Origin of the sequence: Micromonospora sp. DT15, from assembly GCF_049841475.1 — a bacterium.
GTDB lineage: Bacteria > Actinomycetota > Actinomycetes > Mycobacteriales > Micromonosporaceae > Micromonospora.
Map to the genome: position 1 here is coordinate 167,017 of NZ_JBNCKJ010000002.1, position 55,331 is coordinate 222,347.

The following is a 55,331-nucleotide window of genomic DNA, read 5'->3' on the forward strand; positions in this document are numbered from 1 at the left end:
CGGCGGAAGTCGCCGATACCCGCCGCGTCTCAGCCGGGGCCTCCTCGCTGACCCGCCGCCGGACGGAGTCGACACCGAGCAGCGGCGCGCTGAGCACGACGAGGTTGTAGAGCGCATGCGCGACCAGGGCGGCAACGATCCCGACCTCGATGGCCACGAGCCCCAACGTCACGCCGATGAGGGTCAGCTCGGCGAATCGGATCCACCGCGGACGGACCATGCTGCCGCTGTGCGTACCGGCCCACAGCACGGCGGCGACCAGGGCGGCGAGCAACGGCTGACCGGTCAGCCAGAGTACGACCGGCACCGCGAGAAGCCGGAAGACCGCCTCCTCGCCGATTGCACTCTGCGCGGTCAGCGAGAGCACGTGGGGCAGGTCCATTCCGACCGTACGCAACGAACGCCGGTCCGGGTTCGGAGAGACCCGGGCGAGTCCCGTTCGACGCAGAAGCGCGTACCCGGCCGCGGCGAGCCCCAGCCAGATCGCGGCCAGGCAGGCGCCCCAGATCAGTTGCCGACCGAGATCCGAGGTTGTGGGCATCCCGACCCGCTGCGCCACCAGGGAACCGGCCAGGGCGGCGACCACCACCACGGCACTCATGGTCACCGCCGTCACCGCCGACGTGAGCGCGTTGATCGCCCTGAAGGCGGCCCACGACTGCGTCCCCTCGTAACCGTGCACCGCGGTGTACCGGAACCGGCCACCTTCGCCGAAGAGGACCGCCAGCAGGACCGGCACCGCCAACACGGCGGCCAACGACGCCTGCGCGGTACCACCGGCGAACGCGAGGAGGGCCACCCCGCCGACCAGTGCCAGCACCGAGCCGAGCAGCGCCCCCGCCCCGGCGAGGACTTCCCGCTGCTCGGCCCGCTCAAGTGCCGGTATCTGCTCGTTGGTCAACTCCACCAGGGAGTCGATGCGCAGCACCAACGCGCCGAGTGACTCCACCTCGAACTCGATCCGGACGTCCGGACTGGTCGCCCGGAATCGACGGGTACGCTCGGTCGACTCGTCCTCACGGGTCCAGTACCCGGCGCCCACCGGCTCCGCCCCGGCCCAGACCCCGTCGGGGACACCCAGCCGTTGTCGAAGCCCCTTGTCGTCGCCAGTGCCTGGCGCCACCCCGACGTCGCCGCCCTGATCCGCGCCGCCGTCGGTCGCGCCGTCGCGCGGTCGAGTAGGTACGACGCGGTCAACGACCCGATCGCGTAGATCACCGGCGAGTTCGAAGAGCACGACCTCGCCCCGCGGTGAGAGTCCGACCAGGACGCTGCCGTCGGCGCCGATGAAGCGGACCCGCCAGGAGCCCTGTAGACCCCACCCGTTGAGGAACTCCCGTTGTCGGGCGACGAGCCCGAGGTGGTGCAGCCGGTCGACGATGCCATCGGAGTGCAGGACGGCGTAGGAGCGCCAGCCCGTGATGTCGAGACCACAGAGACGCCGCGCCGTTGCCGCTGCCTGTTCCTTTGCGGCAGCGGCGTCCATCACCGGAGGCATCGGCTCGGTGGGGTATGCCCGGGTCCGCAGGACGACGAACAGCGCACCGAACAGCAGACCGATAACGGCCAGAACGACAATCTCAGTCATGACCGCACCCCGAGCCACAGCGCGCCGCACCACAGCAGCCGCTGGTCGCCGCGTCCACGCGGATCGACGGCCCCGGCGTCAGGCCGAACGGCAGGTCAACGTCTTCGCTGGGATTCAGCCGCTGGATACAGCGGCAACCGCGGGCAGTGGACCGGACGGTGGCCAGCCGACCAGGTTCCCCGATCAGCTCGAGCGGCTCGGCGAGGATCCGACCAAGAGACTCCGCCTCGATCTGGCACGGGGTCACCCGGCCATCGGCACGGACGTGCCAACTCAGGTAGCCGGGAGTGAGGAACTCGACGGGCAGCCCGAGGGGCGCCAACTGCTCACCGAGATCCACGCACTGGTCCCAGCCCAGCGCCTCAAGGTTGAGGTGGCGTGTCTCCTGGAACTGCCGGATCACATCCGCGACCTGATCCGGTGTCAGTCCGAACCCGTCCTGGTCGCCCCTGCCCACTGGTACCACCCGACCTGCCCGGAACAGTCGGGCACCGGCGCTGTCCACGTCGGAGACGACGGCGGTGACGTCCCGGTAGTTCGCGGGGGTCACCGTCATCGCCACGATCACCGGAATCCCTGCTGCGGTGAGGCGTCGCATCGTGTGCAGCGACTCGTTGTAGGCCCCGGCCCGGCCCCGGATGAGATCGTGCCGCTCGGCGCGTCCGTCGATGCTGATCTGGGCCCGGATGTTGCCGCAGGCGGCTGCCATCGCCACCAGTTCGTCCGACCAGTGCAGGCCGTTGGTGAAGATGTCGACGTGGTCGATCAGCGCGCTGGCGGTCGCCAGGATGCGCCGAAAGTCCCGGGCGATGGTCGGCTCGCCACCAGTGAGGGTCACGGCAGCGATTCCAGACTGGGCCAGCCGCTCCAGCACCTTGACCCAGTCGTCGGCGGTCAACTCGCCGGGCAGGGCGGGCCCGGAACTCGCGTAACAGAACGAACAGCTGAGGTTGCAGCGGTTGGTGAGTTGGAGTGACGCCAACAGCGGCAGGTACGCGTCGGTCGAGCCAGACACCCGCAGGGGTTGGTCGAGCGCCCCGTTGAGCCAGGAGGAGGTCAACCACGATCCGTTCAGTGCCTCCACCATCTCCGCCTGAACCTCGTCCGGGTCACGGCGGGAGGTGCCGGCCCGGATCCGGGCGGTGCGGGCCACACTGCGCGTCCGTGCCAGTTGGAGGGCGATCTCCAGTGCCTCGCTGGACAGTCGTACGTAGTTCAGGCTGATGCGGTCCACCAACAGCCCACCGACGGGTTGCAGGTGAATGCCCCAGTCAGGTGACGGTGGGTCAGCGGGGCCGGCGAGCGAATCACCGGACGCGTGGGAAAGCGCGGTTGTCATAAGGATTCCCTCGGGATTGGCCGGCCGTCGGCCCGGCAGTTGGCGTCGGCACCGTCTTTGTCTGGGACCGGCGGGATTTTGTCGATTGGAGAGGCGCGGCCCCCTGCCGTCCGGAGCGAGCGTGACGCCCGCTCCGGACGGCAGGTCGGAATCGGTCACATGGCCTGCGAGTACGGCGGCGGCCCCCAGCACGCCGCGACGAACGGCGCCCAGCCGCTGGCCCAGCAAATGCCGCAACCCACGGACTTGACCATCGGTTCGGCCCGCTTCTCCGAGCCGAGTCGGTTGAGCGTGCTGCTCGACTTCTGCATGTCAATCACCCCCTCCCCGGATCAATCGGTCGACATCCCCGGAACAGCGCGACCCGTGATCAACCGCTCCGCAGCGGGCCATCCACCGCCCGATTTCCCGCGGAGAGACGAATCTGTGATCCGGGCCGCGCGTCGCCCGGATCCCCCCGTGTCGGTACTGTTCATCGGGGCCGTGACCGCAAATGTGCCGGGCGGCCATGCAGCAGATCTGCAACTAACCTTGAATCGACTGACCAGCAGGGTGTTCTACGGCTAGGACCATCTGCGGTGCCGGGCCGGGCAATTCAGGGCTGCGCGAGGCGGCAACGACGTATTGGCCGCTAGCGGCGCGCCGAGCAGCCCGGCCGAGGGCCGCCTGCGGGGCGTGCGCCGAGTGTCAGCCCTGATCTCGGACACGGCGCGGCACCGGCCCGGGTCGGCTGATCATGGCCGGCGGTGACCGCACCAGGGCAGGGGGCTCAGCATGGCGATCCAGCGGATGGACAACGTCCTCATCGTTGTCGAGGACCTCGACGCGGTCATCGCGTCCTTCGTCGAGCTCGGCATGGAGTTGGAGGGTCGGGGGCCGGTGGAAGGGCGGTGGGTGGAGCGTGTGATCGGGTGTGATCGCCCGGCTGCGCGGCCATGGCGCGGAACTCGTGGGGGTGTTGGAGCGGTACGAGGACGCCTATCGGCTCTGCTACGTCCGCGGCCCGGAGGGCATCCTCGTCGGCCTGGCCGAAGAACTCCGCTGAGGCTGCCGCCGGTCGGCTCGCCCGCAACTTCAGGGATGTAGGGGCCTCGCAGGCGGCGGAGACCACTACATCCCTGAAGTAGTGCGGATCTTGGCGGTGTAAACCCAGGGCTCAGGAGACCAGGGTGCCGCCGTCCACGGTCACCACCGTGCCGGTGGCGTAGGTCGCCCGCAGGAGGTAGACGAACGCCTCGGCGACCTCCTCGGGCTCGCCCACCCGGCGGAGCGGAAGCGCTTCGCTGAGCTGCGCGTACATCTGCTCCCGGGTTTCGGTGGGCAGGGAGTCCCAGAGCGGTGAGCGGATCACCCCGGCGGAGACGGCGTTGACACGGATCGGGGCGAGTTCGACGGCGAGCGCGCGGACCAACGCGTCGATCGCCCCGGTGATGCTGGCCGCGACGGACCAGCCGGCGCTGGGTCGGTGGTTGGCGGTGCCGGTGGTGAGAGTGATCGACCCGCCGGGGCGCAGGTACGGCAGTGCCGCGTTGACTGCCGACAGGGAGCCGAAGTAGCGCAGGTCGAAGGCGGCCCGGGCGGCGGTGAGATCGAGGGCGTCGACGGACATCAGCGCGAGGGGTTCGCCGGCGGTGTAGACGAGGTGGTCGAACGAGCCGAGATCGTGGAACAGCCGGGACACGGCGTCCGGGTCGGTGAGGTTGGCGACGTACCCCTGGGTGGTGGTCGGCAGGGTTGTCAGGGCGCGGTCGACGCTGCGCTGGTTGCTGGAGGCGACCACGACCTGGGCGCCGTCGCGGGCGGCACGGGCGGCGGTGGCGAGGCCGATCCCCGAGGTTCCGCCAAGTACGACGACGCGCTGGTCGATGAGGGTCATGATCGTGTCCTTCCGGATCGTGTGGTGGAGACGGTTACCACCGTGCGCCGCCGGGCACGCTCGCGTCCAAGACCTCTTTCACCTCCTGTAATGCCCGTTGGGTATGACTCCATTCATGCCCGACGGGTATCATGGAACCGCCCGTAGCGGCAACCGGACGGGGGCAGGGTGGACGTCGATCTGCGCAAGCTCCGCTACTTCGTGGCGGTGGCTGAGGAGCTGCATTTCGGCCGGGCCGCCGCCCGGCTGCACATCGCTCAGCCGGTCCTGTCGCGTCAGATCCGGGCCTTCGAGCACGAACTGCGCGCCACGCTCTTCGTTCGGGACCGCCGCTCCACGGTGCTGACCGAGGCCGGCCGACAGTTGCTGACCGACGCCCGTCCGCTGCTCGCCTCGGCCGACGCCCTGCGGCGGCGGGTGCAGCGGGCCGCGCACGGCCGGCCGACGTTCACCATCGCGTTCATGCCCGGCCTTCTCGTCACCGCCGAGGCCCGCGCCATCGGCCAGCGGCACCCCGACCTGGCCGTCAACGTCGTCCGTACGTCCTGGGACGACCAGACCGACATCGTCCGCGAGGGGCGCGCGGACGTCAGTTACGTTCGGCTTCCGGTCGACCAGAGTGGGCTGTGCCTGCGGCCACTGTTCACCGAACCCCGGGTCGTCGTCCTACCCACCGATCACCGGCTGGCCGGCAAGGAGTCGGTCGACCTCGCCGAGCTGATCGAGGAACGGCTGTTGCAGGACCCGGACGCGGTGCCGGAGTGGCGGGACCTGCCGAACCGTCCCACCGACCCCGATCCCCGACCTCGGCCCGAGCTGAACTCCGTCGAGGAGAAGCTGGAACATGTCGCCGCGTACGCCGGGATGGTGATCCTGCCGCTGTCGACGGCGACGTTCTACACGAGACCGGACGTCAGTCACGTGCCCGTCGCCGACCTCGGCCGCAACCAGGTGTGTCTGGCCTGGGCCGAGGACAACCGGTCACCGCTGGTGCAGGAGTTCGTCGAGATTGCGGCCCAGTAGGCCGGTCACCGGTCGACCCCGCGAGGGGTCAGATGGCGCGGATCGGGAAGGTCTCACGTAGGGCCGGGTCCAGCGGCCGGCCGGTGGTCGGTTCGATGAACAGGTCGGCGAGCAGCAGGTCGGGGAGGTGGCTGGGGTTGATGCCCGACTCCTTGCGGCCGAGTGCCTGCGCCGTGCCGCCGAGTCGCAGCGCGGCCCGTGCCGCGCCGGCCGGCAGACGACCGACCCGGCGGGGCCGGCCCACCGCCGCGGCGATGCGGGCGATCATGTCGTGCCAGGTGAGGTTCTCGTCGGCGACCGGGAGGTCCGCGCCGCTGGCCTGCTCCAGGGCGTCGGCAGCGACGTCGGCCACGCTGCGCGCGGAGGCCGCGGCGCTGCCGCCGGTCGGGGCGACCAGCGGGGTACGCGAGCGGGCCCACCGGTCCAGCGGACCGGCCCAGTTGGGCAGCCGGTCACCGGCCCGACCGAAGACGAAGGGCAGTTCCAGTACGGCGACAGGCAGGCCCTCGCCGGCGGCCGCCCGCCCCTCCCGGGCCTGTTCCAGGCGGCAGCGGATGTACGTGTGCCGTTCGGCGAGGCGCCACTGGGGGTGCAGCCGGTCGAAGTAGGTGTAGTAGGAGCCCATCACGACGCCCCGGGTGAGACCTTCGAGGCGGGCGGCGGTGAACAGGCGTACCACCGGGTCGACGTTGTCTCGACGGAACTCGGGATAGATCGGCTTGGGTAGCGGCCGTTGCTCGTCGGTGCGGGTGGCGTAGACGACGCCGTCGTGACCGGCGAGCAACGGCCGCAGTTCGTCGACCGGGGCGGACCCGACGTCGAGTAGGTGGTCAATGCCCGGCTGGGCGGTACGCGCCACCGTGGTAGCGGCATGACCTCGCTCGCGCAGCACGTCCACGACATGGGCACCGATCAGACCACTGCCACCCACCACAAGAATTCGCACGGTGAATCGTCCACTCTGGAACCGGTGTCTTGTCAACCCACGAGTGCCACCGAGCGGGTCACTGCTTGTTCTTCGCGACGTTGTAGATGTCCATGACGTCGTCGTCGAAGTAGGGCCCGTACATGTTCCCGGAGTACTTGTACGACATCACCGAGTTGACGTACCCGAACCGGAGGTCGTTGTCCCAGGCGCGCAGGAACGGCCCCCCGCTGGCGCCCTTGTTGAGCGGGCAGTTCTTCAGCTTGATCCGCTGCACCCCGGCGGCCTTCGTGGTGCCCGAGGAGAAGAACTGCGACTGCCCGTCGAACGGCGGCTCCCCCGGGTAGCCGAGCAGCATCGCCGAGAACGACTTGGACTTGTTGAAACTGAGCCCCTGCCCACCGGTGATGTGCACGAGCCGGTTGCCGCCGAGGGGGTGCATGGTGACGAACGCGAAGTCCCACCAGAGGTAGCCCCAGTCGACCCAGCCCTCCACCGAGGTGAACTCCTTGGCCGACCAGAGGCCGTGCAGTGGCTCGCCCTCGGTGAACTCCGGCGCGTACACCCAGTTGTTGAACCAGACCGACCCGCCGTCTCCGGGGTGTACGCAGTGACCGGCGGTGGAGACCAGGTTCGCCTGAGGGTTGTTGATGGTGGCACCGGAGCCGAAGAAGTCCTCGTTGTGGTGGGTGAAGAAGACCCGGCCGACACCGGGCGAGGCGTTCACCGCCTGGGTTCCCTGGCCGCTGCCCGCCGGGGCCGCGCTCACCGTTGAGGTCGAGGACCGCGGTGCCGCCGGTGCTGCCACGTCGCGGGCCGCGCCGACGCGGCCGGGTCGGTCGGCGGCCTCCCCGTCGGGTGCGTCGACTCCGTCCGGCATGGGAGCGGGTCGCGCCGCTCGGATGCGCTCCGGGGTCCAGTAGGCGGTCACCAGTCTCGTTGCGGTGTCGGCGTCGGTGGACGGCTGCCCGTGGATGGTGGCGCGCGCTTCGGCCACTGTCGCGGACCCCGCCACGGTTGTCGCGTCGGCCTGGGCCTGCGGCTGCGCGACGGTGACGGCGGCGAGCAGCATGACACCGGCCGAGATGAATCCGAGCGTGCTTCGCACGGGACCTCCTGGGGTGGGTTGGTCGGGCCGATGCGTTCCGGCGTCCTGGAACAGACGCTAGGCTCGGATGGAGGGTCCACAGTAGGCATGTCGTATACGGTCAGTGACGGTTGCCTGACTGCGGGATGCGCCACCGTGTGTCCGAGAACTTCTCACAAACGGGGGTTGAGGATGCCGGATCCGCGCGCCTTCTGGCTGGACGAGCAGTTCGACCGTGAGCACGGCACCGACGGGCGTGGCCGGTACGAGGCCGAGGTTTTTCGCCGGATCGACGAGTTCGCCGACACCTGGGGTGACTTCGCGCCCGTGGCGTTCGCGGTGACCGCCTGGCGGCTGGCCACCGAGCTGTCGCCGGGTTTCGTGCGCTGGCACCGGCGGATCATCTCGGCGACCTGCGCGCGTAGCCCGTGGGACGGCAGCCTGGTCTGCGCGGTGACAGTGGCCTCCCGCTGGCCGGCCGAGCTGACCTGGACCAAGCAGTGGCAGCGCGACCGTGGTTGGCAGGACTGGCCCCGGCTGTTCGGCCAGTTCACCACACCCACCGAGCAGGACCAGACGCGCCGCCCGCATCTGCGCGCGCTGCTCCAGGTGGAGGCGCCGGTCCCGCTCGACGACCTGCCACCGACGCCCGACGGCCCGAACGACGAGGTTGCCGCTGCGGCGCGCCGGGCCGTGGCGGTGCTGGCCCGGGAACTCAACGACCTCCTCGCACCGATGATCGGGCAGCTCGACGCCGGAGTTCCGGCGGACTCCTGAAACGCTCGCCCGCCGGTAGGGTCGTCGGCGTGAATTCCGACGACATCGCCGGCCGGCTCGGAGTGCCCGTCGAGGACGTCGACCGCGTGCACCGGCTCGCCGGTGACGGGCCGTCAGCTCCGTTGCCGGCCAAGGCCGACGCACCCGCGATCCTCGACCGGCTCACCGTGCCGCCGGACGACGCCGCCGAGATCCTGGCGGGCTGGCCCGACCCCGGCTCCACCCTGTGGACTCCGGAGCTGCGCTGGTTGCTCGACCGCTCGATCGCCCTGGTCCGCGCCGACCTCGCGGGCTACGACTGGCTTCCACCCGGTCCGGAGCTGCCCCGGGAGCGCGGGCCTGCCTGGCGGCACCTCTACGTGTACGCGTACCTGGCCCTTGTCGACGTGGTGCGCGGGTACCACAGCGACCACGGCATCCCCGACGCCGTGACCTGGGTGACCCTGGCTGACCTGGGCCGCAACCTCGCCATCGACCGACGGATGCGCGGCGAGGGCTGGCCGATCATGCAGAGCTGGCTGACGCTGCACTCGCGCGGCAGCGTCTACGAGCTGGGCCGGCTACAGCACCAGCGCGGTGACGGCGCGATCGGGCTGCACGTCCCCGATTCGGGGCCGTTGACTCCGGAGGCGGTGGCGTCGTCCCTCGACGAGGCCCGCGCGTTCTTTCCCCGGCACTTCCCCGACGAGCGCTACACCGCGTTCTCCTGCGCGTCGTGGCTGCTCGACCCACAGCTGCGGGAGTACCTCCCCGAGGACTCCAACATCGTGCGCTTCCAGCGCCGGTTCGAGTTGGAGCCCTACGACGAGTCCGCGGGGCCGGACGCCGACATCGAGGTCCTGCGGTTCGGGTTCCGGACCCTGACCACGCCGCTCGACGAGCTGCCACGCCGCACTGTGCTCCAATGCGCGATCATCGACCACCTGCGGGCCGGCGGCCACTGGCACTGGCGCCACGGCCGCTTTCCGATCTAGGCATCCGCGTCCCACCACGCGTCGTTGGCGGCGGCCTGGGCCGCCGGTTCGATGACTTCCCACACCTGCGCGATCAATCCGTCGGCGATCCGCAGGACGTCGACCACCACGATCTCCGGCCCTCCGTCGGGGAGTCGGCGTCGCGAGTGCACCACGACGTGGTCACCGTCGGCCAGCAGGTGCAGGATGTCGACCCGCATGCCGGTGGTCGGGCCGAGCGCGGCGCTGACCGCGGCGAGCCACTGCGCCCTGGTCGAGGTCGTCGAATCCGAGCGGTGATGGGTGAAGTCCTCGCTCAGGTACGAGGCGAGCGTATCGACGTCGCCGGTGTCGACAAGCCCCGCCAACGCACGTCCGACGATGCTCTTGTTCTCGGTGGTCATGGGCGCAAGTGTTTCCCCGGCCCGGATGGTTGTCGATGACATCGCACTTCATGGCGTCCCGAGCGAGGATGAGTAGGGTCATGATCGTGTATGCGGTCGGGGAACTCCTGCGGCAGTGGCGCAAGCGCCGAGGGCTCAGCCAACTCGACCTGGCGATCGCCGCCGACGTCTCGGCTCGGCACGTCAGCCTGGTCGAGACCGGCAAGTCCACGCCGAGCGCCGACATGATCCTCCGGCTGGCCGAGCAGCTCCACGTGCCGCTGCGTGACCGCAACCACCTGTTGCTCGCCGCCGGCTTCGCGCCCCGGTACGCGCAGCGCCCGCTCGACGACGCCGCCCTGTCGGGTGCCCTCGGCGCGGTCCGCAGGGTGCTCCGGGCGCACGAACCGTATCCGGCGCTGGTCTTCGACCGTCGGTGGAACATCCTGCTGACCAACCGCGCGGTCGACCCGTTCTTCGCGTACGTGGCCCCCGACCTGTTGCGGCCACCGGTGAACCTGGTCCGGCTCGGCCTGGACCCGCGCGGGCTCGCCTCGCTGGTCGTCAACCTGGCGGACGTGCGGGCGGTGTTCCGCAGCCGGATCTCACGCCAGCTCGCCGCAGCTCCGGACGCGGCGCTCGCCGCGCTCTACGAGGAACTGCTCAGCCCGCAGCCCGAGGAGCCGACGAGCGACTGCCTCGACGCCGACGTGGTGCTCCCGATGATCCTCCGGGTCGGTGACCGAGAGCTGCGGCTCTTCTCGACCATCACCACGTTCGGCACCCCGACGGACATCACGATCGAGGAGATCGCCGTCGAGTCCTACTACCCCGCGGACGCGGAGAGCGCCGCCTACTTCACACGGTAGGGCCCGGCCTGGTTGGTTACCAGGCCGGGCCCCGTGCACATTCCCGGTCAGCCGGTGGTCAGGATGAACCTCTCCCAGGCCCCGACCGACGTGCGGTTGGCGATCAGGGATCCGGCCCCGGCGTTCTCGGCGCACACGATCTGGTTGTTGACCGTGGCGCGCAGGCTCACCGTCCCATCCGAGTTGCTGATGAGCTGGAACGTCTCCCACGATCCGATCGCCGTGGCGTTGGCGACCAACGCTGCGGCGCCCGCGTTCGCGGCCGAGACGTAGAGCCCGTTGGCGCGCGACCGCAGGGCGATGGCACCGTTGCCGGCGTCCACCCGGTCGAACTGTTCGGTCGTCCCACCGACGCTGGCCTTGTTGGCGATCAACGCGGTGGTGCCGACCGCCGACACGTACTGGTTGTTGACCTGCGCCCGCAGCGTGCTCACCGGCGTGGTGCTACCGGTGCCGGTCGCGAAGGTGAACGCGTCGACGTCGAACAGGTAGCCGGACCCACCCTTGAACACCAGGTACAGCGTCGTCGACGCGGTGGGCGGGTTGCTGATCGTGGCGGACGCATCGACGAACGTCTCCCAGTTGCCGGTCACCGGCACCGTGACGGTACCCAGCAGGGAGCCGGTGGCCGACCCGGCCCGGACCTCGATGGTGCCGCCCGCGCCGGCCGACGACGCCCGCACGGTGATGCGGTTGGCGTTGGCCAGGTTGTACGGCTGGTACGAGATCCAGTCGTTGTTCTCGATGAACCCGGCGGTGCGACCACCCTCGGCGCTTGTGTGGTCGGTGGCCTGGACGCCGGACTGAGCGCCGAAGTGCTCACCCTGGCGGTGCTTCGGTTGCAGCGTCTTGATGCTGTGCGTGGTCAGCCCGCCGTTGTCGGTGTAGGCGGCGTCGAAGACACCGTAGATGTTCGCCGCCGAGTCGTGCTCGCCATCGGTCGGCACGGTGATCGAGCCACTGCACCCGTTCTTCGAGGTGATCTGGTGGGCGTGGCTGTCGTGGCCCAGCGCGTACGTCAGGCTCACCTTGGAACAGTCGATAGTGCCGTCCTGCGGGTCGCTCACGCTGATCTGGTACGACACCGTGTCACCGAAGTTGAACAGCTGCCCGTCGGCGGGCGAGGTGAGCGTCACCGTCGGGGCCGTGTTGCCCACGGTGATGACCAGGCTCGCCGTGCCGGTCAAGCCATTCGGGTCGGTGACCCTCAACGTGGGGGAGTACGTGCCGTTCGTGGTGTACGTCTTGGTCGGGTTCGCCGCCGTCGACGTGGTGCCGTCACCGAACGTCCACAGGTAGCTCAGCGCCCCACCCTCGGGGTCCGAGCTGCCCGCCGACGAGAAGGTGACCGTCAACGGGTTGGCCCCGGACGTCGGGTTCGCCGAGGCGACCGCGATCGGGTTGCGGTTGCCGCCGCCGATGTACTCGATCCGGAACAACGCCTGGTTGTTCGAGCCGGTGCCGTAGTCCAGCACGTACAACGCGCCGTCCGGGCCGAAGGCCATGTCCATGACCTGCGTGCCGGACCACGGGAAGTTGGAGATCTCCCCGCGGGAGCCGTCGGAGTTGACAGCGATGGCCTTGATCCAACGGCGACCGTACTCGCCGGCGAAGAACTGACCGTTGAGCGACTGCGGGAACTTGATGCTGGAGTTCAGCGACGCGTCGTACCGGTAGACCGGCCCGCCCATCGGCGACTCCGAGCCGCTGCCGAACTCCGACGGTGAACCGGAGTCGCCCGCGTACTTGATCCACGCTGCCCTCGCCGCGGGCAGCGTGCCGAGCCCGGTGTTGCGGAACGAGTTGTTGGTCGGCCCGCCGGAGCAGTTGTACTTGGACTGCGACGGCCCGGACGGGAAGGTGTATTCGTTGTACGTTTCCGAGCTCGTGTTGGCGCCGGTGCAGTACGGCCAACCGTAGTTGCCGGCCGACGCGATGCGGTTGAACTCGACCTGACCCTGCGGGCCCCGGCTGGAGTTCGTGCTGCCCGCGTCCGGGCCGTAGTCGCCGAGGTAGACGACGCCGGTGGCCTTGTCGACGCTCATCCGGAACGGGTTGCGCAGACCCATCGCGTAGATCTCCGGCCGGGTGTTGGCCGTGCCGGGGGCGAACAGGTTGCCCGACGGGATGGTGTACGTGCCGTCGGACTGCGGCTTAATCCGCAGCAGCTTGCCCCGCAGGTCGTTGGTGTTGCCCGCCGTGCGCTGGGCGTCGAACTGCGGGTTGCGGTTGGTCCGCTCGTCAAGCGGTGCGTAGCCGGACGACTCGAACGGGTTGGTGTCGTCGCCGGTGGTCAGGTACAGGTTGCCGGCGGCGTCGAAGTCCAGGTCGCCGCCGACGTGGCAGCACTGCCCACGGTCGTTGGCGACCTGGAGCACGATCTTCTCGCTGCCCAGGTTGAGCGTGTCGTCGCTGTTGAGGGTGAACCGCGACAGCCGCAGGTGCCCCTTCCACCGGTCCCAGTCCGACTGGGAGCCGGTCGTCGGCGCGTCCCCGGACGGGGTGCTCAGCGTGGGGGAGTAGTACAGGTAGATCCACCGGTTGGTGGCGAAGCCGGGGTCGACGGCGACGCCCTGCAACCCCTCCTCGTCGTGGGTGTAGACCGACAGGGTGCCGGAGGTCTTGGTGTTGCCGGCCACGTCGGTCACCCGCAGGACGCCGTTGCGGGCGGTGTGCAGCACCGAGCGGTTGGGCAGGACGGCCAGGGACATGGCCTCACCCAGCTCGGCCGAGCCGGTGGCGAGTTTGACCTGTTGATAGTCGGAGGCGGGGATCACCGCGGCCTGCGCGGTGGACGGTGCAGCCACAGCGAGGGCCGCGCTTGTGACGGTGAGAACCGCCGCGAAGAGCGCCCGGGGCCAGCGCCGGGGATACGAGAGCATGATCGTCCTTTCTCGACGACCGGGGGTGCGGGTGCGCGGGGGCGCACCACGACCAGGTGGGGGTGGTGAAGAGCGGGCGGGGGATCAGGTCAGCTGGTGGTGACCAGGTCGAACTTCTCCCACTGGCCGATGGAGGTCCGGTTGGCGATCAACGGGGAGGCGCCCGCGTTGTCGGCGGAGACGTACCGGCTGTTCACAGTGGCCCGCAGGCTCACCGTGCCGTCGGAGTTGCGGACCAGCTGGAACGTCTCCCAGGCGCCGGCGCTGCCCCGGTTGGCGATCAGCGCTGCTGCCCCGGCGTTCTCGGCCGCGACGTACTGCCCGTTGCTCTTGGCCCGCAGCGCCACGTTGCCGTTGGCGAGGTTGACCAGGTCGAACCGCTCGCTCGTGTTCACCGAGGTCTTGTTGGCGATCAGAGCGGTGGTCGAGTTGGGCGCGCTGACGTACTGGTTGTTGGCGCGGGCCCGCAGGGTGGAACCGCTGACGGTGGGCGGCGGGGTGGTCGTGCGCGGCGAGCAGTCGGCGGTCACGGAGCCCGCGGCGACCTGGAGGCCACCGAGAAGCATCCGGGTGAAGTTCGGGTCGGTGTACGACGCCTCGGTGTGCCCGAGGCCGGTGTACCAGGCCCGTCCGCCGCCGTACGCCTTGCACCAGGTGATCGGGTGGTCGCCGCTCATGTTGCCGCCGCTGTAGGACGACTCGTCGAGGTTGGCGAGGACCCGAGCGGTGGACCGGGGGTTGGTGCGGTAGTTGTACCACTCGTCGGAGCGGACCCAGGTGGCCCCGAGGTGCGCCGTCGACGGGTTGGTGTTGTCCTCGATCCGCACCGTCGCGTTCTGGATCGCCGGGTGCGAGTCGAAGTACGCGCCGACCAGTTGGCCGTACCACGGCCAGCTGTACTCGGTGTCGGCCGCGGCGTGCACGCCGACGTAGCCGCCACCAGCGGCGATGTACGACTCGAAGGCCGTCTGCTGGCTGGCGTTGAGGACGTCGCCGGTCGTCGACATGAACACCACCGCCTGGTACTGGGCCAGGTTGGAGGTGGTGAACTGGGCAGCGTCCTCGGTCGACGTCACGGTGAAGCCGTTGGCCGAGCCGAGCTGCTGGATCGCGGCGATGCCGTTGGGGATCGACGAGTGCCGGAAGCCGGCGGTCTTGCTGAACACCAGGACCTTGGTCAGTGGCGCCGCCGAGGCGGGTGTCGGCAGGGCGACCAGACTGGCCAGCATGACTGCCAGGCCGGTGACGAGTGCCAACAGGCGGGGACGGGAACGCATGGTGTTGCTCCTCTGCTGAGCGTCGACCTCAGGCCGGTGCGCATGGGCAGGCCAGGGGCCATGGTGGCGGTGGTGCGGAAGCCGGGCCGCCGATGCTCGGCTGAGGTGCTGCGGGGTGGTGGGGTGATGGAGGAGTGGTGGGGTGGAAACAGTCGATGACCTCGCCGAAACACTGTGGACGGTCAAAATTCATCGATTGGTATCGCTGACGCAGTAAACCTCCGATGTATGCGCCCCGTCAACCCCACCGGTTGCGGCCCGGGTGCGCCCGCGCACGGCCCACCTCACGGTGGAGGTGGGACGTATGGTCGGTGGCATGAGCACCGACGAAGATCGAGAACGCCTCGCAGGGCAACTCATGGCGCTGCCGGTCCGCGAGCTCGTCGACGTCCTCCGCCGTGCCCTACCGCACTTCACCGAGGAGGCGTACGGCATGCGAACGGCGCTGAACCTGGCCAGCGTCACCTACTTCGCCGACGACCTCGAGCCGGGCCTCAACGTCGAACTGGTCGCCTGGCCTGATCGCGAATACTACGACGGAGGGCTCGGGATCGACCAGGGCCTGTGGGAGAACGGCCGCTGCGGGACGTGCGACATCGAGGTCACCTCGAACGCCAAGCGCGCGTTCTGCCCGTACTGCGGATCCGCGTGCGCCCTGACCTGACCTGCAAAGACGACGGGACGTGGTACGGCTGGCCCCGGTCACCTATGCGGGCCTGCGGGTGCCAGTGGTCGCCATGAGGATGAGGTCGGCGATCGTCTCCGGGTGGGTGACCATGGCGAGATGCGACGACTCGACCTCGATGGTCGTGGCGTTCATCCGGTCGGCCAGAAACCTCTCCAGCTCCGGCGCGGTCGTGCGGTCCTGCGTGGAGATCGAGTAGTAGCAGGGCCTGTCCCGCCAGGCGGCCGTCGTCGTGCGGCCCGTGAAGAGGTCGTCGGCGATAGGCCCCTGCACCGCGTACAGAGCGCGGGCGCGGGCCTCGTCGACACCACCGGCGAAGTCGCTCAGGAAGGCGTTCTCGCTCAACTGTGCGTACCCGTCGTGGTGCACGAGGCCGGCGTTCGCCGGCGGCGTGGGGAACTTCGCGGCGAGCGCGGCGTAGTCCTCCCCGGCGTCCGGCGCGCGGGCCGCGACGTACACCAGAGCGGTAACCGTCGGATGATTGCCGGCCTCGCTGATGATCGTGCCGGCCCAGGAATGGCCCGCCAGCACGGTTGGCCCGTCCTGCCGGTCGAGGGCGCGGTTGGTGGCCGCGACGTCGTCGGCCAGCGAGGTCAGCGGGTTCTGCACAGCGGTGACCGTGAGCCCGGCCCGCTGAAGGATCGGGATGACGTCGGACCAGGAGGAGCCGTCGGCGTACGCGCCGTGGACCAGGACGACGTTGCGGGCCCTCTTGGCCGAAGACGTGTCGCTCATCCGAAAACCTCCGCACGACGCCGTGCCGTCGCTCGCTCGTCAACAGCTCTCGTCCGCCACTCTTCCGCACGCCGCTCGGACCGGTGGGCCGAATGCCCAGGCTTCAGCCGCTCTGGCGCGCCGGCTCCGGTGCGAGGGCGTTCCAGTTCAGGTGGTCGCGGTAGCGGTGTCGCAGGACGATCCAGCTGACCGAGAACGGAACGGCCCCCATGGCCACCACGCCCAGGACGTTCGCGCCGACCACGTCGAAGACCGCCCCGACGTCGCCGAACAGCTGAGCGACCGTCTGGAACGCGACGTGCAGGCCGATGCCGGCCCAGATGTCGCCGGTGGCGGCACGGAAGGCGCCCAACAGCAACGCGAAGACGAAGAACAGCGCCAGCCGGTCGACGGATCTGGCCGCCCCGATGAGGAACCCGAAGACTGTGAACAGCACCGCCTGCCCGATGACCGCCTGCCAGGCGGGCAGCCGGGTGGCGAGGTGGTGTTGCAGGTACCCACGGAAGACCAGCTCCTCCGGCAGCGCCTCCTTGAGGAAAACCAGCACGACCAGCAGCGCCGCCACCCGCAGCACATCCCCGACGGACGTCCGGACACCGATCTCCACCCAGCCGAGACCGAGGCAGAGCGCGAACCCCGCCGCGGCGGGGACGAGCCAGCAGGCCATCCCGAACAGCAGACGCCGCCAGCCGGCGCGCAGCGACGGCAACCCGAGGCCGGCCCAGGGCCGACGGTCCAGGACACGACGGGCGACGACCACCAGGGGTACGACGACAGCGGTGGTGAGGACCGCCCCGATCGCATGGGTCGGTCGGTCGTAGTCCCGGCCGAGCAGAGCGCCCAGGACCAGCCACACCAGCACGGCGGCGCCGGCCACGACGAGGATCCGCCACGGCAGGGCGGGGCGAGATCCGGCGCTCACCACGCGCAGCGTAGCCAGCGGCGTCAACTGTTGACGGTCAGCGGCCGAGGACGAGGTAGCCGAGGCCGAGGACACCCCGGTAACCGCCGACGTACTCGCGCAACCGGTCGTCGAGCTCCGCGCGGACCTCGGCCGCACGGGGATCCTCCGGGTACGCCAGCAGCCACTCCTGCCGCCCGGCGAGCCAGGTGGACTCGAAGTCGTCCCACTCCCGCTGATCGGCGGTGCTCAGGTGCAGCAACCGCCAGCCCCGCTGGTGGGCGGCCTCGACCAGCCCGGGCAGGGTCGGAACCTCCGGGCCGAAGACCTCGGCGATCTCCGCCGTGGGGGACCGCTCCCAGTACGCGTCGCCGAACAGCAGCCGCCCACCGGGTCGGACCACGGCGGCGAGGGCGTCGAGGGCGGCCTCGGTGCCGCCGAAGGCGTGTGCCGAGCCGATGCAGAGGACCCGGTCGGCCGGCTCCTGCCAGGTCGCCGCTTCCCCCCTCACGAAGGCGACGTGCCGGTTCAGCGACCGCCCCGCGGCCAGCCGCCGCCCTCGGTCGAGCGCTGCCTCATCGGTGTCGACGCCGACGCCGCGGGTCGGAACCGGGCCGGAGACACCACCGGCGGCGACCGCCCGCAGCAGCAGCTCACCCCAGCCGCAGCCGAGGTCGAGCACACGCGCGCCGGGCCGGACGTCGAGCCGTTCCAGCAGCAACGCGGCGTGCTCCGGCGAGAGTGGAGTGTTCCAACGCATCCGCGCGTAGCGGCTGGCGGCGAGGTGGTCGGTTGACTGCATCCGTTGAGGGTGTCAAAGCGTGCGCCGGGTCCGGCACCGGGGCGTACGGCAGGATCGGTGGGGTGGACGCGCAAAGACCGGGGCCGGCGCGGCGGCCGACCCCGCAGGAGGTGGCTGCGGCGGCCGGCCGGGGTCTGCCGGACATCATCGGCCCCGGGCTGCGCGTGCTGTTCTGCGGCTTCAACCCGGGCCTCTACTCGGCCGCCGTGGGGGAGCCGTTCGCCCGCCGGGGCAGCCGATTCTGGCCGGCCCTGCACGGGGCGGGCTTCACCGACCGCCAGCTGCACTCATGGGAACGCGACGAGCTGCTGCGGCAGGGCCTGGGCATCACCAGCCTGAGCAACCGGGCCACCGCCCGCGCCGCCGAGCTGACCTCGGAGGAACTGGTGGCCGGGGTGACCGGGCTGGCGGTGAAGGCCGAGCGCTACCGGCCGCGCTGGGTGGCGATTCTCGGGGTGAGCGCGTACCGGATCGCCTTCGCCCGACCGAAGGCCGGGCTTGGCCCGCGACCGGAGCGGCTGGGGCCGGCCCAGGTCTGGGTGCTGCCGAACCCCAGCGGCCTGAACGCGCACTTCCCGCTGCCGGCGTTGACCGCCGAGTTCGCCAGGCTGCGGCGGGCCCTCGACCCCTAGCCGGCCGTGGCGAGCAGCCCCTGGTAGTACTGCTGCATCGCCGGGTGGTAGTCGTCGAACTCGGGGCGGGGCGAACCGTCCCGGGAGGCGACCAGCATGTCGAGGTAGTACTCCCAACCGGCACCCACCTCGGCGATGCCCTCCACGCTGCTCAGGTGCTGCACGAACCGCAGCTCGGTGGTGCCGTCGGTCTCGGTCAGTGTCAGCTCCAGCAGCCAGCTGCCGTAGTCGTCGACCATCGACACGGCGAGGCGCTGCCGCGGTTCGCACGCGTCGATGCGCATTTCGCACCAGGGCTGCTGTTCCTCGTACGCCATCTGGACCCGGATGGTCCGGCCGGGGCCGGCGTCGCCCTCCCACGGGCCGAACCAGCGGGCCGTACGCTCGGGCTCGGTCAGGCTGGCCCAGACGTCCGCTGCCGGAGCGCGGAAGGTTCGGGTGAGGACGAGATCGTGGCCGGTGTCGGTGTGAAACAGGCGTCCGGCGGGTGTGCGGGTCATGCCGTGTGCTCCCTTCGGTGCTCCGCCGGGCCGCGGCCGCGGCGCTCTCGGCGGGTGCGATAGACCTCGGTCTCCAACGCGTCGAGGTGCCGGCCCCACCGGTCGCTGGCCGCGAGCGCGGCGAGCCAGTCGGCCAGCGGGCCGAGCGGGCGCGGATCGAGTCGGTAGATCCTCTGTCGGCCGACCATCTCGTCGTGCACCAGACCGCTCTCGCGCAGTAGCCGCAGGTGGCGGCTGATCGCGGGTCGGCTGATCACGAATCGCTGGGCGATGTCACCAGCGGACAACGGCTCGTCGCGCAGCAGGGTCAGGATGTGCCGTCGTACCGGGTCCGCGATCGCGGTGGCCACCTCGTCCACCCCGGAAGCGTAACCTATGGGTTACGGGTTGGCGTGGTGAAGCCCACTGACCGCCGCATGTCGCCGCGTCGATGGTGGGCACATGATCACTTGACCTGGCACTCTTTATGGCATGGCCGCCCTCCTTCGCTCCCGCCTGACCGACTGGACGTTCGTCGTACCTGTGCTCGCCGTCCTGATATTGATGGTCACCTGGGGGCGGAGCCTGCCTGGCCCCGTCATCGTGGTTGTCGCGGTGCTGCTGGGCGGCGCGGTGCTCGCGGCGGTGCACCACGCCGAGGTGGTCGCCCACCGGGTGGGAGAGCCGTACGGGTCCCTCGTGCTCGCCGTCGCGGTCACCGTGATCGAGGTGGCCCTGATCGTCACGCTCATGATCAGCGGGCCGGAGAAGACCCAGTCACTCGCCCGGGACACCGTCTTCGCCGCCGTCATGATCACGTGTAACGGAATACTGGGTCTGTCCCTGCTACTCGGGGCGCTGCGCCGCCGCGTCGCGGTGTTCAACCCGGAGGGCACCGGCGGAGCCCTGGCCACCGTGATCACCCTGGCCACCCTGAGCCTGGTCATCCCCAGCTTCACCACGGCCCGCCCAGGCCCGGAGTTCAGCCCGGCCCAACTCGTCTTCGCCGCCGTCGCGTCGCTGGCCCTGTACGGGCTGTTCGTGCTCGTGCAGACCGGCCGGCACCGCGACTACTTCCTGCCGGTCGACAGCCGGGGCAAGGTCATCGAGACGGAGGAGCACGCCAAGCCGCCCACGACCCGCGCGGCGTTGGTCAGCCTGGTCCTGCTGCTGGTGGCGCTGGTCGCGGTGGTCGGCGACGCCAAGACGGTCTCCCCGACCATCGAGGCCGGGGTCGCGGCGGCGAACCTGCCACACGCGTTCGTCGGCGTGATAATCGCGCTGCTCGTGCTGCTGCCGGAGACCCTGGCCGCCGCCCGCGCCGCCCGCCGAGACCGGGTCCAGACCAGCCTGAACCTCGCGCTCGGCTCCGCGATGGCCAGCATCGGCCTGACCATCCCGGCCATCGCGATCGCCTCGATCTGGTTGGACGGCCCGCTGCTGCTCGGCCTCGGCGGCACCCAGCTCACGCTGCTCGCGCTCACCGCCGTGACCGCCGTCCTCACTGTGGTGCCCGGCCGGGCCAACGTGTTGCAGGGCGGCGTACACCTGGTGCTGATGGCCGCCTTCGTCTTCCTGGCCGCCAGCCCGTGACCCGCACGGCCCGCCGGCTCAGCCCGTGACCCGCACGGCCCGCCGGCTCGTTTCGTGACCCGCACGGCCCGCCGGCTCGTTTCGTGACCCGCACGGCCCGTGCGGGTCAGCCGGCGGGCGGTGGGTCGCCCGCGAGGCGCTCCGCGCGGGCGTTCAGGTAGCGCTGCTGCGCCAGGTTCGTCGAGCGCGCCGCCGCCATCCGGTACGCCTCCCGCGCGGCGACCCGCTCACCCTCCAGCTCCCACAGGTGGGCGCGAGCGGCCGGCAGTCGAGGGTCGTCGGCGAGACGGGGGTCGTCGGCCAGGTCGGCGAGCAGCGCCAAGCCGGCCGGCGCGCCCCGGCTCATGGCCACCGCCACCGCGTGGTTGAGCGCCACCACCGGGTTGTCGGACATCCCGAGAAGCACCTCGTACAGCGCGGTGATCTGCGCCCAGTCGGTGGCCGCCGCGCTGGGCGCCTCGTCGTGCACGGCCGCGATGGCCGCCTGGAGCTGGTACGCCCCGACCACCCCGCGCGGCAGTGCCCCGGTGATCAGCTCGACCCCTTCGGCGATCTGGTCGGCCCGCCACCGGGAGCGGTCCTGCTCGGCCATCGGCACCAGCTCACCGTGCGGGCCGATCCGCGCCGGCGCGCGGGCGTCGGTGAGCAGCATCAACGCGAGCAGCCCGGTGACCTCGGGGTCCTCGGGCACCAGCCGGCGCACCAGCCGGGTCAGCCGGATCGCCTCGGCGGTCAGGTCGGCGCGTAGCAGACCGGGCCCGGCGGTGCGGGCGTACCCCTCCGTGAAGATCAGGTAGAGCACGTGCAGCACGGCGGCGAGCCGGTCGGCGCGCTCCGGGCCGGTGGGCGGCGCGAACCGCAGCCCACTGTCACGGATCCGCTGCTTACCCCGACTGATCCGCCGGGTCATCGTCGCCTCCGGGACCAGGAACGCGCGCGCCACCTCGGCGGTGCTGAGCCCGCCCACCGCCCGCAGGGTGAGCGCGATCTGCGACGCCGCCGACAGCGCCGGGTGGCAGCACAGGAACAACAGGATGAGCGTGTCGTCGGCGTCCGCCTGCGGACGGTCGGCGGCGGGGGCGCTCCACTGCTCCGGCAGCACCCACCGGGCCACCGTGTCCTCCCGTCGCATCCGGGCCTGTTCGCGACGCAGCAGGTCGGTCAGCCGGCGGGACGCCACGGTGATCAGCCAGCCACGCGGATTCTCCGGTACGCCGTCGCGCGGCCAACCGTGCGCGGCGGCGATCAACGCCTCCTGCACCGCGTCCTCGGCCGTGTCGAAGTGCCCGTAGCGGCGGACCAGCGCGCCGAGGACCTGCGGCGCCAGCTCGCGCAGCAGGCCCTCGGCGGGAGTCTCCGGCACCGGGTCAGCCGGCCAGGTCCTCGACACCGTCGAGCACCGGGCGCACATCCACGTACCCGCCGGGGGCGTCCGGGTCGACCAGGCCGGCGGCGATCTCGGTGGCCCGGTCGAAGCTGGCGCACTCCACGATGGTGTAACCGGCGAGGACCTCCTGCGTCTCCGGGTACGGGCCGTCGGTGACCACTGGTGCCCCCTCGCGCACCTGCACCCGGCGGGCGTGCACCGGCTCGCTCAGGCCTCGGGCGTCGACCAACTCCCCGGACTCGGCCAGCGCCTGGTGGAAGGTCTCCATGTGCTGGTGCATCTTCGCGATCTGCTCGGCCGACATCGCCGGCCGGTCCGAAGCCCGCCCCGACAGCACGTCGTAGTCCTGCTGCGACCCGTAGAGCAAAATCATGTACTTCACGATCTCTCCCCTCCTCCGCGAGGCACCACCGCGGCCCCCACCGAAACGTCGAACCCAACCCCCGCCCTCCGGACACACCACCCCAACCCGAATCGGTGATCATGAAGTTAGCGTCACGACACGCCGAGCGGGTTGACGCAAACTCCATGATCACCGGGGTTCGGGGGTGGTGGGCGGGGCTTAGGTTGGCGGCATGACTGTGGTGTGGGTGGTGGTGGGGGGTTTCGTCGTCGCGGCCGGGGTGGCGTACGGCGTTGTGGCTCGGCGGGGGCGAGCGGACGCCGGGGACGATCCGGCGGCTGGGCGGGAGGCCCGGAGTCGCCAGCACAGGTACGAGGCCGAGCGGCACGGTGACCAGGGTGACACCTGGCATCGCGGTCGGGAGTCGAGCGGTTGAGCGACGCTGCTGGCCGTACGAGCGGCGGAGCCGGTCGTTGATCAGGTAGTTGAGGCGGTGGCGTAGGTGCCCGAGGGTGCTCTCGCTTGGTAGGTCGCCGTCGGTGGTGAGCGTCCAGCGCAGCGCGCAGTCCCCGCCGGGCTGCCCGGCCGTCAGGTCGAAGCGGATCCGGTCCAACGGTCGGTGCGGCCACAGCGACGACCACACGAGCAGCACGGGCGCGTAGCCGGCCACCACCCGGGGCGGCACCTCGTCGCGCAACTGCCGAGCAAACCCGCCGCCCTGTGCCACGTAAACCCGATGCCCCTGCCCGCGCAAACCCGCCGCCCCCGGCGCCGCCAGAACAGCACCGAACTGATCGGCGTGAACCCGTCCGTCCCCACCCTGCGTAGAACCGGTGATGGGCGTGGCGGTCGTATCGTCGGGGTACATCGCAGCGCGAGCACCGATGTCTGGGGAGGCACAGTGGGGGCACGGTTCGGACGCGACGCGCGGGGCCCGGTGGCGGGTCTGCTGATCGCCGCCCTGGTCTCCCTCGCCTGCGCGGGCGGTGGGCTGGCCGAGCCGGAGGCCGAGCGCCCCGGGGCGAACCCGCCGGCAGCGTCACCGGGACCGGGCACCACCCGGGCCGACAGCACCACCAGCGTCGCCGAGTTCGAGCAGGACGTCGCCGACGCGCAGGCGATCGCCGAGCGGTACTGGGCGGCCCAGTTCAAGGAATCCGGGCAGCAGTTCCGACCGATCCGGCGGATCATCCCGTACCAGCGTGACGGCGAGGTGTCCTGCGGCGGACAGGCGTTGCCCCGTAACAACGCCGTCTACTGCTCGCAGGGCGACTTCATCGCGTACGACGTCGCCTGGTCGGTGGCGGCGTTCCGCGAGGTCGGTGACGCGTTCGTGTTCTACCTGCTCGGGCACGAGTACGCGCACGCCATCCAGGTGCGGCTGGGCATCAACTACAGCTTCACCATCCAGCAGGAGTTGCAGGCCGACTGCATGGCCGGGGCGTACCTCGGCGACTCGGTGCGCTCGGGGACCCTGACCCTCGCCGAGGGTGACCTGGACGAGTTCCGGGAGGGGGTGGCGGCGGTCGGCGACGACCCGGACCAGCCGTGGTTCGCGGAAGGGGCGCACGGCACCGCCGAGCAGCGCACCGACAGGTTCTTCCGGGGTTACGAGGGTTCCCTGAAGGAGTGCGACCTGGGCTGAACGGGGTTGCCCGGATCACCCTGACGCCCGTTGCCGCCACCGGCCCCTGCGGCTGCTGGCAGGATCGCCGGTGTCGGTCACGACCCTGGAGGTTCCGCTGAGCAGCCATCACCCCGCCGCTGTGCTCTTCGACATGGACGGCACGTTGGTCGACAGCGAGAAGCTGTGGGACGTCGCGTTGCAGGAACTCGCGAAGGAGTACGGCGGGGAACTCTCCGTCGACGCCCGCCAGTCGATCATCGGCACCGCCATGGCCGAGTCGATGCGCATCCTGCATGACGACCTGGGGCAGCCCGAACGGGATCCGGAGATCAGCGCGGCGTGGATCAACGCCCGGATCCTGGAGCTGTTCCGCACCGGTCTGCGCTGGCAGCCGGGCGCGTTCGACCTGTTGGGAGCGGTCCGCGCGGCGGGAATCCCCACCGCGCTGGTTACCTCCAGCCCCCGGGCCCTCGTCGAGATCGCCCTGGACACCCTCGGTCGGGACAACTTCGACACGGTGGTCGCCGGCGACGAGGTGGTGGCGGCCAAGCCGCACCCCGAGCCGTACCTGACCGCCGCCCGGCTGTTGGGTGTGCCGATCGAGCGGTGCGTGGCGATCGAGGACTCACCGACGGGGGTGGCCAGCGCGCTCGCCTCGGGCGCGGCGGTCCTGGCCGTACCGGCGGAGGTGGCGTTGCCGAGCACTGTCGGCGTACACCAGGTGGAGAGCCTAACCGGCGTGGACCTGGCGCTGCTCGCGGCGCTGTTGACCGATCGGGCCGCTGCCTGAACAAAAAAGGGAGGCCCTGCTGACGCGCTCGCGTCAGCAGGGCCTCCCTTTTTGTCCGATCAGTCGTGGGCGATGGCGCCCAGGACGTTGATCCGGGCCGCCCGGACGGCCGGGAGCACCGCGGCCACCACGCCGATGATGGCGGCCAGGCCGAGGAAGACACCCATCTGCCCCCAGGGCAGGATCAGGTCGGTGATGCCCTCGTCCTTGAGGGCCTCGACCACAGCGGCGCCGAGGCCGGTGCCCACCACCACGCCGAGCAGCGCGCCGAACACCGAGATCACCACCGCCTCCACGGTGATCATGCCCATGGTCTGGGACCGGCGGAGGCCGATCGCCCGCAGCAGACCCAGCTCGCGGGTCCGCTCCAGCACCGACAGGGCCAGGGTGTTGATGATGCCGAGCACGGCGATCACGATGGCCAGCGCGAGGAGGATCTGGATCATCGTGAGCAGCCCGTCGAGCGAGCTGGTCTGCTGCTCGATGAACGCGTCCCGGTCGGCCACCGACACCTCGGGGCTGTCCGCGAGCAACGCCTCCACCTGCGGCTGGACGTCGGACACCCGGGTGCCCGGGTCCAGTTGAATGAAGCCCTGGATGGGCTGCGGGATGGCGAAGTCCTTCGCCGCGGTCGCCGGCAGCGTCACCGGGTTGGTCAGCTGCGACGACTCGTAGATGCCGCTGATCGTGTAGGTGCGTGCCTCGCCCCGGGTCAGTTGCACGTTGACCGTCGAGCCCACCGACCAGCCACGGGACGTGGCCGTGTCCGAGCTGGCGAGCATCTGGGTCGGCCCGAGCCGGTCGATGTCACCGGCGGTCGGCTTCGCGCCGAAGATCTGCCGCAGCGACGCGATGTCGCTGCTCGCCGCGACCCAGGTGCTCTCACCGTCGATCCGCCCCATGTCGCCGTACTCGCCGTCGACCAACCGCACACCGGGCAGGGCCTTGGCCTGGTCCAGCACACCCGGGTCGAAGGTCGGCGGACGCGGGCCGCCCTGCTGACCGGCGATCACCAGCTCGGCCTTGATGGTGTCCTGGGCGAGCGCGCTGATGCTGCCCTTGGCCGAGTCGAGGATCACCGTGACGCCGGTGACCAACGCGATGCCGACCATCAGCGCGGCGGCGGTGATCGCCGTACGACGTGGGTTGCGCCCGGAGTTGAGCCGGCCCAGCTTGCCCGGCACCGACCAGGAGAAGATCACGCCCAGCAGGCTCACCACCGGCCGGCTGATCAACGGGGTCAGCAGCGCCACCCCGATGAAGGCGAACAGCACGCCACCGAGGATGGTCGACAGCGTCTGACCGCCGGCGTTGCCGCTGAGCCCGAGGAACAGCAGCACCGCGCCGATGCCGGTGACCAGCGACCCGGCCACCGTGACCTTGGTCAACGGCCGGTCCGGGGTGGCCACGTCCTGCATGGCCGCGATCGGCGGGATCCGGGACGCCCGCAGCGCCGGCAGCAACGCCGCCACCACGGTGATCACCAGACCGACGGCGAACGAACCGATCACCGCGGCCGCCGGCACGCCGATTCCGGCCAGGGTGAGCCCACCGGCGAGCTTGCCGAACAGGAACGCCAGCAGCGCGCCCACCCCGATGCCGGCGGCGAGGCCGAGTACCGACGCGATCAACCCCACCGCGATGGCCTCCAGCACCACCGAACCGATGATCTGCCGGCCGCTGGCCCCGATGGCGCGCATGAGCGCCAACTCCCGGGTCCGCTGCGCCACGATGATCGAGAAGGTGTTGAGGATCAGGAAGGTGCCCACCAGCAGCGCCACCGCGGCGAAGCCGAGCAGGATCTTGTTGAAGAAGGACAGCCCCTCCTTCAGACTGGCCGAGGCGTCCGCTGCCACCTGCTCGCCGGTCTTCACCTCGAAGTCCGCGCCCAGGGTGCGGGCCACGTCGTCGCGAAGCTTCTCGTCCGAGACCCCAGCGGCGGCCTGCACGGTGATGCTGCTGAACACGTCCGGCTCGCCCAGCATCAGCCGCTGCGCCACCGGCGTGGTGAAGAAGACCTCGTTGACCCCGCCGATCGAGTCCCGGTCACCGCTGTAACCGAAGACGCCGACCAGTGTGAATTCCCGCTTCTTCGACTCGAACGCGGTCAGCACACCGACCTTCTGGCCGACCTGCACCTTCGCTGCCGTGGCCAACGCCTTGTTGATGACGATCTCGTCCTCGGCCTGCGGCGCGCGCCCCTCACGCAGCTTCAGCAGATCGCTCTCGCCGGTCCAGTTCTCGCCCAACTGCGGCGGGCCGAACGAGGTGACGACCTTGCCGTTGCTGCCGATCACCCGGGCGCCGTCGGCGTTGACCACACCGGTCGCCGAGGCCGCCCCCGGCACCTGCTTCACCCGGTCCACCAGGGCGGCCGGCAGCGGGGCGGCGGTCTGCTCGCCCTCCAGCTCATTGACCTGTACCTTCGGCTTCGCCGCGACGTTCACGTCGATCTCGGAGAAGCCGTCGGCGAAGACCGAGTCGAAGGAGCGACCCAGCGTGTCGGTGAGCACGAACGCGCCGGAGACGAACATCACCCCGAGCACCACCGCCAGGCCGGACAGGATCAGCCGGACCTTACGGGCCAGCAGACTCTTCAGCGTCGCGCGGAACATCAGTTGCCCACCTCGGCCGGAGTGTCCAGCTTCTTCATGGTGTCCAGCACCGTCTCGGCGGTCGGCTCGATCAGCTCCGAGACGATCTCACCGTCGGCGAGGAAGACCACCCGGTCGGCGTACGCGGCGGCCGTCGGGTCGTGGGTGACCATCACGATGGTCTGGCCGTGCTCCCGGACCGAGTTCCGCAGGAAGTTGAGCACCTCCGCGCCGGAGCGCGAGTCCAGGTTGCCGGTCGGCTCGTCCGCGAAGATCACCTCGGGGCGGGAGACCAGCGCCCGCGCGCACGCCACCCGCTGCTGCTGCCCACCGGAGAGCTGCGCCGGCCGGTGGTCCAGCCGGTCCTTCAGCCCCACCGTCTCAATCACCGTGTCGTACCAGGCCGGGTCCGGCTTGCGTCCGGCGATCGACAGCGGCAGCAGGATGTTCTCCTTGGCGGTCAGCGTCGGCAGCAGGTTGAACTGCTGGAAGATGAAGCCCACCTTGTCGCGCCGCAGCTTCGTCAGCCCCGCGTCGCCCAGCCCGGTGACGGTCGTCTCACCGATCGACACCGTCCCCCGGGTCACCGAGTCCAGACCGGCCAGGCAGTGCATCAGCGTCGACTTACCGGAACCCGACGGGCCCATGATCGCGGTGAAGCGACCACGTTCGAACTCCGCGCTGACCCCCCGCAGCGCGATGACCTGAGCCTCGCCGCTGCCGTACACCTTCCACACGTCGTTCGCCCGGGCCGCGGCCTGCGCCTGCTGGCCTACCGTCGCGGTCACGTCATCTACCTCTTCCGTCTGTCCGAAAATGCACGCCGCCCCCCGATGGTCCGGCGCGACTGTTCAATCATCGGTGCCGAATACGCCCGCCCCGTCCGACCCTGGGGGGACCCGGAGCGGATTTCCCGCTGCGGGTGCACCCCCATATCGCATCAGGGTTGCCCCTGAGTCGACGGCCGGTCGACCGTTTTTCCACACAGCGGCGGCAGCACCGACACTTGCACCTGACGCCACAGGAGGGTCAACCGAACCGGGCCGTCTCCGGTCACGGTAGGTGACGACCGCAACGCCGGCCGTCCCCCCACGGAGGGATCTTCGAGTACGCCGGGTGAGGTACTTCAGCCGGAGCGACTACGCCCGGGGGCGGACCAGCCCCGACTCGTACGCCAGCACCACCGCCTGCACCCGGTCGCGCAGCCGCAGCTTGGTCAGTACATGCCCGACGTGCGTCTTGATGGTGGTCTCGCTCACCGACAGGACCGTCGCGATCTCGGCGTTGGACAACCCTCGGGCGACCTGCACGAGCACCTCGCGCTCCCGGTCGGTGAGCGCGTTGAGCGCCGCCGCCGGGGTCGCCGCCGGGTCGGGCAGCAGGTCGGCGAAGCGGTCCAGCAGTCGCCGCAGGATCCGAGGTGACACCACCGCGTCCCCGCCGGCGACAGTGCGGATCGCCGCGATCAGATCCTCGGCCGGCACGTCCTTGGCCAGGAACCCGCTGGCGCCGGCCCGCAACGCGCCCACCACGTACTCGTCCAGGTCGAAGGTGGTGAGGACCAGCACCCGTACCGGCAGCCGGGCGTCGACGATGGCCCGGGTCGCCGCCACCCCGTCCATCCGGGGCATCCGGATGTCCATCAGTACGACGTCGGGCAGCAGCCGGCGGGACAACTCCACCGCCTCCACGCCGTCACCGGCCTCCGCCACCACGTCCAGGTCGCTCTCGGCGCCCAGCACCATCCGGAACCCGGTCCGCAGCAGCGGCTGGTCGTCGGCGAGCAGGATCCGCACCGGCCGCGCCGAGGGCGCCTGATCGCTCATCTGGTCTCCCGTCCCGCCGACGTCGTGGCGCGCACCGGTCATCCTCGCGCACCGGAGCCGGTGCGTCGCGGATCACCGTAGAGGCCAGCCGGTAGTCCTGTCCCGACCGCAGCGGCACCGCTGCTGTCGGGTCTTCGGCGTGCGGCAGGCGATCCCGGCGGCCGGAATCGCCGCACCGGGCGTACGCGTCGCTCAGGAGGCCGTCACTCGTCGGCACCCGGCGCGACCGGAGTGGCCGCCCGGGAGTCGCGCAGCGGGTCGGCGCCCGCCGCCGCGACCGGGAACGGCGGCGGAGTGCCGCCGAAGCTGGGACAGAGCGCCTGGTGGCTGCACCAGTCGCAGAGCCGGCTCGGCCGGGGCCGGAAATCCTGCCGGGCGGTGGCCTGCTCGATCGCCCGCCACAGCGCCACCACTGTGCGTTCGAAGCGGACCAGCTCGTCGGCGTCCGGGGTGTAGTCCAACACCTCGGCGTCGCGCAGGTAGAGCAGGCGCAGCACCCGGGGCACCACCCCCCGGGTGCGCCACAGCACCAGGGCGTAGAACTTCAGCTGGAACAGCGCCCGCGCCTCGAACGCCTCCCGCGGCGCACCCCCGGTCTTGTAGTCGACCACCCGCAGCGCGCCGTCCGGAGCGACGTCGAGCCGGTCGAGGTAACCCCGGATCAGCAGCTCCTCGTCGACGACCGCGGAGATCAGGGCCTCGCGTTCGGCCGGCTCCAGTCGGGTCGGGTCCTCCACCGCGAAGTAACCCTGCAACAGCCCGGCGGCGGAGCGGAGGAACTCCACCGGGCCGGCCGGCTCCGCGCCGTCGAAGATCCCGGCCAGCTCGGGCTGCTCGGTGACCAGTCGGTCCCACTGGGGGGCCACCAGGTCGCCGGCCGCCTCCGGTGTGCGGCCGGTGGCCGGCAGGTCGAACAGGCGCTCCAGCACCGCGTGCACCAACGTGCCCCGGGCCTGCTCGATGGTGGTGCGCTCGGGCAGCCGGTCGATGCTGCGGAACCGGTAGAGCAGCGGGCAGGTCTTGAAATCCGCCGCCCGCGACGGGGACAGCGAGGCCCGCACCGTCGGCGGCGCCTGCGCCGCGGGGGAGGGCTGGGGGGTGGTGACCGATTCCGCCGTCATGTCGGCAAAGGTTAGGGCACCGGTGTGACACCGCCCGCCGCCCGCCCCGCCCAGCGACGGTCCGTAGCATCGTGGCGATGGAGCAGACAACCAGGCCGCCGCGCCGACCGGACCGACGACTCGGCCTGAGCGTCGGCAAGGTGTTCGGGGTGCCGCTGTACCTCAACGGCTCCATGGTCCTGCTCGCGGTGCTCATCGCTGTGCTGTACGGCGAGTTCGCCCGCCGACAACTGGACCTGTCGCAGCTCAGCGGCTACCTGATCGGCTTCGGGTTCGTCGTGTCGCTGCTCGGCTCGGTGCTGCTGCACGAGCTGGGCCACGCCCTCACCGCCCGGCGGTACGGCATCGGTGTGCGCGGGATCACCCTGGAGCTGCTCGGCGGTTACACCGAGATGGACCGCGACGCCCCGTCGCCCCGCGTCGACCTGCTGGTCTCGTTGGCCGGCCCGGCGGTCTCCGCTGTGCTCGGCGTCCTGGCGGTCGCCGCCACGCTCGCCCTGCCCGAGGGGACCGTGGCGCACCAGCTCGCCTTCCAGCTCGCGGTCAGCAACGTCATCGTGGCCCTGTTCAACAGCCTGCCCGGGCTTCCGCTCGACGGCGGCCGGGCGCTGCGCGCCGCGGTGTGGGGGCTGACCCGCGACCGGCACCTCGGCACCGAGGTCGCCGGGTGGGCCGGCCGGATCGTCGCCGTCGGCACCGCGGCCCTGGTGGTGCTGCTCACCGTCGAGCGGCGGCTGGCGCCGCTGGCGCTGCCGCTGATGCTCCTGGTCGCCGTCACCCTCTGGCGTGGCGCCGGGCAGTCGATCCGGGCCGCCCGGGTCAGCCGCCGGTTCCCGCTCATCGACCTCGCCCGGCTGGCCCGTCCGGTCTGGCCGGTGTCCACCGGTACGCCACTGGCCGAGGCCCAGCGCCGCCGCGCCGAGAGCGGGCAGCCCGACGCCGCGCTGGTGGTCACCGACTCCACCGGTCGACCGGTGGCGCTGGTCGACCCGGCCGCCGCCGACGCGGTGCCGGTCGAGCGCCGACCGTGGTTGGCGGTCGACGCCGTCGCCCGGTCGCTGGGCACTCTTCCCACGTTGTCGCTCGGGTGGGACGGCGAGCGGGTGATGGAGGCCGTACAGACCTACCCGGGCGCACAGTACGTGGTGACGTCAGGCGAAGATGTCGTCGGCATTCTGCACATCGCGGACCTGGCACAGCTCCTTGAACCCAACCGGAAGATGACACCGTGACCGCAACTCCCTCCACCGTCGCCGCCGACCCCGCCAGCCCGGCGCTGACACCCGTGCACCGTGGGCCGTTCCGGCCCGGCGACCGGGTCCAGCTGACCGACCCCAAGGGGCGGATGCACACCGTGACGCTGGAGCCCGGCAAGGAGTTCCACACCCACCGCGGCATCCTGGCCCACGACGCGCTGATCGGGCTCCCCGACGGCAGCGTGGTGACCACCTCCGGTGGGGGCACCGCATTCCTGGCCCTGCGGCCGCTGCTGTCGGACTACGTGCTGTCCATGCCGCGCGGCGCCCAGGTGATCTACCCGAAGGACTCGGCGCAGATCGTGGCGATGGGCGACATCTTCCCCGGCGCGAAGGTCCTCGAGGCCGGCGCCGGCTCCGGCGCGCTGAGCTGCTCCCTGCTGCGAGCAGTCGGCACGGAGGGCGAGCTGCACTCGTTCGAGCTGCGCGACGACTTCGCCCAGATCGCCAAGCGCAACGTCGAGGCGTTCTTCAACGGGCCGCACCCCTCGTGGAACCTGCACGTCGGCGACGTCGCGCAGTGCCAGGAGACCGGCTTCGACCGGATCATCCTGGACATGTTGACCCCCTGGGAGACCCTCGACATGGTCGAGCGGGCGCTGGTGCCCGGTGGGGTGTTCATCGGCTACGTCGCCACCACACCGCAGCTGTCCGAGCTGGTGGAGGCGCTGCGCGAGCGCGGCGGCTGGACCGAGCCCCGGGCCTGGGAGTCCCTGGTGCGCGACTGGCACGCCGAGGGCCTCGCCGTCCGTCCGGACCACCGGATGATCGCGCACACCGCCTTCCTGGTGTCCGCCCGCAAGCTGGCCCCGGGGGTCACCGCGCCGCCGCGCCGCCGCAAGCCCAGCAAGGGCACCGAGGCGTACGCGCAGCGCCGTCAGGACCTGCGTGAGGCGGAGGCGGCCCGACAGGCCGCCGCCGCGCAGGCGGCGGGCGCGCAATCCAACGGTGCGGGGGAGATGGACAGGCCGTGACCATCGAGCTGGGTGTCGGCAGCGCCGAGCAGGGGGAGACGCTGGCATGAGCCGACCGGGCTACGGCGGTGGAGACCTCCCCGCGGTCTTTCCCGACTGGTCGCCCTACCAGGACCTGGAGTCGGCGGCGCGGGCCTACCTGCGCGACCCGGACGTCGCCCTGGAGGCGCTCGGCGGCGTGCTGCGCGGCGCGTCGGTGCTCGGCTTCACCCTGGAACGCTTCGTCAACGAGGTCAACGGGGTGTGGCAGGAGGTCGTGGTCTGCGACGGCAGCCGGCTCATCCTCTGGCACGGCGAGGACGTACCGCCGGAGGAGGGCCCTCCGGGCTCGATGACCTCGTCGCTGCGGGTGGTGCCGGTCTCCACCGTCACCGAGGTGGGCTGCCGGCGGCGACTCAACCGTGCCGAGAGCGGCGAGATCCGGGTCGACAGCATCGACGTCTACCTGCTGCTCACCTCGTTGGACGAGGCGCCGCCGAGTGAGGAGATGCCCGGCACGCCCCGGCACGACGCGTTGCGCTTCGGCAAGACCCTCGACGACGGCGGCGCCGGGCAGATCGCCCGGTTGGAGGAGTTCGCGCGGTTGGTCGCCTCGGTGGTCGGCCGTCCGATGCTCTGAGGCGTACCCCAGTTGTCCACCGGCCGGGCCGCGCGGCCCGGCCGGTGGGTCAGTCGTCCTCGGCGTCCGGGCCGGCGACCTCGACACCGTCGCCACGCACCACGTGGATGCAGTCGCCCGGGCACTCCTTCGCGGAGTCGATCACCTCGAGGCGCAGGTGCGCGGGGACGTCGACCCGGCTGCCCGGTGCCATCCGCAGCTCACCGTCGACGCCCTTGACGTAGGCCAGGCCGTCGATGTCGAACTCGAACACCTCCGGCGCGTACTGCACGCAGAGCCCGTCGCCCGTGCAGAGGTCCTGGTCGACCCAGACCTGCAATTCGTCGGTCGCGACCTCGGCCACCTGTGCACCCCCCATGTTCTCCCGTCCCACGCTCCGACGGTACCCGAACGCCGGTAACGGCCCGTCAGGCCACCCTTGGCGATCAAGGTTCGGTGACGAGGGTGTTGCGTGGGACCGAATCGGCCTCATAGCGGCTAGTGTTAGGGCAGAACGTTCAAGCCCCCCGGGGAGGTGGGACGTGGCAGCACGTAGCGACGACGCGGACTCGCGCGCCGCACGGTGGGAGAAGGAAGCCCACGATCTCTCCACGCAGGTCGCGTTCCTGCAAGAGGAACTCGCCCTGGTGCGGCGCAAGTTGACCGAAAGCCCCCGACACGTCCGGCAGCTCGAAGAGCGGCTGGCGGCCACCCAGGCACAGTTGGCGCGGCTGACCGAGAACAACGACCGGCTGGTGAGCACCCTCAAGGAAGCTCGCACGCAGATCGTGACGCTCAAGGAGGAGATCGACCGGCTCGCGCAACCGCCGAGCGGTTACGGAGTCTTCCTGGCCAAGCACGAGGACGGCACGGTGGACGTCTTCACCGGTGGCCGCAAACTACGGGTCGCGGTCTCGCCCTCGCTCGATGTGGGTGACCTGCGGCGCGGCCAGGAGGTCCTGCTCAACGACGCGCTCAACATCGTCGACGCGTTCGGTTACGAGCGGGTTGGCGAAGTGGTGATGCTCAAGGAGATCCTGGAGGGACCGAACGGCGGGCCGGGCGACCGGGCGCTGGTGGTCTCCCACTCCGACGAGGAGCGCATCGTGCACCTCGCCGAGACGCTCATCGGCTCGGCGATCCGGGCCGGCGACTCGCTCATGATCGAGCCCCGTTCGGCGTACGCGTACGAGCGGATCCCGAAGAGCGAGGTCGAGGAGCTGGTCCTGGAGGAGGTGCCCGACGTCGACTACGGCGACATCGGTGGCCTTCAGTCGCAGATCGAGCAGATCCGCGACGCGGTGGAGTTGCCGTTCCTGCACGCGGACCTGTTCCGTGAGCACCAGCTCCGCCCACCCAAGGGCATCCTGCTCTACGGCCCACCCGGCTGTGGCAAGACGCTCATCGCCAAGGCGGTGGCCAACTCGCTGGCCAAGAAGATCGCCGAGCGGCAGGGCAAGGAAAAGCACACCAGCTTCTTCCTCAACATCAAAGGCCCGGAGCTGCTCAACAAGTACGTCGGTGAGACCGAGCGGCACATCCGGCTGATCTTCCAGCGCGCCCGGGAGAAGGCCGGCGAGGGCACGCCGGTGATCGTGTTCTTCGACGAGATGGACTCGATCTTCCGAACCCGTGGCTCCGGTGTCTCCTCGGACGTGGAGAACACCATCGTTCCGCAGCTGCTCAGCGAGATCGACGGCGTGGAGGGGCTGGAGAACGTCATCGTCATCGGCGCCTCCAACCGGGAAGACATGATCGACCCGGCGATCCTGCGCCCCGGTCGCCTCGACGTGAAGATCAAGATCGAGCGACCGGACGCCGAGGCGGCCAAGGACATCTTCTCCAAGTACATCCTCTCCGGGCTGCCCCTGCACCCGGACGACCTGGCCGAACACGGCACCGACCCCCAGGCCACCGTCGCGGCGATGATCGACGCCGTGGTGCTGCGGATGTACTCAGAAACCGAGGAGAACCGATTCCTCGAGGTCACCTACGCCAACGGTGACAAGGAAGTCCTCTACTTCAAGGACTTCAACTCCGGCGCGATGATCCAGAACATCGTCGACCGGAGCAAGAAGATGGCCATCAAGGAGTTCCTCACCTCGGGTCGCAAGGGGCTGCGCCTTCAGCACCTGCTCGACGCCTGCGTCGACGAGTTCCGCGAGAACGAAGACCTCCCCAACACCACCAACCCCGACGACTGGGCGCGCATCTCCGGCAAGAAGGGCGAGCGGATCGTCTACATCCGCACGCTCGTCTCCGGCGGCAAGGGCGCCGAGGCCGGCCGGTCCATCGAGACCGCCAGCAACACCGGCCAGTACCTCTGACCCCAGCAGCGAGGGTGCCCACCATTCGGTGGGCACCCTCGCTGCGGGTATTCCAGGGCGTCGGTCAGGCAGCGAAGATCCACCGCTTCGACACCACGTAGTTCGCCGCCGACAGCGACGCCGTCACCAACAGCTTCGCCAGCAGGTACGGCGTGCCCGCCCAGGTCAACGCGGACACCAGCACCACGTTGGCGGTCAGGTTCGCGAGGACCAGCGCGAAGTAGCGCCCCACCTGCGGCACCATCTGGGCGGACGAGCCGAACGACCACGCCCGGTTCAGCCCGAAGTTGACCCAGAACGAGGTCAGGAACGACATCCCGGCCGCAACCGGCAGGACGATCCGGAGAACTCCGTGGTACACGAAGAGTGATCCCGTGTCCACGGCGACGCTCAGACCCCCGACGACCAGAAACCGCACAGCGCTGTGTCGGGACAGGTGGCGGACGGACTCGGCAACAGGTGACAGCAAAGAGTTCTCCAAGGGGGGACCCGGAGCGGTGAGGACGACGAGGGAGTCTATCGTCTGTCCATCTACCCAGCGGGGCCTGCCCGCGCGAGCCGCGAGGTTGACGTGCCTGATCCCGGAAGAGCGACGTTGCCGGCCACCAGCGGAAGCCCGGCGGTCACCATCAGCACAGGCCGACGACACTGGGCCCTCGCCTTCGCCGCTTTTTTCCTGATCATCTTCGCCTGGTCGATGGCCGCCCCGTATGACGGCACCCCGGACGAGCGGGAGCACATCGTCCGAGCGGCCGGCGTCGCCGCCGGGCAGATCGCGCCACCGCCCGCCGACGCGAAGAAGGGCACCGGCGCCTTCCAGACCGTTCCCGGTGGTCTCGTCCGCGAGCAGTGCTGGCAGTTCAAGAAGGAAGTCTCGGCGGCCTGCGCCCAGCCCCCCAGCAGCGACGACACACCGACCCGCGCCGGCACCGGGGCCGGTCGTTACTTCCCCGCCTACTACGCCCTCGTCGGCGCACCCACCGTGCTCTGGCCCGGCTGGTCCGGCGTCCTGCTCGCCCGCATGATCAGCGCCCTGTGCTCCGCCGCGCTGCTCGCCTGCGCGTACGTCGTGATCCGCAACCGGTCCCGCCGCGGCCTCATGATGGGCGCCCTGCTCGTCGTCACCACCCCGATGGCCGTGCACATGGCCAGCGCGGTCAACCCGAACGGCCTGGAGATCGCCGCCGGCATCGCCTTCTTCAGCGCGGTCATCCCCCTGCTCCTCGGTCCACCCGGCCCACGGCGTGGCCTCATCGTCCTCGTCGGGATCAGCGCGCTGCTCCTCGCTGTGCTGCGCCAGACCGGCCCGCTGTGGCTGGCGACCGCGTTCATCGCGTTCGCCTTCCCGCTGCGCCGCGGCAACCTCCTCGGCCTACTGCGGGACCGGGCCGCGCAGCTCTGGGCTGGTGGCATCGTCCTGTCCACTCTCGCCGTGCTCGCCTGGTCCGTCCGCCAGCAGACCTCCGACCTCGGCAACTACTCCGCCGACCGGCTCACCTACGGGCAGGCGGCCCTGCGTGAGGCCGACCGGTGGCGGGGATACCTCGACCAGATCGTCGGGGTCACCTCCTGGCTGGACACCCGGATGCCCGCCCCGCCCTACCTGATCTGGCAGCTCGTCGCCGGAGCGCTGCTGCTCATCGGGGTCGTCTGGGGCAGCACGCTCGACCGGTGGCGCCTGCTCGTGCTGCTCGGCGGCGGCGTGGCCGTCCCCTCCCTCATGCAGATCGCCCTGGTCAACGAGAGCGGCTTCGTCACCCAGGGCCGCTACATGCTGCCCATGCTGGTCGGCGTTCTGCTCTACGCCGCGTGGATCGCCGAACAACGCGGCTTCGAGGTCGCCCGGGCCCGCTCGTTCACCCGACTCGCCGTCCTGCTCCTCCTGCCGATCCAGCTGTTCTGCCTGGCGTACACGATGGTCCGCTGGCAGAACGGCCTGCCCGCCAACATCGGGCTGAGCAGCCTCAACCCCCTCGCCGGCGACTGGCACCCGGTGGTCGGCTCGGTGATCCCGCTGCTGAGCGCCAGCGTCGGCCTGGTGCTGTTCGGTTGGCTCGTCTGGACCACCGGCTCCGCCGCGACCGACGACCTGACGCCGCCCCCTGGGCATTCCGACACCGAATCCGGCGAACTGTCGCGGCCCGCCGGCACTCACCTACAGAGTGCAGGTGCTCAGGGCGGACTACGCTCGACCTGACGGTGGACCGGGTCGGGCGAGCGAAGCGGGTAGGTCGATGAGCGTAAGACGGATCATGGGCACCGAGGTCGAGTACGGCATCTCAGTGCCCGGGCAGGCCGGAGCCAACCCGATGGTCACCTCATCGCAGGTGGTCAACGCCTACGGGGCACGCCCGGAACTCAACCGGGGCGGCCGGGCCCGGTGGGACTACGAGGAAGAGTCGCCGCTGCGCGACGCCCGCGGCTTCACCTACTCCGGTGCCGCGTACGACCCCGCCGAGGCCCTCGCGGACGAAGACCTCGGCCTGGCCAACGTGATACTCACCAACGGCGCACGGCTCTACGTGGACCACGCGCACCCCGAATACTCCACCCCCGAGGTCACCACCCCCAGGGACATCGTGCGCTGGGACAAGGCCGGCGAGCGGGTGATGGCCGAGGCTTCCCGCCGTGCCGCCACCATCCCGGGCACCCAGCCGATCCACCTCTACAAGAACAACACCGACAACAAGGGCGCCAGCTACGGTGCCCACGAGAACTACCTGATGCGCCGGCAGACGCCGTTCGCCGACATCGTGGCGTACCTGACGCCGTTCTTCGTCACCCGGCAGATCGTCTGCGGCGCCGGCCGGGTCGGCATCGGCCAGGACGGCGGCCAGAGCGGTTTCCAGATCTCCCAGCGTGCCGACTTCTTCGAGGTCGAGGTCGGCCTGGAGACCACCCTCAAGCGGCCGATCATCAACACCCGGGACGAGCCGCACGCCGACGCCGACAAGTACCGCCGGCTGCACGTCATCATCGGCGACGCCAACCTCTCCGAGATCTCCACCTACCTCAAGGTCGGCACCACCGCGCTGATCCTCACCATGATCGAGGAAAAGGCCCTCGGCGCAGACCTCGGCATCGCCGACCCGGTCAGCGAACTGCGCGCCGTCAGCCACGACCCCGCCCTGACGCACCGCATGCGACTGCGCGACGGCCGCCGGCTCACCGCCCTCGACCTGCAATGGGCGTACCTGGAGCGGGTCCGGTCCTTTGTCGACGACCGGTACGGCACCGACGCCGACGAGCAGACCATCGACGTGCTCGACCGCTGGGAGAGCGTCCTGGACCGGCTCGGCCGGGACCCGATGCTCTGCGCCGACGAGTTGGACTGGGTGGCCAAGCTGCGACTGCTGGAGGGCTACCGGGAGCGGGAGAAGCTCGGTTGGGGCTCGCACAAGCTCCAGCTCGTCGACCTCCAATATTCCGACGTCCGGCCGGAGAAGGGCCTCTACCACCGCCTGGTCAGCCGGGGGGCGATGAAGACGCTGCTCACCGACGACGAGACGCGCAGCGCGATGACCGAGCCACCGGAGGACACCAGGGCCTACTTCCGCGGTCGCTGCCTCGCCCAGTACGCCTCCGAGGTGGTCGCCGCGAGCTGGGACTCGGTGATTTTCGACGTGGGCCGGGAGTCGTTGGTCCGGGTGCCGATGATGGAACCCGAGCGGGGCACCCGCGCCCACGTTGGGGCGTTGTTCGATCGCTGCGCCAGCGCCAAGGACCTGTTGGAGACGTTGACCGGGGGCTGAGATCCGGTGCCTCCGCCGGGAATCGCTCTGTGGCATGCTAGGCCGTCCCCCGATCCGTCGACCCACACGGTGATGCGATGCTCCCCTCAGCCCGGCAGGTTGGCCTGCGTGCGATGACCGTTGTACCGCTGTCGAACGCGTACGCCGGGCGTGCCAACAGCTTCGGCTTCCTGCGGCTCTGCTTCGCCGTCGCGGTCGTCCTCGCGCACACCGCGGTGATCGGGTACGCCCGACCGTTGACCGAGGTCGTCGACGTGGCCGGTCTGGGGGTGGCCGGCTTCTTCGGCATCTCTGGCTTCCTCATCACCCGCAGCGCCCGGAGGGCCAGCCTGCCCCGCTACCTGTGGCACCGCGCCCTGCGGATCTGGCCGGGCCTCTGGGTGTGTCTGCTGTTCATCGGCTTCGTGGTGGCCCCGATCGTCTGGTACGCCGATCGCGGCAACCTGGACGGCCTGTGGCGACACCCGGCCGGCGTGGTCAACTTCCTGCAGGCGAACTGGTGGGGTGGCTACCGCCAACAGGGGATCATGGACGTCTTCCGGGACACGCCGTACGGCGACCTGGTGCGTAAGAGCGTTCTCGACGGCTCACTCTGGACGCTCAGTTACGAGATCTTCTGCTACCTGATCGTGGCGTCGCTGGCCGTGGTGGCGGTGCTGCGTCGGGCCCGCTGGCTGGTGCTCGCGGCCGCCGTTCTCGTCTTCGGTCTGCTGCTGTGGAACCAGTACGAGGCGCTGCGCTTCGGCGGATCGACATACTTCACCAGCGGCTCCGTCGGCACGTTGCCGCTGCTCGGCACACTCAGCAAGATCTGGTTCCTGCGGTTCGGCTTCATGTTCCTGGTGGGCGCCGTGGCGGACCTCTACAGCGACAAGCTGCCCATCAGCGACGTCCTGGGCGTGCTCGCCATCGTGGTGACGGGCTGGCAGACCCTGGAGGGCCACCTGTTCGGCCCGGCGTTGCTCGCCTACGAGTACGCCATCCTCTACCTCGCGGTCCGGTTGCCACGGCTGCTGCACCGCGTGGGCCAGAAGAACGACTACTCGTACGGCATCTACATCTACTCCTTCGTCGTGCAGCAGATGCTGGCCTGGCTGGGGGCGGCTGCCTGGGGGTTCGTCGGCTACTTCGCGGTGGTCATGGTCTTCACCGTCGTCCTGGCGTTCCTGTCCTGGCATCTGGTGGAGAAGCAGGCGTTGCGGTTCAAGGACTGGACACCCCGCCTGCGGCGCGGGGCACCTCCGGCGGAGGCGTCGGGGGAGGAGCAGCGTAAGCCGGAGCGGGTCCCGGTGCCGGTGCCGGGCCCGGCACCGGCAGATGCCTCGTCTCCTCGGAGCTGACCGCTGCACGGCAATTGAAGGCCCCCGACCCGAACACGGCGGACGTGAGGGCTTTCTGTCGTCTGCACGGGGTAGATTTCTTCTCAGACGATCGTGGAGGAGACAGCCATGGCCACTCATGACAGCGGCGGCCAGTCGCAGTCCGGCAAGTCCCGTCAGGGCGAGGAAATCGAGGACGTCACCACCGAGGCCAACCCCGAGGTGGCCGAGCGGCACGCCGAGATCACCGAGGACGTCGACGACCTTCTCGACGAGATCGACTCCGTCCTCGAAGAGAACGCAGAAGAATTTGTGAGGGGATACGTGCAAAAAGGCGGCCAGTAGGGCATAAGGGCGCAAAGCGGACAGCCCCGTCCTCTGGATGACCGGGATGGCCACCGCCGCTGCCGCGATTGCGGCGAGTGGCTGCCCCACCTGCGGCGCCGGTACGGCGTGGGTGAGAAAGAGTTTCAGGAGCTCCTGGCCGAGCAGGGCGGGGTCTGCGCGATCTGCGGCGGCGCCGACCCGCAACATCTGGACCACCATCATCGCACCGGATGGGTGCGCGGGATACTCTGCTTCAACTGCAACGGTGGTCTTGGCCAGTTCCGTGACAGTCCCATGAGGCTGGCCAGGGCGATCACGTACCTGAGAGGAACCACGTGGCAGCGGGCTTTGATCCATCCGGGCGTCTTCCAGATGTGTTCACCAACGCGGGGACGTCCTCCTTCACGACGTTTCTGAGTCGGGTGGCCCCCGAGATGTTGCCCGGTCGGCGACCGCTGCCGCCGGGCATGGCCGCCGACCTGGCGCCCCACGCGACCACCATCGTCGCCATCGCGGCGGCCGAGGGTGTGGTGATGGCGGGCGACCGACGGGCCACCATGGGCAATTTGATCGCGCAGCGCGACATCGAGAAGGTGCACCCCGCCGACGCGTACTCGCTGGTCGGCATCGCGGGCACCGCCGGTATCGGCATCGAGCTGATGCGACTGTTCCAGGTGGAGCTGGAGCACTACGAGAAGATCGAGGGCGCGATGCTCTCGTTGGACGGTAAGGCTAACCGGTTGGCCTCGATGATCCGGGGCAATCTGGGGGCGGCCATGCAGGGGTTGGCAGTGGTGCCGCTCTTCGCCGGGTTCGACCTGGCCGCCTCCGACCCGGCGCGAGCCGGTCGGATCTTCAGCTTCGACGTGACCGGTGGCCCGTACGAGGAGACCGGCTACGACGCGATCGGGTCCGGGTCGCTGTTCGCGAAGTCCGCGTTGAAGAAGCGGTTCCGGGCCGGGTTGTCCGTCGAGGACGCGACGCGGCTGGCGGTCGAGGCGCTCTACGACGCCGCCGACGACGACACCGCGACCGGTGGGCCGGATCTGACCCGCCGGATCTACCCCGTGGTGATGACCGCGACCGCCGAGGGCACCCGCCGGTTGACCGACCCCGAGACGGCGGCGATCGCCGAGGGCGTGGTTGCCGGCCGGATGGAGAACCCGGGCGGTTGAGACCCGCACCTCACCAGTCAGCAGTCGTCAGCACAGCGCCGTAAGGAGAACCGCCGACGTGGCCATGCAGTTCTACGCCTCTCCCGAACAGATCATGCGCGACCGCTCCGAGTTGGCCCGCAAGGGCATCGCTCGGGGTCGCAGCGCGGTGGTCCTCAGCTACTCCGGCGGGGTCCTCTTCGTCGCGGAGAACCTTTCCAGCGCCCTGCACAAGGTGAGCGAGATCTACGACAGGATCGGGTTCGCCGCGGTCGGCCGGTACAACGAGTTCGAGAACCTGCGCCGCGCCGGAGTCCGGATGGCCGACCTGAACGGGCTCAGCTACGACCGGCGTGACGTCACTGGTCGGGCGCTGGCCAACGCGTTCGCGCAGACCCTGGGTGCCATCTTCACCGAGCAGTCGAAGCCGTTCGAGGTGGAGATCTGCGTGGCGGAGGTCGGTGCCACCCCGGAGGCGGACGAGCTGTACCGGCTGACCTATGACGGTTCGGTGAACGACGAGCCGGGGCGGATGGCCATGGGTGGTCAGGCCGAGGCGATCACCGGTGTGTTGAAGTCGGAGCATCGGGCGGACATGTCCCTGGCCGAGGCGGTCAGGGTGGCGGTGCAGGCGTTGAGCAGCGCCGGTGGTGAGGGCGGTGCCGCCCGGACGATCGCCGCGAACCAGCTCGAGGTGGCGGTCCTGGACCGTCAGCGGATCGGACGCACGTTCCGGCGGATCACCGGTGCCGCGCTGACGGCTCTGTTGGACGGGGATGCGACGGCCGAGGGGCAGGCGGCGGACGCGGCGGGCGGTCCCGCCGAGCCGGTCGTGCCGACCACGGAGGGGCACAAGCCGACGTCGTCGGCCGGTTCCGCGGACCTGGAGGACCGGCCCGCGGAGGGCGGCGAGCGCTAGGGTTCTGCCCGCCTGTGCCGGCCCCGTGTTCCGGGGCCGGCACCAGCGGTCATCCTCGGCGCAGCAGGGGCCGGGCCAGGGCCCAGTAACCGCCGGCGACGGCGTTGAACGCTCCCAGGCCGGGTGTGGTCGGCACACCGGAGGGCGTGACCCGACCGGTCATCAGCTTCGCGATGACCCCGTCCGGCACCCGGCGTTCAGCCTGTAGCTGCCGTCGACGGCCGCGAACCCAGTCGCGGTTGCGCCACAACCAGCCCCAACCCCGCAGCTTCTGCCGGGACCAGCCGCCGGCGACCGCGGCGGTGAGCATGGCGGCCTCGGTGAGCAGCAGCGCCGGGGCGAGCACCACGAGTGTCCGCGCCTCGTAGGCGGTGAGCAGGGTGACCAGTCGGTTCCGCTCGACCAGGTAGAGCTTCAGGGCGTTGCGGGAGAACTCGTAGTGGTGCCGCACGACGGCGTCCGGCACGTACTCCAGTCGTAGTCCGCGCTGCCACAGTCGCAGGCTGAGTTCGGTGTCCTCGTGGTACGCGAAGTATTCGGCGGCGAAGCCGTCGAGCTCGCGCCAGAGCTGTCGGCTGATCACGAAGCAGCAGCCGCTGAGGGAGGGCACGGCACGGCGTTCGGCGTGGTTGCTGGCCGGTTCGCCGTTGCCGCCGGCCCAGGAGAGGCCGGTGAAGTGCAGCGGGTTGCCGCTGGTGTTGATCAGCTCGGGAGTGTCGGCCAACCGGATCGACGCCATGGCCGCGCCTACGCCCGCTTCGGCGGCCACGGCGGTGGTCTTGGCCAGGGCGTCGGGTGCGACGACGGCATCGGAGTTGACGAACGCGAGCCAGTCACCGGTGGCTTCGGCGGCGCCGACCCGGCAGCCACCTGAGTAGCCGGTGTTCTCCTCCGGTCGGATCACCCGCACCCCGGGCAGGCCCTTGACGATGTCGATGCCGTCGCCGGTGCAGCCGTTGTCGACGACGATGAGGTCGATCTCGACGTCGGTGCTGGCCAGCACCGCCTGGGCGGCGTCGACGAGGTAGGGCTCCGGGCCGTAGGCGAGCATGACGGCGCTCACCCGGGGTCGGGTCATCGGATGCCTCCGGATGCGGCAGGGGCAACGGCCTCGGCGAGCGGCCGGGCGGGGGTGGTGGGTCGGCTGAAGCCGCCACGCAGCAGCATCGCCATGGTGGCGGCCACGATGACGGAGCCGATGGTGTACGCCAGTTCGACTCGCAGGGTGACCGGAGCCGGGATCAGCGTCACGGCGATCAGGGCGGCGACGCCGGCGGTCCAGGCGAGGGCCTGGGCGCGGTGCCGGTCGAGGGCGAGCAGGGCCTGACCGAGCACCATCGCCCACAGGTAGGCGAGCGTGGCGGCCGCCAGCCAGGCGAAGTCGCCGTGACCGAGGACGCCGGGTGCGTCGAAGAGGGTGCCGACCAACCATGGGCCGAGCAGCACGGCGCCGAGGGCGCCGGCGAGGCCGAGCGCGGTGACGATGCCGAGCGCCCGACGAAGCAGGCTGTGGAAGCCAGCCTGGTCGCCGGTGGTGGCGGTGGTGGCCAGGCCGGGCAGCAGTGACGCCTGCAGGGAGCCGAAGACGAACAGGGGGATGCGGACCAGCACGAGGGCGGAGAGCAGTGCGCCGGCGGCTGCCGCGTCGGAGGGGGAGAGCAGCTGTACGTTGATCACCCCGATGTTCACCACGACCTGGGAGAGCAGGCTGGAGGCGGTGAGCAGGCCGAGGCCGCGTAGCAGCGTGGCCCAGGCGACCGGCGGGCCTCCGCCGATGGCGCGCAGCACCGGTGGCAGGGTGAGGAGGACGCTGACCAGGGGGGCGGCGACGAGTACGAGCCCGTACCAGACGGGCGACGTCACTCCGGCCAGCCCGAGCAGGGCCACCATGATGATCCGCAGGCCGCCGTCGATCCCGAGTTGAGCGCCGTACCAGGGGAACAGTTGCAGGCCGGAGAGGACGCCACGGGTGGCGTAGGCGACGGCCATCGCGGCGAGTGCGCCGATCAGCACGGTGACCAGGTTGCCGTCACCGGCGAAGAGCTTGTCGGCGAGCGGCTGGCGGCCGATGGTGACGGCCAACACCAGTACCGCGAGCATCACGGCGGCGACGGTGACGCCGCGGGCCAGCACCGGGCCGGGCGGTAGCCCCTGGCTGTGTCGGGCGGCGACGACCCGGGCGACCTCCTGCTCGATCGGCATGAACACGCCGATGCCGAGGGTGAACACGATCGACCAGAGCACTGACAGGGACGAGTAGTCGGCCTGGCTGAGGCTGTGGCCGGCGACGGCGAGGTGAACGTAGGAGGCGAGCCCGAGAAGGGCCAGCCCGGCACCGACAGCGACGGTGCCGGGCGGGACCAGGCTCAGTAGCCGTCGGATCACCGGCGGATGAGCGCCAGCGTGAGAACGGCGAACGCGCGGCCGAGGTAGACCATCGCCTTGGCGGGGGAGTGGCTGGGCGTGCCCGCCATCCGCTTGCGCATGGCGACCGGCACCTGGCGGATGCGGAAGCCGCGGCGAGCGGTGTGCACCAGGGTCTCCACCGTGTCGCCGAGGTATTCGGCCGGGTACCAGCTGGCGAACATCTCGATGACCCGCCGGTTGGCGGCCCGGAAGCCGGAGGTGGTGTCGGTGAGCTTGGTGCGGGCGACGCGGGACAGCACGGCGGAGAGCATGACCATCGCCCAGCGGCGGGGGCCGCGGACGTTGTAGTCGCCCTCACCGGCGAAGCGGGCACCGATGACGAGGTCGTTGTCGTCGAGCAGGTCGACGAGCTTCGGCACGTACCGGGGGTCGTGCTGGCCGTCGGCGTCGATCTGGATGGCGACGTCGTAGTCGTGGTCACGGGCGTAGCGGTAGCCGAGGCGCATGGCCCCACCGACGCCGAGGTTGTACGGCAGTTTGGCGACCAGGGCACCGGCGGCGGCGGCGACGGCGGCGGTGCGATCGGTGGAGCCGTCGTCGACGACGAGCACGTCGACGCCGGGCAGTTCGCCGCGGACCTCGCCGACGACGTCGGCGATCGAGCCCGACTCGTTGAGAGCCGGGATGATGATCAATGTGCGCTTGCCGTTAACCATCGGTCGACACCAGTTCGTCTCGGGCTGCCCGGTCCGCGTCGATCTCAGCGCGGAGCAGGGCGAAGTCTTCGGCCAGGGTGCGGGTCTCTTCTTCCAGGGCGCTGACCTCCCAGCTCAGGTGCACGCACACCAACAGCAGGAAGACGATGCCAAGGAAGAGCACCAGGCTGACACCGGAGGCGACGCCGAGGAGTTCGGCGACGTTGTCGAGCAGCCGGGGGAAAAGGGACAGCGGAATCACAATGATCAGTACGGCGAGCCAGAGCATGCCGTACTTCTCGCGCAGCTGACGGCGGCGCAACAGCTCGACGATGGTGCCGAGGAGCAGCAGGCCGGTCAGGCCGGTGACGAGGGTGAGCTTCATGCGACCTTCCACGGGGCGGGTGGAGCGGGGGAGTGGAACGCGTCAACCAGGGCGCTGTGCCAGTCTGGAAGCGGGGGTAGACCCACGGCTGCCCAGCGGCTGTGCCCTAGCACACTGTACGCAGGCCGTGGAGCGGGACGTGGATACCGGTCGCTGGTGGTGGGTCGGATCCGGTCCGGGTCCAGTCCGGCCAGCGTGAACGCGGCGCGCGCCAACCCGTACCAGGTCGTCTGCCCGGCGCAGGTGCCGTGGTAGACGCCGGGCGGCGCGTGACCGGCCAGCGCCGCGTCGGCGAGCGCGACGAGCCGTTCGGCGAGCGCGTACGACCAGGTGGGTTGGCCGTGTTGGTCGTCGACCACGTCGAGGTGTTCGTGCTGGGTGGCGAGTCGGAGCATGGTGGCCACGAAGTTCGGGCCGTGCGCGCCGTAGAGCCAGGCGGTGCGTACGACGTACCCGGTGTCGGGCAGTAGCCGCGCGACGGCCTGTTCGCCGACCAGCTTGCTGCGGCCGTAGGCGTTGACCGGCGCGATGGGCGCGTCCTCCGGGTACGGGGCGTCCGCGTTGCCGGCGAGGACGTAGTCGGTGGAGATCTGGATCAGCCGTGTTCCGTCGGTGGCGCATGCCGCGGCCAGGTTGGCCACGGCGTGGCCGTTGACTGCCGTCGCCGCGGCCTCGTCGGCCTCGGCGGCGTCGACGTTGGTCCACGCGCCAGCGTTGATCACCAGGTCGTGCCCAGCGACGGCGGTGCGGACCGCGGCGGGGTCGGTGATGTCGAGGTCGGCGCGGGTGGCGGCGGTCACCTTGAGGTCGGGTCGTGCACCCAGCACGGCGACCAGGTCCCGGCCGAGCATCCCGCCCGCGCCGGTGACGAGGAGTCGGGTCATGCGGTCGGCGCGGACTTGAGAGGTTCCCACCAGGTGCGGTTGTCCCGGTACCAGCGGACGGTGTCGGCGAGGCCCTGGTCGAGGGTGATGCTGGGGTGGTAGCCGAGCTCTTCGCTGATCTTGCTGATGTCGAGGGAGTACCGGCGGTCGTGGCCCTTGCGGTCGGTGACCGGGACGACCCGGTCCCACCCGGCGCCGCAGGCGTCCAGGAGTAGGCCGGTGAGTTCCTTGTTGGTCAACTCGGTGCCGCCGCCGATGTTGTAGACCTCACCGGCACGGCCCTTCTGCTGGACGAGGGCGATGCCCCGGCAGTGGTCGTGCACGTGCAGCCAGTCACGGATGTTGCCGCCGTCGCCGTAGAGGGGGACGGTGCCACCGTCGAGCAGGTTGGTGACGAACAGCGGGATGACCTTCTCGGGGAACTGGTACGGGCCGTAGTTGTTGGAGCAGCGGGTGACGACCACGTCCATGCCGTGGGTGCGGTGGTACGACAGCGCGAGCAGGTCGGAGCCGGCCTTGGATGCCGAGTACGGCGAGTTGGGGGCGAGTGGCCAGGTCTCGGTCCAGGAGCCCTCGTCGATCGAGCCGTAGACCTCGTCGGTGGAGACGTGCACGAATCGTCTGGTGCCGTGGCGCAGCGCCGCGTCGAGCAGCGTCTGGGTGCCCAGCACGTTGGTGGTGACGAACGGCGCGGCGCCCGCGATGGAACGGTCGACGTGTGACTCGGCGGCGAAGTGCACGATCACGTCGTGGTCGGCCACCGCCTCGTCGACAACCACCGGGTCGCAGATGTCGCCCTGCACGAAGCGCAGTCGCGGGTCGTCGCGGACGGGCTCGAGGTTGGCCAGGTTGCCCGAGTAGGTCAGCTTGTCCAGCACGGTCACGACGGCCGGCTCGAGCGTCGGCACGCTCTCCGCGCTGCCGAGGGGCTTGCCCAGCAGCAGGCGAACGTACTCCGACCCGATGAATCCGGCTCCGCCGGTGACGAGGATCCTCACGGGTCCGGAAGTATACGCGACGGGCGGGGCGGCGCCTGGTGTGTGACCCCCGCACGACGTGCCCGGGTGCGGCTAGGCTTCCCCGATGCGCGGAATCCTACTTGCCGGCGGCACCGGGTCCCGGCTCTGGCCGATCACCCGGGCGGTCTCGAAGCAGCTGATGCCGGTCTTCGACAAGCCGATGATCTATTACCCGCTCTCCACCCTGGTGATGGCCGGGGTCCGGGAGATTCTGGTGATCACGACTCCGGACGATCAGGACCAGTTCCGTCGGCTGCTCGGCGACGGCAGCCAGTTCGGGCTGCGGCTGGAGTACGTCAGTCAGGAGCGCCCGGAGGGCATCGCGCAGGCGTTCATCCTCGGCGCGGACTTCATCGGCGCCGAGTCGGTGGCGTTGGTCCTCGGCGACAACATCTTCCACGGCGTGGGTCTGGGTGGGCAGCTCGCCGACCACAGTGACCTGGTCGGTGGGCGGGTCTTCGCCTATCAGGTGGCCAACCCGCAGGAGTACGGCGTGGTCGACTTCGACGCCGATGGTCGGGTGCTCTCGATCGAGGAGAAGCCGGCCCGGCCGAAGTCCCGCTACGCGGTGCCCGGCCTCTACTTCTACGACAACCGGGTGGTGGACATCGCCCGCAAGCTCACCCCGAGCGCCCGCGGCGAACTGGAGATCACGGCGGTCAACGAGGTGTACCGGGAGACCGGGGAGCTGGCGGTGACGGTGCTGGATCGGGGCACCGCCTGGCTGGACACCGGCACGTTCAGCTCGATGATGCAGGCCGCCGAGTTCGTCCGGGTGGTCGAGGAGCGGCAGGGTCTCAAGATCGGTTGCATCGAGGAGGTCGCCTGGCGGGCCGGCCTGATCGACGACGCACAGCTGCGCGCGCTCGCCGAGCCGCTGACCAAGAGCGGCTACGGCACCTACCTGCTCGGTCTGCTCAGCGATCAGGCCGGCAACGACGGGGGTTCCTGGTGAAGATCCGGGAGCTGAGCATCGAGGGTGCCTGGGAGATCATCCCCCAGCAGCACGGTGACCCGCGCGGCATGTTCATGGAGTGGTACCGCTTCGACAAGCTCGCCGAGGTGGTGGGGCATCCGCTCCGGCTGGCCCAGGCCAACCTGTCGGTCTCCGCGCGCGGCGTGGTGCGCGGCGTCCACTTCGCCGACGTCCCGCCCGGGCAGGCCAAGTACGTGACGTGCGTGCGGGGCGCTGTCCTCGACGTGGTCGTGGACCTGCGGGTCGGCTCGCCGACCTTCGGTCGTTGGGAGGGCGTCCGGCTGGACGACACCGACCGTCGGGCGGTCTACCTCAGCGAGGGGCTGGGGCACGGGTTCTGCGCGTTGACCGACGACGCGACGTTGAGCTACCTCTGCTCGACCACCTACAACCCGACCGGCGAGCACGCCGTGCACCCGCTGGACGAGGAGTTGGGCATCGAGTGGCCCGCCGACGTTCCACTGCTGTCCGCGCGCGACGACGCGGCGCCGACTCTGGCGCAGGTCCGCGAGCGGGGTCTGCTTCCGGAGTACGACAGCTGCCGGCAGTTCACGGCGAGCCTCGGTCCGGACGGAATGTCGCACTCAACCGGTATGTGACCGCGCTCGGGGCACGACCTGTGGTCTGACAGTGACGAACCGGGCCTCCGGGCGGCTAATGTCTCACCATGGAGCGGCGAATCTTCGGCCTCGAGACCGAGTACGGCGTCACCTGCACCTATCGCGGGCAGCGGCGGCTGTCCCCGGACGAGGTCGCGCGGTATCTGTTCCGTCGCGTGGTGTCCTGGGGCCGGTCGAGCAATGTCTTCCTACGCAATGGGGCCCGGCTCTACCTGGACGTCGGGTCGCATCCGGAGTACGCGACACCGGAGTGCGACTCGGTGACCGATCTCGTCGCCCACGACCGGGCCGGCGAGCGGATCCTGGAGGGCCTGCTCGTCGACGCGGAGAAGCGGCTGCACGACGAGGGCATCGCGGGTGAGATCTACCTGTTCAAGAACAACACCGATTCGGCCGGCAACTCGTACGGCTGCCACGAGAACTACCTGGTCTCCCGACACGGCGAGTTCGGCCGGCTCGCCGACGTGCTCATCCCGTTCCTGGTCACCCGGCAGTTGATCTGCGGGGCCGGCAAGGTCCTGCAAACTCCACGCGGCGCGGTCTACTGCCTCTCGCAGCGGGCCGAGCACATCTGGGAGGGCGTCTCCTCGGCGACCACCCGCAGCCGCCCGATCATCAACACCCGCGACGAGCCGCACGCTGACGCCGAGCGCTACCGACGGCTGCACGTGATCGTCGGCGACTCCAACATGAACGAGGTCACCACGCTGCTCAAGGTCGGCACCGCCGACATCGTGCTGCGGATGATCGAGGCCGGGGTGGTGATGCGCGACCTGTCCCTGGAGAACCCGATCCGGGCCATCCGGGAGGTGTCGCACGACATCACCGGCCGGCGCAAGGTGCGGTTGGCCAACGGCAAGGAGGTCAGCGCCCTGGACATCCAGCAGGAATACCTCGCCAAGGCCACCGAGTTCGTCGAGCGGCGCGGCGGCGACCAGGCCGCCAAGCGGGTCGTCGAGCTGTGGGGCCGGGTGCTCAACGCGGTGGAGAGCGGCGACCTGGAGCCGGTCTCCCGGGAGATCGACTGGGTCAGCAAGTTGCGGTTGATCGAGCGCTACCAGCGCAAGCACGACCTGCCGCTGTCGCACCCCCGGGTGGCACAGATGGATCTGGCCTACCACGACGTGCGCCGCGGCCGGGGCCTCTACGGGCTCCTGGAGCGCCGCGGCGACGTCGACCGGGTGGCCACCGACCCGGAGATCTTCGAGGCCAAGGAGACCCCGCCGCAGACCACCCGGGCTCGGCTGCGGGGCGAGTTCATCCGGCACGCCCAGGAAAAGCGTCGGGACTTCACCGTCGACTGGGTGCATCTGAAGCTCAACGACCAGGCGCAGCGCACCGTGCTCTGCAAGGACCCGTTCCGGGCGTACGACGAACGGGTGGAGCGGCTGATCGCCAGCATGTGACCGGTTGCCGGCCCCGTCGACGCGCTGCGTCGCCGGGGCCGGTCAGCCCGGCGCACCGAGCGGTTAAGCTGAGCGCGCCATGACGACTCCTGGACCTTCCGACCGCCCCGAGCGCGGCACCGAGCGGCAGAACTGGATCGAACGCCGGCGGGAGAAGATCCGCGCCGAGGTCGACCGTAACCGGCGCGGTGACTACACAGTGCCGACGTGGGTGCTGGCCCTGGCGCTGGCGCTCATCGTGGGCGGCTGGCTAGCCCTGATCTTCCTGGCCTGACCCGCACGCACCCTCTTCGGCCCGCGATGATCATGAGGTTATTGCCATGACACGCCGAGGCGGAGCGCAATAACCTCATGATCGACGCGGGCTGGGCAGGGTCAGGGGAGCAGGGTTGCCGCGTGGCGGCCGGCGGCGGCTGCTGCCAGGAAGTAGGCGTGGTCGGCGTCGAGGGCACGGCCCATGGTGGACAGGGGTACCGCGCTGGCCCGCAGCGCGGCGTCCAGACCGTCGGTGAGCACCCGGACGATCCGGTGTCGGGTCGCCAGGGGCGCCAGCGCCGCGTCCACCTCGGCGGCAAGGGCCGGGTCCAGGTCGTCGGGCACCACCAGCTCCGCCGCGGCGAGCGCCACCCGTCCGTACGCGGTGAGGCTGTGGTGTGACACGCCCCGGTGTCGGGGGCGGGCGTCGGCGTCGGAGATGCGCAGCGAGCCGACCGGCTTCCCGCCCAGCGTGGCGATCGCGTTGACCGCCTCGCCGACGGCGACGCCGGAGAAGCCCCACCGGGTGCCGGTGCCCAGGTTGCCGGGCCCCTGGGCCACGATCGCCACGTCCGCGTCGAGCACGTGGCGGGCGGCGAGCAGACCACCGTGCAGGGTGGTGGCCTCCAGGTCGCCACCGAACGCCTGCCCGACGGTGATCGTGCCAACCAACTCGTCCCGCAGCCCGGCGAGGGTACGGGAGAACCAGGCGGGCAGCGCCCCACCGTCGGTGAGCAGGTACGCCACCCGCGCCTGCGGGGCGTCGGCCCGGATGCCGGCCAGGATCGCCGGGAGCGCCGAGTGCAGGTCGGCGGTGACCACCGGCAGGCCGCCCAGGTCGTCCGCGTCGGCCAGTACGTCGCGGTGTGGGGAGGCTTCCTCGTCGACGCCGAGGAGGATCGGCTGCAACGGCGTGTAGCGGGCCTTGACCAGATGCCCGGCGTCGCGGGTGTCGGCGACCTCCGGCGGGTCCGGCGGCAGTCGGTCGGGCAGGGCGACCACCAGGGCGTACCCGCCGGTGCCCAGCCCCATCAGCAGCGCGCCCGCGTTGAGCAGCACCCGGTCGCCGGGCTGGGGCGTGCCGACCAGCTCCGGGTACGCGAGGGCCCGCATCCGCGTGCCGTCGGGCAGGTCGACGTCCAGCTCCACCGCCCCGGTCCACTGCCGTCGCAGCGTCGCCACCGTCCCCGTACGCCATCGCACCATGACGGGCACGCTAGCCGCGCGGGCGTGGCGGCCCGCGCCCGGGTGTGGGTCAGGCCGGCTCGGGGCCGCCGGCGTCCGGGCTCGGCCCGGCCTGGGTGTGCCGGGCGGTGCCGGTGGCGCCCGGCATCGAACGGGTCGGGTCGAGGAAGACGAAGCGGATCTCCGGGTACCGGTTGGTGAGCAGCCGCTCGGCCTCGTCGGCGCTGGCCTCGATCTGCGCGCCGGTGGCCTCGTCGCGGAAGTCGACCTTCGCGGCGACCAGGATGTCCTGCGGGCCGAGCTGCATGGTCAACAGGGTGTCGATGCGTTCCACCTCGGGCAGCCCGGCCAGATCCTGCTCGATCTCGTGACGCAGCCGCTCCGGGACGGCCCGGCCGACCAGCAGCGACAGGTTGTTGCTGGCGAGGATCCCGGCGACGGTCAGCAGCAGGAGCCCGATCAGGATCGACGCGACGCCGTCCCACACCTCGTCGCCGGTGGCGTGCGACAGACCGACGCCGAGCCCGGCCAGCACCAGACCGATCAGGGCCGCGCTGTCCTCCAGGAAGACCGCCTTGACGGTGGTGTCGGCGGTCAACCGCAGGAACCGCCGAGGCGTGGTCCGCCAGCGCCGCGACTCGCGGCGGACCTGCCGCACGGCCCGGGCCAGCGAGATCGACTCGATGACGAACGACACCCCGAGCACGATGTACGAGATCAGGTAGTCGCCGCTGTGCTTGTGCACCAGGATCGTGGTGACGCCGTGGGTGACGGCGAAACCGGCGCCGGCGACGAACGTGAACATGGCGGCGAAGAACGCCCAGACGTAGCTTTCCTTGCCGTACCCGAAGGGGTGTCGCTGGTCGGCCGGGCGGGCGCCGCGGCGCAGCGCCTGGAAGAGCAGCACCTCGGTGGTGGTGTCGGCGATCGAGTGCGCCGCCTCGGAGAGCATCGCGGCTGATCCGGAGATCAGCCCGGCGATCAGCTTGGCGACCGCGATGGCGAGGTTGGCCGCCCCGGCGACGACGACGGTGCCGACGCTCTCGCTCTCGGGTCTGGCCTCCGCTTGCGACATGAGGATCACCCTATGACCGCTGACGGCGACGCGCCGGGGGAGGCCCGATCCGAACAAGTGTGCGGCACGCCCGCGCGGGTGCGCGGTCTGGGCGGGTCGGCTGCTAGCGTCTACCGCGTGTCGCGGACCCGCACCGAACGCCTGGTCAACCTGGTGATCTGCCTGCTGTCCACGCGACGGTTCCTGACCGCCGCGCAGATCGCCGCGACCGTGCCCGGTTACGAGCACGATCCGGACGACGCGCGCGACCACGAGGCGTTCCAACGCAAGTTCGAGCGGGACAAGGCCGAGCTGCGCGAGCTGGGTGTCCCACTGGAGACCGGCACGGCGAGCGCCTTCGACGCCGAGCCCGGCTACCGGATCGCCCACCGTGAATACGCGCTGCCCGACATCCTCCTCGAACCGGACGAGGCCGCCGCGGTCGGCATCGCCGCCCGACTGTGGCAGCACGCCGGGTTGGCCGCCGCCGCGTCGTCGGGGCTGGCCAAGCTGCGCGCCGCCGGGGTGGACGTGGACCCGCAGGCGACCCTCGGCCTGGAGCCGATGGTCACTGTCGACCCGGCGTTCGCGCCGCTGACCGCCGCCGCCCGGGACCGCCGCGAGGTGGGGTTCGACTACCGGGTGCCCGATCGCGACGCGCCCACCCGGCGACGGTTGCAACCGTGGGGCGTGGTCTGCTGGCGCGGCCGGTGGTATGTGGTCGGCCACGACCAGGACCGGGAGGCGACCCGCTGCTTCCGGCTGTCCCGGGTCGTCGGCGCGGTCCGGGTGACTGGCGCCCCCGGCGCGTACGAGCCGCCGGCCAACGTCGACCTGATCAGCCACGTGGCCCGCTGGTCGGGTCCGGTGGAGCGCACCGGTCGGGCCACCGTGCTGGCCGCGCCCGGGCGGGCCGCCGGGCTGCGGCGTTGGGCGGTGGAGGTGACCGCCGGGCCGGACGGCGACTGGCTGGTCCTGCCGTACGCCGACCCGGACGGGCTGGCCGGTCATCTCGTCGGCTACGGCCCGGACGTGCGGGTCGTCGACCCACCGGAGGTCCGCGAGGCGGTCATCCAACGACTCAAGGAGATCGCCGTGCGCCACGACGAGCTGGCCGTCGGCGGGGGTGCCCGGTGACCCGCCCGGCCGCCCGCAACGGCTCCCGCGCGTCCGCCGACCGGCTGGCCCGACTGCTCAACCTGGTGCCCTACCTGCTGGCCCGGCCCGGCATCGAGATCGCCGAGGCGGCCGGTGACCTGGGCGTCACCGAGCGCCAGCTCCGGGAGGATCTGGAGCTGCTCTGGGTGTGCGGGCTCCCCGGGTACGGCCCCGGTGACCTGATCGACATGGCGTTCGACGGTGACC

The 55,331-nt window shown here is 70.6% G+C and carries 58 protein-coding genes (2 of these 58 only partly in view); 28 read left to right on the forward strand and 30 right to left on the reverse strand.

All coding sequences use genetic code 11. The features are described 5' to 3' along the window. The 3 genes from ACLQ3F_RS04860 to ACLQ3F_RS04870 all read right to left on the reverse strand — a co-directional run. Window positions 1–1,588, reverse strand: the 5' portion of a protein-coding gene (locus ACLQ3F_RS04860; RefSeq protein ID WP_425846490.1) for a CPBP family glutamic-type intramembrane protease. The gene continues 5 nt to the left of window position 1, outside the view; only the first 1,588 of its 1,593 coding nucleotides appear in the window; the start codon lies at window positions 1,586–1,588; its stop codon lies off the left edge, out of view. Beyond that, window positions 1,581–2,927 (reverse strand): sporulation killing factor system radical SAM maturase, encoded by a 1,347-nt coding sequence (gene skfB / locus ACLQ3F_RS04865; protein WP_425846493.1) that lies wholly within the window; start codon window positions 2,925–2,927, stop codon window positions 1,581–1,583. Before skfB ends, ACLQ3F_RS04860 begins: the two co-directional genes overlap by 8 nt. A gap of 155 nt (window positions 2,928–3,082) precedes the next feature. Continuing rightward, window positions 3,083–3,238, reverse strand: a complete 156-nt coding sequence (locus ACLQ3F_RS04870) for a hypothetical protein (RefSeq protein WP_425846496.1) — start codon at window positions 3,236–3,238, stop codon at window positions 3,083–3,085. Window positions 3,239–3,840: 602 nt separating this feature from the next. Here ACLQ3F_RS04870 and ACLQ3F_RS04875 point away from each other — a divergent pair. Further along, window positions 3,841–3,972: a hypothetical protein gene (locus tag ACLQ3F_RS04875; RefSeq protein WP_425846499.1), complete on the forward strand. Its 132-nt coding sequence runs from the start codon at window positions 3,841–3,843 to the stop codon at window positions 3,970–3,972. 111 nt (window positions 3,973–4,083) lie between these two features. On the opposite strand, the gene ACLQ3F_RS04880 is transcribed toward ACLQ3F_RS04875, so the two are convergent. After that, window positions 4,084–4,803, reverse strand: coding sequence for an SDR family oxidoreductase (locus ACLQ3F_RS04880; RefSeq protein ID WP_425846502.1), 720 nt, complete (start codon window positions 4,801–4,803; stop codon window positions 4,084–4,086). A gap of 168 nt (window positions 4,804–4,971) precedes the next feature. Here ACLQ3F_RS04880 and ACLQ3F_RS04885 point away from each other — a divergent pair, with 168 nt between their 5' ends. Then, entirely contained in the window at window positions 4,972–5,826 is an 855-nt protein-coding gene (locus ACLQ3F_RS04885) for a LysR family transcriptional regulator (protein WP_425846505.1), read from the forward strand. 28 nt (window positions 5,827–5,854) lie between these two features. Here the strand turns inward: ACLQ3F_RS04885 and ACLQ3F_RS04890 are convergent, their stop codons facing one another. Next, complete coding sequence (locus tag ACLQ3F_RS04890) at window positions 5,855–6,772, reverse strand: NAD-dependent epimerase/dehydratase family protein (RefSeq protein WP_425846508.1); 918 nt, start codon at window positions 6,770–6,772, stop codon at window positions 5,855–5,857. 58 nt (window positions 6,773–6,830) lie between these two features. Next, window positions 6,831–7,859: a trypsin-like serine peptidase gene (locus ACLQ3F_RS04895; RefSeq protein ID WP_425846511.1), complete on the reverse strand. Its 1,029-nt coding sequence runs from the start codon at window positions 7,857–7,859 to the stop codon at window positions 6,831–6,833. Between the two features lie 171 nt (window positions 7,860–8,030). Here ACLQ3F_RS04895 and ACLQ3F_RS04900 point away from each other — a divergent pair, with 171 nt between their 5' ends. Continuing rightward, entirely contained in the window at window positions 8,031–8,615 is a 585-nt protein-coding gene (locus ACLQ3F_RS04900; protein WP_425846513.1) for a hypothetical protein, read from the forward strand. A 29-nt stretch (window positions 8,616–8,644) separates the two neighbouring features. Further along, window positions 8,645–9,589 (forward strand): acyltransferase domain-containing protein, encoded by a 945-nt coding sequence (locus tag ACLQ3F_RS04905; protein ID WP_425846516.1) that lies wholly within the window; start codon window positions 8,645–8,647, stop codon window positions 9,587–9,589. Here ACLQ3F_RS04905 and ACLQ3F_RS04910 read toward each other — a convergent pair. Then, window positions 9,586–9,972, reverse strand: a complete 387-nt coding sequence (locus ACLQ3F_RS04910) for a nuclear transport factor 2 family protein (RefSeq protein WP_357200433.1) — start codon at window positions 9,970–9,972, stop codon at window positions 9,586–9,588. The two genes, ACLQ3F_RS04905 and ACLQ3F_RS04910, sit on opposite strands and share 4 nt — an antisense overlap. 80 nt (window positions 9,973–10,052) lie before the next feature. On the opposite strand from ACLQ3F_RS04910, the gene ACLQ3F_RS04915 reads away from it, so the two are divergent. Continuing rightward, window positions 10,053–10,820 (forward strand): helix-turn-helix domain-containing protein, encoded by a 768-nt coding sequence (locus tag ACLQ3F_RS04915; RefSeq protein WP_425846520.1) that lies wholly within the window; start codon window positions 10,053–10,055, stop codon window positions 10,818–10,820. Window positions 10,821–10,867: 47 nt separating this feature from the next. On the opposite strand, the gene ACLQ3F_RS04920 is transcribed toward ACLQ3F_RS04915, so the two are convergent. Beyond that, window positions 10,868–13,702 carry a PQQ-dependent sugar dehydrogenase gene (locus ACLQ3F_RS04920; protein ID WP_425846523.1) on the reverse strand — a complete coding sequence of 945 codons (2,835 nt, stop codon included), beginning with the start codon at window positions 13,700–13,702 and terminating at the stop codon, window positions 10,868–10,870. Window positions 13,703–13,791: 89 nt separating this feature from the next. Next, entirely contained in the window at window positions 13,792–14,931 is a 1,140-nt protein-coding gene (locus ACLQ3F_RS04925) for a ThuA domain-containing protein (protein WP_393227499.1), read from the reverse strand. A 364-nt stretch (window positions 14,932–15,295) separates the two neighbouring features. On the opposite strand from ACLQ3F_RS04925, the gene ACLQ3F_RS04930 reads away from it, so the two are divergent. Continuing rightward, a complete protein-coding gene (locus tag ACLQ3F_RS04930; protein ID WP_425846525.1) occupies window positions 15,296–15,643 on the forward strand; it encodes a hypothetical protein in 348 nt (115 codons plus the stop codon). 42 nt (window positions 15,644–15,685) lie between these two features. On the opposite strand, the gene ACLQ3F_RS04935 is transcribed toward ACLQ3F_RS04930, so the two are convergent. The 3 genes from ACLQ3F_RS04935 to ACLQ3F_RS04945 all read right to left on the reverse strand — a co-directional run bounded on the left by ACLQ3F_RS04935 (window position 15,686) and on the right by ACLQ3F_RS04945 (window position 18,102). Beyond that, window positions 15,686–16,399, reverse strand: coding sequence for an alpha/beta fold hydrolase (locus ACLQ3F_RS04935; protein ID WP_425846528.1), 714 nt, complete (start codon window positions 16,397–16,399; stop codon window positions 15,686–15,688). Window positions 16,400–16,502: 103 nt separating this feature from the next. Next, window positions 16,503–17,321, reverse strand: coding sequence for a CPBP family intramembrane glutamic endopeptidase (locus ACLQ3F_RS04940; protein WP_425846531.1), 819 nt, complete (start codon window positions 17,319–17,321; stop codon window positions 16,503–16,505). Window positions 17,322–17,358: 37 nt separating this feature from the next. After that, on the reverse strand, window positions 17,359–18,102 hold the full coding sequence (locus tag ACLQ3F_RS04945; RefSeq protein WP_357200413.1) for an SAM-dependent methyltransferase: 744 nt from the start codon (window positions 18,100–18,102) through the stop codon (window positions 17,359–17,361). Between the two features lie 62 nt (window positions 18,103–18,164). On the opposite strand from ACLQ3F_RS04945, the gene mug reads away from it, so the two are divergent. Next, window positions 18,165–18,734: a G/U mismatch-specific DNA glycosylase gene (gene mug / locus ACLQ3F_RS04950; protein WP_425846535.1), complete on the forward strand. Its 570-nt coding sequence runs from the start codon at window positions 18,165–18,167 to the stop codon at window positions 18,732–18,734. On the opposite strand, the gene ACLQ3F_RS04955 is transcribed toward mug, so the two are convergent. Further along, complete coding sequence (locus tag ACLQ3F_RS04955) at window positions 18,731–19,234, reverse strand: SRPBCC family protein (protein WP_425846538.1); 504 nt, start codon at window positions 19,232–19,234, stop codon at window positions 18,731–18,733. The genes mug and ACLQ3F_RS04955 overlap by 4 nt on opposite strands. Next, window positions 19,231–19,593 carry a metalloregulator ArsR/SmtB family transcription factor gene (locus ACLQ3F_RS04960; RefSeq protein ID WP_425846541.1) on the reverse strand — a complete coding sequence of 121 codons (363 nt, stop codon included), beginning with the start codon at window positions 19,591–19,593 and terminating at the stop codon, window positions 19,231–19,233. Before ACLQ3F_RS04960 ends, ACLQ3F_RS04955 begins: the two co-directional genes overlap by 4 nt. Before the next feature lie 112 nt (window positions 19,594–19,705). On the opposite strand from ACLQ3F_RS04960, the gene ACLQ3F_RS04965 reads away from it, so the two are divergent. Continuing rightward, window positions 19,706–20,806 carry a calcium:proton antiporter gene (locus tag ACLQ3F_RS04965; RefSeq protein ID WP_357200401.1) on the forward strand — a complete coding sequence of 367 codons (1,101 nt, stop codon included), beginning with the start codon at window positions 19,706–19,708 and terminating at the stop codon, window positions 20,804–20,806. Window positions 20,807–20,912: 106 nt separating this feature from the next. On the opposite strand, the gene ACLQ3F_RS04970 is transcribed toward ACLQ3F_RS04965, so the two are convergent. Together ACLQ3F_RS04970 and ACLQ3F_RS04975 are read right to left on the reverse strand one after the other, a co-directional pair. Continuing rightward, window positions 20,913–22,169, reverse strand: coding sequence for an RNA polymerase sigma factor (locus ACLQ3F_RS04970; RefSeq protein WP_425846544.1), 1,257 nt, complete (start codon window positions 22,167–22,169; stop codon window positions 20,913–20,915). A gap of 4 nt (window positions 22,170–22,173) precedes the next feature. Beyond that, a complete protein-coding gene (locus ACLQ3F_RS04975) occupies window positions 22,174–22,566 on the reverse strand; it encodes a YciI family protein (RefSeq protein ID WP_425847378.1) in 393 nt (130 codons plus the stop codon). Window positions 22,567–22,768: 202 nt separating this feature from the next. Here ACLQ3F_RS04975 and ACLQ3F_RS04980 point away from each other — a divergent pair, with 202 nt between their 5' ends. The 3 genes from ACLQ3F_RS04980 to ACLQ3F_RS04990 all read left to right on the forward strand — a co-directional run bounded on the left by ACLQ3F_RS04980 (window position 22,769) and on the right by ACLQ3F_RS04990 (window position 24,953). After that, the gene (locus ACLQ3F_RS04980; RefSeq protein WP_425846546.1) at window positions 22,769–22,972 is read left to right on the forward strand and encodes a hypothetical protein; all 204 of its coding nucleotides are present in this window, start codon (window positions 22,769–22,771) and stop codon (window positions 22,970–22,972) included. 465 nt (window positions 22,973–23,437) lie between these two features. Next, complete coding sequence (locus ACLQ3F_RS04985; RefSeq protein WP_425846549.1) at window positions 23,438–24,181, forward strand: neutral zinc metallopeptidase; 744 nt, start codon at window positions 23,438–23,440, stop codon at window positions 24,179–24,181. Window positions 24,182–24,302: 121 nt separating this feature from the next. Next, on the forward strand, window positions 24,303–24,953 hold the full coding sequence (locus tag ACLQ3F_RS04990) for an HAD family hydrolase (protein WP_425847379.1): 651 nt from the start codon (window positions 24,303–24,305) through the stop codon (window positions 24,951–24,953). Between the two features lie 59 nt (window positions 24,954–25,012). Here the strand turns inward: ACLQ3F_RS04990 and ACLQ3F_RS04995 are convergent, their stop codons facing one another. From ACLQ3F_RS04995 to ACLQ3F_RS05010, 4 genes are all read right to left on the reverse strand, one after another. Further along, the gene (locus tag ACLQ3F_RS04995; protein WP_425846552.1) at window positions 25,013–27,568 is read right to left on the reverse strand and encodes an ABC transporter permease; all 2,556 of its coding nucleotides are present in this window, start codon (window positions 27,566–27,568) and stop codon (window positions 25,013–25,015) included. Beyond that, window positions 27,568–28,335, reverse strand: coding sequence for an ABC transporter ATP-binding protein (locus tag ACLQ3F_RS05000; RefSeq protein WP_030332873.1), 768 nt, complete (start codon window positions 28,333–28,335; stop codon window positions 27,568–27,570). Before ACLQ3F_RS05000 ends, ACLQ3F_RS04995 begins: the two co-directional genes overlap by 1 nt. Window positions 28,336–28,686: 351 nt before the next feature. After that, window positions 28,687–29,373 carry a response regulator transcription factor gene (locus ACLQ3F_RS05005; protein ID WP_357208011.1) on the reverse strand — a complete coding sequence of 229 codons (687 nt, stop codon included), beginning with the start codon at window positions 29,371–29,373 and terminating at the stop codon, window positions 28,687–28,689. 203 nt (window positions 29,374–29,576) lie between these two features. Further along, complete coding sequence (locus tag ACLQ3F_RS05010; protein WP_357208014.1) at window positions 29,577–30,494, reverse strand: RecB family exonuclease; 918 nt, start codon at window positions 30,492–30,494, stop codon at window positions 29,577–29,579. 140 nt (window positions 30,495–30,634) lie between these two features. Between ACLQ3F_RS05010 and ACLQ3F_RS05015 the strand changes: the two genes are divergently transcribed. Genes ACLQ3F_RS05015 through ACLQ3F_RS05025 form a run of 3 tightly spaced genes read left to right on the forward strand, consistent with a single transcriptional unit; the run spans window position 30,635 to window position 33,343 of the window. Continuing rightward, on the forward strand, window positions 30,635–31,726 hold the full coding sequence (locus ACLQ3F_RS05015; RefSeq protein WP_425847380.1) for a site-2 protease family protein: 1,092 nt from the start codon (window positions 30,635–30,637) through the stop codon (window positions 31,724–31,726). Further along, window positions 31,723–32,724, forward strand: coding sequence for a tRNA (adenine-N1)-methyltransferase (locus ACLQ3F_RS05020; RefSeq protein ID WP_425846557.1), 1,002 nt, complete (start codon window positions 31,723–31,725; stop codon window positions 32,722–32,724). The genes ACLQ3F_RS05015 and ACLQ3F_RS05020 overlap by 4 nt, the downstream gene beginning before the upstream one ends. Window positions 32,725–32,770: 46 nt before the next feature. Beyond that, complete coding sequence (locus tag ACLQ3F_RS05025; RefSeq protein ID WP_355007941.1) at window positions 32,771–33,343, forward strand: hypothetical protein; 573 nt, start codon at window positions 32,771–32,773, stop codon at window positions 33,341–33,343. Window positions 33,344–33,392: 49 nt separating this feature from the next. On the opposite strand, the gene ACLQ3F_RS05030 is transcribed toward ACLQ3F_RS05025, so the two are convergent. After that, window positions 33,393–33,686: a ferredoxin gene (locus ACLQ3F_RS05030; RefSeq protein ID WP_266242041.1), complete on the reverse strand. Its 294-nt coding sequence runs from the start codon at window positions 33,684–33,686 to the stop codon at window positions 33,393–33,395. 178 nt (window positions 33,687–33,864) lie between these two features. Here ACLQ3F_RS05030 and arc point away from each other — a divergent pair, with 178 nt between their 5' ends. Beyond that, on the forward strand, window positions 33,865–35,649 hold the full coding sequence (gene arc / locus ACLQ3F_RS05035; protein ID WP_030332887.1) for a proteasome ATPase: 1,785 nt from the start codon (window positions 33,865–33,867) through the stop codon (window positions 35,647–35,649). Between the two features lie 64 nt (window positions 35,650–35,713). Here arc and ACLQ3F_RS05040 read toward each other — a convergent pair whose 3' ends face one another. Continuing rightward, a complete protein-coding gene (locus tag ACLQ3F_RS05040) occupies window positions 35,714–36,118 on the reverse strand; it encodes a GtrA family protein (RefSeq protein WP_355007942.1) in 405 nt (134 codons plus the stop codon). Window positions 36,119–36,220: 102 nt separating this feature from the next. Here ACLQ3F_RS05040 and ACLQ3F_RS05045 point away from each other — a divergent pair, with 102 nt between their 5' ends. The 7 genes from ACLQ3F_RS05045 (at window position 36,221) to prcA (ending at window position 43,120) form a co-directional block, all read left to right on the forward strand. Then, entirely contained in the window at window positions 36,221–37,846 is a 1,626-nt protein-coding gene (locus ACLQ3F_RS05045) for a DUF2142 domain-containing protein (protein WP_425846562.1), read from the forward strand. Window positions 37,847–37,883: 37 nt separating this feature from the next. Beyond that, a complete protein-coding gene (gene dop, locus ACLQ3F_RS05050) occupies window positions 37,884–39,401 on the forward strand; it encodes a depupylase/deamidase Dop (RefSeq protein WP_112726389.1) in 1,518 nt (505 codons plus the stop codon). 113 nt (window positions 39,402–39,514) lie between these two features. Beyond that, the gene (locus ACLQ3F_RS05055) at window positions 39,515–40,741 is read left to right on the forward strand and encodes an acyltransferase family protein (protein ID WP_425846565.1); all 1,227 of its coding nucleotides are present in this window, start codon (window positions 39,515–39,517) and stop codon (window positions 40,739–40,741) included. Window positions 40,742–40,849: 108 nt separating this feature from the next. Next, window positions 40,850–41,065 carry a ubiquitin-like protein Pup gene (locus ACLQ3F_RS05060; RefSeq protein ID WP_030332902.1) on the forward strand — a complete coding sequence of 72 codons (216 nt, stop codon included), beginning with the start codon at window positions 40,850–40,852 and terminating at the stop codon, window positions 41,063–41,065. Between the two features lie 108 nt (window positions 41,066–41,173). Continuing rightward, entirely contained in the window at window positions 41,174–41,464 is a 291-nt protein-coding gene (locus ACLQ3F_RS05065) for an endonuclease VII domain-containing protein (protein ID WP_425846568.1), read from the forward strand. Continuing rightward, the gene (gene prcB / locus ACLQ3F_RS05070; protein WP_355007948.1) at window positions 41,383–42,222 is read left to right on the forward strand and encodes a proteasome subunit beta; all 840 of its coding nucleotides are present in this window, start codon (window positions 41,383–41,385) and stop codon (window positions 42,220–42,222) included. Before ACLQ3F_RS05065 ends, prcB begins: the two co-directional genes overlap by 82 nt. A gap of 58 nt (window positions 42,223–42,280) precedes the next feature. Continuing rightward, window positions 42,281–43,120: a proteasome subunit alpha gene (prcA, locus tag ACLQ3F_RS05075; RefSeq protein ID WP_357207663.1), complete on the forward strand. Its 840-nt coding sequence runs from the start codon at window positions 42,281–42,283 to the stop codon at window positions 43,118–43,120. Between the two features lie 49 nt (window positions 43,121–43,169). On the opposite strand, the gene ACLQ3F_RS05080 is transcribed toward prcA, so the two are convergent. From ACLQ3F_RS05080 to rfbB, 6 genes are read right to left on the reverse strand one after another with little or no spacing between them, the layout of a single operon-like run. Then, window positions 43,170–44,198, reverse strand: coding sequence for a glycosyltransferase family 2 protein (locus ACLQ3F_RS05080; RefSeq protein WP_425846573.1), 1,029 nt, complete (start codon window positions 44,196–44,198; stop codon window positions 43,170–43,172). Continuing rightward, window positions 44,195–45,505, reverse strand: coding sequence for a polysaccharide biosynthesis protein (locus ACLQ3F_RS05085; protein WP_425846576.1), 1,311 nt, complete (start codon window positions 45,503–45,505; stop codon window positions 44,195–44,197). The genes ACLQ3F_RS05080 and ACLQ3F_RS05085 overlap by 4 nt, the downstream gene beginning before the upstream one ends. Then, window positions 45,502–46,203 (reverse strand): glycosyltransferase family 2 protein, encoded by a 702-nt coding sequence (locus ACLQ3F_RS05090; RefSeq protein WP_355007952.1) that lies wholly within the window; start codon window positions 46,201–46,203, stop codon window positions 45,502–45,504. The genes ACLQ3F_RS05085 and ACLQ3F_RS05090 overlap by 4 nt, the downstream gene beginning before the upstream one ends. After that, on the reverse strand, window positions 46,196–46,567 hold the full coding sequence (locus tag ACLQ3F_RS05095) for a DUF2304 domain-containing protein (protein WP_112587313.1): 372 nt from the start codon (window positions 46,565–46,567) through the stop codon (window positions 46,196–46,198). Before ACLQ3F_RS05095 ends, ACLQ3F_RS05090 begins: the two co-directional genes overlap by 8 nt. Continuing rightward, the gene (gene rfbD, locus ACLQ3F_RS05100; RefSeq protein ID WP_425846580.1) at window positions 46,564–47,451 is read right to left on the reverse strand and encodes a dTDP-4-dehydrorhamnose reductase; all 888 of its coding nucleotides are present in this window, start codon (window positions 47,449–47,451) and stop codon (window positions 46,564–46,566) included. The genes ACLQ3F_RS05095 and rfbD overlap by 4 nt, the downstream gene beginning before the upstream one ends. Then, the gene (rfbB, locus tag ACLQ3F_RS05105) at window positions 47,448–48,449 is read right to left on the reverse strand and encodes a dTDP-glucose 4,6-dehydratase (RefSeq protein ID WP_425846583.1); all 1,002 of its coding nucleotides are present in this window, start codon (window positions 48,447–48,449) and stop codon (window positions 47,448–47,450) included. Before rfbB ends, rfbD begins: the two co-directional genes overlap by 4 nt. A gap of 85 nt (window positions 48,450–48,534) precedes the next feature. On the opposite strand from rfbB, the gene rfbA reads away from it, so the two are divergent. The 4 genes from rfbA to ACLQ3F_RS05125 all read left to right on the forward strand — a co-directional run bounded on the left by rfbA (window position 48,535) and on the right by ACLQ3F_RS05125 (window position 51,746). Continuing rightward, window positions 48,535–49,425 carry a glucose-1-phosphate thymidylyltransferase RfbA gene (gene rfbA, locus ACLQ3F_RS05110; protein ID WP_355007955.1) on the forward strand — a complete coding sequence of 297 codons (891 nt, stop codon included), beginning with the start codon at window positions 48,535–48,537 and terminating at the stop codon, window positions 49,423–49,425. Beyond that, window positions 49,422–50,045, forward strand: a complete 624-nt coding sequence (gene rfbC / locus ACLQ3F_RS05115) for a dTDP-4-dehydrorhamnose 3,5-epimerase (RefSeq protein ID WP_357201189.1) — start codon at window positions 49,422–49,424, stop codon at window positions 50,043–50,045. Before rfbA ends, rfbC begins: the two co-directional genes overlap by 4 nt. 68 nt (window positions 50,046–50,113) lie before the next feature. After that, window positions 50,114–51,472, forward strand: a complete 1,359-nt coding sequence (gene pafA / locus ACLQ3F_RS05120) for a Pup--protein ligase (RefSeq protein ID WP_210781723.1) — start codon at window positions 50,114–50,116, stop codon at window positions 51,470–51,472. A gap of 79 nt (window positions 51,473–51,551) precedes the next feature. Then, window positions 51,552–51,746: a hypothetical protein gene (locus tag ACLQ3F_RS05125; RefSeq protein ID WP_425846588.1), complete on the forward strand. Its 195-nt coding sequence runs from the start codon at window positions 51,552–51,554 to the stop codon at window positions 51,744–51,746. Between the two features lie 101 nt (window positions 51,747–51,847). Here ACLQ3F_RS05125 and ACLQ3F_RS05130 read toward each other — a convergent pair whose 3' ends face one another. After that, the gene (locus ACLQ3F_RS05130) at window positions 51,848–52,933 is read right to left on the reverse strand and encodes a DUF3866 family protein (RefSeq protein ID WP_357258196.1); all 1,086 of its coding nucleotides are present in this window, start codon (window positions 52,931–52,933) and stop codon (window positions 51,848–51,850) included. Between the two features lie 49 nt (window positions 52,934–52,982). After that, complete coding sequence (locus tag ACLQ3F_RS05135) at window positions 52,983–53,987, reverse strand: cation diffusion facilitator family transporter (RefSeq protein ID WP_425846592.1); 1,005 nt, start codon at window positions 53,985–53,987, stop codon at window positions 52,983–52,985. A 117-nt stretch (window positions 53,988–54,104) separates the two neighbouring features. On the opposite strand from ACLQ3F_RS05135, the gene ACLQ3F_RS05140 reads away from it, so the two are divergent. Beyond that, window positions 54,105–55,103, forward strand: a complete 999-nt coding sequence (locus ACLQ3F_RS05140; RefSeq protein WP_425847382.1) for a helix-turn-helix transcriptional regulator — start codon at window positions 54,105–54,107, stop codon at window positions 55,101–55,103. Continuing rightward, a protein-coding gene (locus ACLQ3F_RS05145) for a helix-turn-helix transcriptional regulator (RefSeq protein WP_425846595.1) crosses the window boundary here: on the forward strand, window positions 55,100–55,331 show its 5' portion. Its footprint extends 818 nt past the window's final position; 232 of the gene's 1,050 nt are visible here — the first part of the coding sequence; its start codon is at window positions 55,100–55,102; the stop codon falls past the right edge of the window. The genes ACLQ3F_RS05140 and ACLQ3F_RS05145 overlap by 4 nt, the downstream gene beginning before the upstream one ends.

Coding starts and splice junctions, on each gene's coding strand:
- dop (WP_112726389.1), top strand. CDS start 37,884: ATGAGCGTAAGACGGATCATGGGCACCGAGGTCGAGTACGGCATCTCA.
- ACLQ3F_RS05125 (WP_425846588.1), top strand. CDS start 51,552: ATGACGACTCCTGGACCTTCCGACCGCCCCGAGCGCGGCACCGAGCGG.
- ACLQ3F_RS05010 (WP_357208014.1), bottom strand. CDS start 30,494: ATGACGGCGGAATCGGTCACCACCCCCCAGCCCTCCCCCGCGGCGCAG.
- ACLQ3F_RS04915 (WP_425846520.1), top strand. CDS start 10,053: ATGATCGTGTATGCGGTCGGGGAACTCCTGCGGCAGTGGCGCAAGCGC.
- ACLQ3F_RS05080 (WP_425846573.1), bottom strand. CDS start 44,198: ATGACCCGACCCCGGGTGAGCGCCGTCATGCTCGCCTACGGCCCGGAG.
- ACLQ3F_RS04965 (WP_357200401.1), top strand. CDS start 19,706: ATGGCCGCCCTCCTTCGCTCCCGCCTGACCGACTGGACGTTCGTCGTA.
- skfB (WP_425846493.1), bottom strand. CDS start 2,927: ATGACAACCGCGCTTTCCCACGCGTCCGGTGATTCGCTCGCCGGCCCC.
- pafA (WP_210781723.1), top strand. CDS start 50,114: ATGGAGCGGCGAATCTTCGGCCTCGAGACCGAGTACGGCGTCACCTGC.
- ACLQ3F_RS04930 (WP_425846525.1), top strand. CDS start 15,296: ATGAGCACCGACGAAGATCGAGAACGCCTCGCAGGGCAACTCATGGCG.
- rfbD (WP_425846580.1), bottom strand. CDS start 47,451: ATGACCCGACTCCTCGTCACCGGCGCGGGCGGGATGCTCGGCCGGGAC.
- ACLQ3F_RS04870 (WP_425846496.1), bottom strand. CDS start 3,238: ATGCAGAAGTCGAGCAGCACGCTCAACCGACTCGGCTCGGAGAAGCGG.
- ACLQ3F_RS05130 (WP_357258196.1), bottom strand. CDS start 52,933: ATGGTGCGATGGCGTACGGGGACGGTGGCGACGCTGCGACGGCAGTGG.
- ACLQ3F_RS05005 (WP_357208011.1), bottom strand. CDS start 29,373: ATGAGCGATCAGGCGCCCTCGGCGCGGCCGGTGCGGATCCTGCTCGCC.
- ACLQ3F_RS04920 (WP_425846523.1), bottom strand. CDS start 13,702: ATGCTCTCGTATCCCCGGCGCTGGCCCCGGGCGCTCTTCGCGGCGGTT.
- ACLQ3F_RS05095 (WP_112587313.1), bottom strand. CDS start 46,567: ATGAAGCTCACCCTCGTCACCGGCCTGACCGGCCTGCTGCTCCTCGGC.
- ACLQ3F_RS04980 (WP_425846546.1), top strand. CDS start 22,769: ATGACTGTGGTGTGGGTGGTGGTGGGGGGTTTCGTCGTCGCGGCCGGG.
- ACLQ3F_RS04910 (WP_357200433.1), bottom strand. CDS start 9,972: ATGACCACCGAGAACAAGAGCATCGTCGGACGTGCGTTGGCGGGGCTT.
- rfbA (WP_355007955.1), top strand. CDS start 48,535: ATGCGCGGAATCCTACTTGCCGGCGGCACCGGGTCCCGGCTCTGGCCG.
- ACLQ3F_RS05135 (WP_425846592.1), bottom strand. CDS start 53,987: ATGTCGCAAGCGGAGGCCAGACCCGAGAGCGAGAGCGTCGGCACCGTC.
- ACLQ3F_RS05025 (WP_355007941.1), top strand. CDS start 32,771: ATGAGCCGACCGGGCTACGGCGGTGGAGACCTCCCCGCGGTCTTTCCC.
- ACLQ3F_RS04945 (WP_357200413.1), bottom strand. CDS start 18,102: ATGCAGTCAACCGACCACCTCGCCGCCAGCCGCTACGCGCGGATGCGT.
- ACLQ3F_RS04975 (WP_425847378.1), bottom strand. CDS start 22,566: ATGATTTTGCTCTACGGGTCGCAGCAGGACTACGACGTGCTGTCGGGG.
- ACLQ3F_RS04880 (WP_425846502.1), bottom strand. CDS start 4,803: ATGACCCTCATCGACCAGCGCGTCGTCGTACTTGGCGGAACCTCGGGG.
- ACLQ3F_RS05055 (WP_425846565.1), top strand. CDS start 39,515: ATGACCGTTGTACCGCTGTCGAACGCGTACGCCGGGCGTGCCAACAGC.
- ACLQ3F_RS04995 (WP_425846552.1), bottom strand. CDS start 27,568: ATGTTCCGCGCGACGCTGAAGAGTCTGCTGGCCCGTAAGGTCCGGCTG.
- ACLQ3F_RS04955 (WP_425846538.1), bottom strand. CDS start 19,234: ATGACCCGCACACCCGCCGGACGCCTGTTTCACACCGACACCGGCCAC.
- ACLQ3F_RS05090 (WP_355007952.1), bottom strand. CDS start 46,203: ATGGTTAACGGCAAGCGCACATTGATCATCATCCCGGCTCTCAACGAG.
- ACLQ3F_RS05060 (WP_030332902.1), top strand. CDS start 40,850: ATGGCCACTCATGACAGCGGCGGCCAGTCGCAGTCCGGCAAGTCCCGT.
- ACLQ3F_RS04925 (WP_393227499.1), bottom strand. CDS start 14,931: ATGCTGGCCAGTCTGGTCGCCCTGCCGACACCCGCCTCGGCGGCGCCA.
- ACLQ3F_RS04900 (WP_425846513.1), top strand. CDS start 8,031: ATGCCGGATCCGCGCGCCTTCTGGCTGGACGAGCAGTTCGACCGTGAG.
- ACLQ3F_RS04935 (WP_425846528.1), bottom strand. CDS start 16,399: ATGAGCGACACGTCTTCGGCCAAGAGGGCCCGCAACGTCGTCCTGGTC.